Genomic DNA, 42,841 nt, shown 5'->3' with positions numbered 1-42,841 from the left:
ACCAGCCCGGCCTGGAACGTCAAGCCCAGCTACTATCTCGTCGCCACCGACGACCGCATGATCCCGCCCCCGGCCCAACGCCAGATGGCCAAGCGTGCCGGCGCGACCGTCGTCGAGACCAAGGGCTCCCACGCCGTCTATGTCTCCAGGCCGAAGGTCGTCGCAGACTTCATCGAAAAGGCCGCCAACGCGAGGTGACGCGCGCCACCGCGCTCGAGCACCCAAGCGACAACAATCTAAGGCGGGCCCAAGGGCCCGCTTTCTTGTGCTAACATGAGGGTCCGCTCGCACCTTGCCCATCGGCCCGCACGGGCTCGACGACCAGCAGACAGCCTCTGGCGTCAAGGTCCTACGTCTGGCTCCGGATACATGGCTCGATCTCGACACTCTCTGGCGCGGTGACGCGAAACACCCCGTCCCGGCACTGCTAGATTGGCTTCCGGATCGGCCCGTTTCGCCAACGCACTTGATATCGGGACACCACGCATGAAGATTCTCATCCCCGGGGATCAGCAGGTCCCAGGCCATAGCCTCAACAGCAATCGCCCCATTCGCGAGGCGATCGTCGAAGTCAGGCCTCGGCACGCAGGAGGCCGCTGAATGACCATCGCGGACGCCCCGGAGCTGGAAGACCCCGATCTGGTCCCCCGTGCCGTGTTCGGAACGATGGTCGCGCTCGCTTCGATCGACGATCTCGGCGCCCATCGCCATCGCAAGGCGCAATTGCTCTATGTCGTCAGCGGCGCCCTCACGGTCGAAACATCGAACGGCATCTGGACCGTGCCGCCGCATTGCGCCATCTGGATCCCGAGCGGCATCCCTCATACGGCCCGTTCGGTCTCGCGGGTTACGGTGGGCAATCTCTATGTCGAGCCGTCGCTCGCCGGCCCTCTCAGCGGCGGCTGCGGTATCCTGTTCGTGCAACCGCTGTTGCGCGAGCTTCTGTTCCGCTTCATTTCCAGGCCGCCGCTCTACCCGGAAGGCGATACGCGCGAGACCCGCCTCGTCGCGGTCCTGCTGGACGAGCTGCAGGCGGCGCCGCTCGAGCCGTTGCATCTGCCGATGCCGAAGGACCGGCGGCTGCGGCGCCTCGTCGACACCCTGATCGACGATCCGTCGCTCCGCTTCACCATCGAGGAATGGGGGGCCCGCGTCGGCGCCAGCAACCGCACGCTGACCCGGCTGTTCCAGCGCGAGACCGGCATGTCCTTCATCCGGTGGCGGCAGCAGTTGCATATCGGCCTGGCCTTGCAGCGCCTCGCCTCCGGGCAGTCTGTGACGACGATCGCGCTCGATCTCGGCTATGAGAGCACGAGCGCCTTCATCGCGATGTTCCGGCGCATGCTGGGCACGACGCCGGCACGGTATTTTGCCGAGACGGCAACGGGCGAGGTCGAGCAGGGCGACCGGACGCCGCGGCAAAGCGGAGACGGCACCGGTCGGAAAATTGTCGATTTCGACAACGCCGCCCGGCGGCTCGCCAAGCCGCAATCCTGAACGCCGGATAATCGGGACTCTACGACCCTTCGGCACGCGCCCCTTCCATCGCTGAGAGCGCCTATCGAGCGCGCCGTCGCGTCATTTCCAATTCGGGAGTTCGTCATGCAGATCGACAGAAGCCGGTTCCCGCTCGTCTTTCTCCGGGAGGAAGCAACCGCCGAGATTGATGCCGAAGCCGCGTTCTCGGCGCTTCTCGATCACGGCCAGCCCTTCGTCCTGATCGCCGAACATCATGATCACGACGAGGAGAATGAATCTCACGAGGCCAGGAAGGCGCGCGCCCGGTTCTTCAAGCAGAACAAGGGTCGGCTTCGTGCGCTCTGCGCCGCAGCGATCGTGATCGAGGGCGCGGAGACGGTGCCGGTAGCGTTGCGGCTGGCAGCGCAGGGGCTCGGCAAGGCGTTCGGACTACCGTTCCACTTCGTCCGTGATGAAGAGGCGGCGGTCGCGGCGGGCAGGAAGGCATTGGCGAAGCACGCGGCGGGATGGTCGTGACCTGCGCCAGACGACGGAAATGGCCGGCGCTCGACACTTCCTGGCAGGTCGGCACGAGCCGTTCCTCGCAAGCACAGATAGGCTCGAACCGACATTGAGCAGGGTGCGGTGGGCCGCCGCCATGGCCATCCGGGCACCCGCCGAACGGAACGCCGGCATCCGGCCAACATCACGAGGACATCGACCATGAAAACCTGGTTCGTCACCGGCGCGACCCGCGGGCTCGGCTATGCCTGGATCGAAGCCATGCTCGAGCGCGGCGATCGGGTCGCCGCGACTGGACGCGCGATTGATCGGCTCGACGGTCTCGCCGCGCGGTTCGGCAAGGCGCTTCTGCCGATCGAGCTCGACATCACCGATCGCGACGCGGTCTTTGCCGCGTTGTCCCGGGCGAACGAATGCTTCGGGCGTCTCGACGTCATCATCGCCAATGCCGGCTACGGCCTGTTCGGTACGGTCGAGGAGACTAGCGAGCAGGAGGCGCGCGCGCAGGTCGAGACCAATTTCTTCGGCACGTTATGGACGGCGCAGGCGGCGATCCCGCTGCTGCGGGCGCAGCAGGGAGGACACCTGATGATCACGACGAGCATCGCCGGTGTGGTCACCTTCCCGACCGCCGGCATCTACAACGCGACGAAATGGGCGACCGAAGCCCTGGGCGAGACGCTCGCCAAGGAGGTCGCGGAGTTCGGCATCCGGGTGACGCTGATCGAACCCGGCAGCTTCGCGACCGACTGGAACGGATCATCCGCATCGCATGCGACGCACCGGCCCGAATACGCGCCACTGCGAGAGCGCATCGCGGCGTCCTACGGCAAGCACCAACGGGCAGAGCCCAAGGCTTCGGCCGGGGCCGTTCTGGCTGTGGCAGATGCGACAACGGCGCCGTTGCGCCTGTTCCTGGGCCCGATGGGCCTGCCAGCCGCCAAAGAAGCGTTCGCCTCTCGCCTTGCGACCTGGGAGGACTGGCGCGAGATGTCCGACGCCGCCGCCGGCTGAGTGGACGCAAACGCGTAACGAAGACCGCGACCACCTCACACCGACGATCCTCCGCTTGCCTGTTCATCGGGGCTCCCACTGCCCCGGCACATTTCGCGACATCTCCGGCAAAGGGCCGAGACAGTTTTGCGCGAAGCTCAGGCGATCACGAGTGAGGACGGTATTCCTACGCACTGCGTAACGGACGAAGCGGTTTGCCCGCGTGGCCATGGCCGCGACAATCATTCCTGGGGGCTATTCGATCATGACTGGAAAGGTCTGGTTCATTACCGGAGCTTCGAGCGGCTTTGGCCTCGCCTTGACCGAGGCGGCGCTCGCCCGCGGGGACAGGGTCGCGGCCTGCGCCCGGAGCGGCTCTGCATTCGCGGCGCTGTCCGATGTCTACGAGCCGGACCTGCTGCCGATCGATCTTGACGTGTGCAGCGAGAGCGATGTCGGTGAAGCGATGCGTGTCGCGGCCGACGCCTTCGGGCGCATCGACGTGGTCGTCAGCGGCGTCGACGATGCGGCCTGCGGTGCCATCGAAGAAGCTGGTCGAGCTCATGCACGAGAGCAGTTCGAGACGAATGTCTTCGGCACGCTTTGGGCCATCCAGGCCGCCCTCCCCCTCCTGCGCAAGCAAGGGGACGGGCACATCCTGATCACCCTAAGGCCGATGGTCACCACTGCCATGTCCACGGCAGGCCTCTACAACGCGACGAAAGCGGCGGTGAAAGCGCTCGGCGAAAGCCTGGCCGCCGAAGTCGCGGCAGACAGGATCAAGGTCACGCTGGTCGAGCCCGACGGCTACGGAAACGATGGACGCGGAAGCTCATCGACCCACCTGACGCCCGTAGAGGTCCTGAACATCGTCGATGTGCCGCACCGGTCGCTGCGGCGCCGGAACGCCGCAACCGCGAGGTGAACCGAAGATCGCTCCCGCGTCTCAGCGGCGAGCCTCCGTCCGCCTGTTCATCGGCTCCTCACCTCGGCACATTTCGTGACATTCCCGGCAAAGAGCTGGGACAGTTCTGCGCGAAGCTCAAGCGATCACGAGTGAGGACCGCATCCCCGAAGCGGGTTGCCCGCGTGTCATGTCTCCTTGCGGCCTGAGCTGCTCAGGAGCGGCCACGCGCTCACTTCAGTCCACGACAGGGTTGATGGATGACGCTTCGAAGTGAAGAGACACTAGACGGCCGGCCTCATCCCCGCCGCATCGGCCGCCCTCTCGTTTTAGCAGGTGGCGGGGTTCTGGCGGCAGCCATCGTCGGCGTCGCCCTGCTGTCGAGCTCCAAGCCAACTGCGGCACCGGTGCGGGCAGCACCGGTCCCGGTCCAGGTCACGACGGCGCGGCTCGACGACGTACGTCATGAGCTGCGTCTCGTCGGAACGGTCCTTCCGCTGAGGGATGTCGCCATCCGCACGCAGGTCGATGGCATCCTCAGCCAGGTCCTGGTGCGGGAGGGCGATGCTGTTCGCAAGGGCGACCTGATCGCGACGATCGATGATCGCCTGTTTCGGTCAGCGCTCCAGGCGGCCGAAGGACAGCTTGCACGCAACCAGGCGCTGCTGCGGGCCGCGGAACGCGACTTGGAACGCGCGCAGCGGCTCCAGACGCTGAATTCCGTCGCCAGCGCAACGGTGGATCAGCGGCAATCGGAGGTCGAGCAATTGCGCGCCGCCATCACGATCGATCAGGCGAATGTCGAGACGGCGCGGGTCAATCTCTCGTTCACCCGCATCTTCGCACCGTCGGATGGGCGAGTGGGCCTGCGCCAGCTCGACGCCGGCAACAATGTCCGTCAGTCGGATACGGCCGGAATCGTCTCCATCGTACAGACGGACCCGGTCTCCGTCGTCTTCAACGTGCCCCAGCAGCAGCTGGCGCGCCTTCAGCAATACACGGCGGGGATCACGACACCGTCCGTGAAAGTCCTGGATCGCTCGCTCGGTCGCGAGATCCTCGGCGGACGGATCACTGCTTTCGACAACCGGATTGGCGGTACGAACGGCGCTGCACGTGTGCGAGCGCAGTTCGAGAACGGTTCAGGGGCGCTGACCGCCGGCGGCTTCGTCTCGGTCGTCGTCGAAACCGGCCGCTCCGATCAGGCGATCGTCGTTCCCAAGCACGCCGTTCGCCTCTCGATCGACGGCAGTTTCGTGTTCAGGGTCCAGGGAGAAACCGCCGAACGGGTGCCAGTCGAGGTCGGCTACAGCAACGACGAGCTGGCGGTGATCACGAAAGGCGTGGCGGCCGAGGACCGGATCGTGACCGACGGCTTTTCGCGCCTTCGCCCGAAAACCACCGTCCGCGTGCTGGAGTCGCGGCCGCCAGCCTCCGAGCGCGTCGCGAAGGCTTCGCCATGAGCGCCGTCGTCGAAAGCCAGGGCGCGGCCGCGAAGCCGGAGGGGCTGTCGGCCTGGTTCATTCGCCGTCCGGTCGCCAGCATTCTTGCGGCGGTCGCGGTGACGCTGCTCGGCCTCGTTGCTATTCCCAATCTTCCGGTCGCCCCGTTGCCGGAAGCCGATTTTCCGACCCTTCAGGTCACCGCAACCCTGCCGGGCGCCAGCCCCGAGACCATGGCCTCCTCGGTCGCGACGGTGCTGGAAACCGCCTTCACCGGCATCGCCGGCGTCACCGAAATGACTTCGGCAAGTTCGCTCGGCCAGAGCTCGATCACGCTGCAATTCCGGCTCGAACGCGATATCGACACCGCCGCACAGGATGTGCAGGCTGCGATCAACTCCGTAGCCAGCCGGTTGCCCGACAACCTACCGAGCCTGCCGACCTGGCGGAAGGTGAACCCGACAGACGGGCCGGTGATGGCCCTGACGGTGACATCCTCGACGCTCCCGACGACGGAACTCAGCGATATCGTGGAGACGAAGCTCGCGCGCCGCCTCAGCCAGATCGACGGCGTCGCGCAGGTGATGGTCAATGGCCTGCAGCGTCCCTCGATCCGCATCCAGGCCCAGCCTGAACGGCTCGCCGCCTATGGTCTCACTCTGGAGAACATTCGAACCGCCGTGGCAGCCGCGAACGTCAACCGCCCGAAAGGCGCCATCTACGGCGACGCCTCGATCACCACGCTCCGGACCAACGACCAGCTCTTCAGCGACAGCGATTATCGCGACGTCGTCGTCGCGACGCGCGACGGCGCGCTCATCCGCGTCGGCGACGTCGCGCGCGTACAGGTCGGTCCCGAGGATGCCTATGTCTCGGCGCGGCCCGATGGCGTGCCCGGCCTCGGCATTCTGGTCGACCGGCAACCCGGCGCGAACATCATCGCCATCGCCGACGCAATCCGCGAGCGGCTGCCGACCTTCATGGCGGACCTGCCGGCCGACATCAGCGTCACCGTCATGAACGATCGCACCCGGACGATCCGGGCCTCGCTGCACGAGGTCGAGATCACGCTCGTCCTGACGCTCGCCCTGGTCGTGCTGGTGATGGGGCTTTTCCTGCGGCAGGTCGCAGCGACCCTGATCGTCGGCGTGGTGCTGGCGATTTCCGTCATCGCCACCTTCGGCGTGATCTATCTCCTCGGCTTCAGCCTCAACAACCTCACGCTAGTCGCCCTGGTCATCGCCATCGGCTTCGTCGTCGACGACGCGATCGTCGTGGTCGAGAACATCCACCGTCATATGGAAGCGGGTGAAGGCCGCGTTTCGGCCGCTCTCGCCGGCTCGAAGGAAATCGGCTTCACGGTCGTCTCGATCACGCTGTCGCTGATCGCGGCGTTCATCCCGCTGCTGTTCATGGGCGGCATCATCGGCCGGCTGTTCCGCGAGTTCTCGCTGACCGTAACCGTTGCACTGCTGATCTCGGTCGTAATGTCGCTGACGCTCGCGCCGATGCTCTGCGCCAAGTACATGAAGACGCCGTCGCATCATCTGGAAGGCGCGCGCCCCGACCGGCTCACCGCCCTCTATGCTATCGGCTTGCGCTGGACGCTGCGGCATCAGTGCTTCACCATGCTGGTGTTCCTGGCGACGATCGGCGCGACCGTCGCGGCCTATGTCTTCATTCCGAAGGGCTTCTTCCCGGCACAGGACACCGGCTTCATCGCCGGTCGCACCAGCGCGGCGGCGGACATCTCTTTCGAGGAGATGCGGGAGAAGCATCGGCGGATTGCCGAGATTCTGCGGTCAGACCCGGCGGTCCACGCCTTCAACACCGCCGTCGGCCGGACCGGCGGAAATCCGTCGATGGGCTCCGGGCGCCTCTGGGTCGCGCTGAAGGGACGCAGCGAGAGAGATGTCTCGGTCGATCGGTTCATCGCGCGGATCAGGCCGAAGCTCGCAGCGATTCCGGGCGTCGCCGTCCAGCTTCGCGCCATGCAGGACATCAATCTAGGCATCGGCGGCGCAGCCCAGTACAGCTATGTGCTGACCTCGCCGAACCAGTCCGACCTCGCTTCCTGGGCCGACAGGCTCACCAACGCGATCAGCGACACCCCCGGCTTCCAGGACGTGCGGAACGATCTGGAGCTCGGCGCGCGCATGCAGACTATCACCATCGACCGGCAGGCCGCGGCCCGCTACGGCGTCTCGGTCGATGCGATCGACCAGACGCTCTACGATGCCTTCGGACAGCGCCAGATCGGCGAGTACCAGACCCAGGTCAGCCAATACCAGATCGTCCTCGAGGTCGATCCCGGCGAATTCTCGCGCGTCGATGCGATCAACTCGCTCTATGTGAGGTCCGAGACGACCGGCCAGACGGTTCCGCTCGCCGCCGTGGTCGCGATCGAGCCGCAGACGGCCGGGCCTGTCGTGATCAATCGCGCGGGGCTCGCGCCCTCAGCGACGATCTCCTTCAACCTCAACCCCGGCATGGCGCTCGGCGACGCCGTGACCGCGATCACCCGCCTGCAAGGCGAGATCAGGATGCCGGAGACGGTGAGCGGCCGCACGCAAGGCTCCGCCCAGGCCTTCGAGGAATCGCTGCGCACCCAGCCCTATCTCGTGCTGGCCGCCCTGATCTCTGTCTACATCATCCTCGGCATTCTCTATGAGAGCTTCCTGACGCCCATCGTCATCCTGTCGACCCTGCCATCGGCGGGTCTGGGCGCCCTGCTGATGCTGTGGCTCTGGGGCCTGGATTTCTCGATCATGGCCCTGATCGGCATCATCCTCCTGATCGGCATCGTGAAGAAGAACGGCATCCTGATGGTCGATTTCGCCATGGATGCCGAACGCGAGAGAGGGTTGCCTCCTGACGAGGCGATCTACGAGGCTGCGCTCGCACGCTTCCGCCCGATCATGATGACGACGATCGCGGCGTTGCTGGCGGCGATTCCCCTGATGCTGGCCATCGGTGCCGGCGCCGAGCTGCGCGAACCGCTCGGCGTCGCCGTCGTCGGCGGCCTGATCGTCAGCCAGGTCCTGACTCTGTTCTCGACGCCGGTCGTGTACATTGCGGTGAAGGCTTTGGGGGTTGGGCGGCTTCTCCCACGCGGGAAGCGGCTCGCGGCAGCCGGAGGCTAACGCCCGAGGGCTTTTGCGACCTGGATTCAAACATGGAAACGCGTCTGCATATCGCGGTGGTCGACGATCACAAGGACATCCGGACTCTGCTCAGCCGCTATCTGAGCGAGAACGGCTATCGCGTCACCGCCGCGGAAGATGCCCGCGAACTGCGCGAGCTGCTGCAGAAGAGCACGCCGGATCTGGTCGTCCTCGACATCATGATGCCCGGCGAGGACGGCCTCTCGCTGTGCCGTTACCTGCGCGAAACCACCGGCATCCCGATCATCCTCTTGACGGCGGTCTCGGCCGAGACCGACCGCATCGTCGGCCTCGAGATGGGAGCCGACGACTACGTCACGAAGCCCTTCAGCCCGCGCGAGCTTCTGGCCAGGGTCAAGGCCGTCCTGCGACGCGCCAACAGCATGCCGCCGAAGCAGCAGGCTCCGAAGAACCGGCGCCGCCGCTTCGGCCCATGGACCCTCGATGTCAGCAAGCGCGAGCTCGTCGACCGGGCGGGCCTGGCAACGCCCTTGAGCACGGCGGAGTACCGCCTGCTGACGGTCCTTCTCGACCACCCCCAGATCGTCCTCACCCGCGATCAATTGCTCGACCTCACGGTCGGACGGGTCAGCGACGTGTTCGATAGAAGCGTGGACAATCAGATCAGCCGCCTGCGCAAGAAGATCGAGACAGATCCCCGCAACCCGGAACTCATCAAGACGCATTGGGGTGGCGGCTACTGCTTCACCGCGGAGGTCGAGGCGACATGAGCCGATTCTGGTCCAGGAGCCTCGCCGCGCAGATCATCTGGCTGATGCTGCCGATCATGCTCGTCGCGCAAAGCATCGGCTTCCTGGTCACGACCGACCAGCGCGTGACCGAGCTGCGCGAGATCGCGCTCGACGAGTTCGTGGTGCGCTCGGCCACCGCCGCCCAGCTCGTCGAGACCACGCCAGGCGCCTATCGCGATGCGCTCCTGAGCGCGATGGGAACAAATTACTCCCGCTTCTGGCTCAGCGCCGCCCCTCCCGACGATCTCGACGCCTGGAGCCGCGATGCCTGGCAGCGGCTGCACCGCCCGCTTCGGCAAGGCGGACCCGCCACTGCCGAGGCGCGGGATGGGCCATGGGGCGCAAGCTCCGGAGCCGACAATGCCTGGGGGACGACGAAGAGCTCCGCACTGCAATCCACCGGCCGCGCAAACGAGCCGCGCTGGCAGCCGATCGAGCTCGACACCTCGGACAAGCCGACGCCGGCGCAGATCGTCCGGCTCGACGACAATTATGGTGCCGGGCTGGTCGCAAGGCTGTCCGACGGGCTCTGGCTCAACGCCGCCTATGCCAAGCCGTTCAAGAAGTTCATCTGGACCTCCCCGACGACGGTTTCGCTCGCGATCACGGCGATCATGCTCTCGGTGCTCGCGGTGGTCATGGCCCGGCGTATCGCCCGGCCGATGCGGCGGCTCACCTCGGCTGCGGAATCGCTCGGGCGCGGCGAGCAGAACGGCCACGTCCCGGAGGAAGGGCCGGATGACATCCGGCGCACGGCCGTAGCCTTCAACCAGATGCAGGAGCGCCTGACCCGGTTCGTGACGGACAGAACCGCCATGCTGGCCGCGATCGGGCACGACCTGCGCACGCCGATCACGACGCTGCGCCTGCGCACGGAGTTCATTGCCGACAGCGAGACCAAAGAACGCCTTCTCGACACGGTCGACGAGATGCAGGCCATCACCGATGCCACGCTTGAATTCACGCAAGGTGAGGCGGTCGACGAGCCGACCAGGCCGGTCGACATCGCGGCCTTGATCGAGAGCATCTGCGCGGATCTCGCCGACCTCGGCCGCGACGTCCATTTCACCGAGAATGGCGTGATCCCCTACCGCTGCAGGCCCGCTGCCCTCCGGCGTGCGAGCCGCAACCTCATCGAGAACGCGCTGCGCTATGGAGAGCGCGCGCAGGTCTCGGTCACGCATTCGCCCGCCGGGGTCGACATCGTGGTCGAAGACCACGGCCCCGGCATTCCGGAAGGCGAGATCGAACGCATGTTCCTGCCCTTCGTGCGTCTCGAGGAATCGCGCAATGCGCGCACCGGCGGCATCGGCCTCGGGCTTTCCATCGCCCGAACCATCGCCCGCGCCCATGGTGGCGACATCGTGCTGAGCAACCTGCCGCGCGGCTTGCGGGCCGTGCTCCACCTGCCACCCATCCCTGCCGAGCTGACGCGGAACGAGGCATCCACGGCCGCGTGAGATCACGGGCCGGAGCTTGCGACAATTGAATACAATCGCGCCAAGCTTCGGCAAAATTCCGGGGCAGGTACAGGCTATTCCTTTGCGCATGGGGTTCGGACGGCAGACGTGGCGCCAATCTACAGCGGCCGCCCTCCCCGCTCTCGTATGGAGGCGCAGCATGGTGATGCTGGTCGTGAACGGCACGAAACGTGACATCGATGTTGATCAGGACACACCGCTTCTTTGGGTCCTGCGCGACCATCTTAACCTGTACGGCACGCGCTTCGGCTGCGGTGCCGCGCTTTGCGGCTGCTGCACCGTGCATGTGAACGGCGAAGCGAAGCGCTCCTGCGTCACACCTGTCGGCGAGATCGACGGGCAAGCCATCACGACGATCGAGGGCCTTGGCGCGAACGGGGCGCATCCATTGCAGAAGGCGTGGCTGGAGGTCGATGTCGCCCAGTGCGGCTACTGCCAGTCCGGCCAGATCATGCAAGCAGCCGCGCTGCTCGCCGCCGTTCCCAAGCCGACGGATCAGGACATTGACGAGGCCATGTCCGGCAATCTCTGCCGCTGCGGCACCTATCAGCGCGTGCGCCAGGCGATCAAGCTCGCGGCCTTCGGTTCGGCCGACGGAGCACGGCGATGAGCCGGGCTCTTTCGCGGCGCGATTTCCTGTTCGGCGCGAGCGCGATGGCCGGCGGCCTCGTCCTCGGCTCGCACTTGCCGCGCGCCCAGACCGTTGGCCCATCCGAGGCCGGTCACGAGATCGCCGCCTGGGTGGTGATCCAGCCCGATGACACCACGATCATCCGCGTCGCCCGCAGCGACATGGGCCAGGGCATCTTCACCGCGCTGCCGATGCTCGTCGCCGAAGAGCTCGAATGCGACTGGAGCAAGGTCCGGGCCGAATATGCCGACACGAACCGCAACGTCACCACCGGCAAGCCCTTCGGCAACATGGTCACCTCGACCAGCATCTCAATCCGCGACAGCCAGGAATACCTGCGACGTGCCGGAGCCCAGGCGCGCATGATGTTGATCGCCGAGGCGGCGGAACGCTGGGGCGTGCCCGCCGGCGAGTGCGCCGCCCGCGACAGCACGGTCAGCCGTCGCGGCAGCGGCCGCTCGCTGCGCTTCGGCGAGATTGCGGCGATGGCGGCCCGCAGGCCGGTGCCGCGCGACGTGTCGCTCAAGCCGCCGGGAGAGTGGCGCCTGATCGGCAGGACGGTGCCGCGCCACGACGCCACGTCGAAAGTCTTCGGCGAGCCAATCTTTGCCTCCGACGTGAGCCTGCAGGGGATGCTGCATGCCGCGGTCAGCGCCTGCCCGTCCTATGGCGGCAAGCTCGTACGGTTCAGCGCCGACAGCGTCCTCGCGATGCCGGGCGTCACGCATGTCGTCCCGGTCGGCGACAACGCCGTCGCGGTGGTCGCACGCAGCTGGTGGCAGGCCAAGAAGGGCCTCGACGCCCTGACCGTGGAATGGGACGAGGCGCCGAGCGCCACGCTGAGCACCGTCTCGATGCGCGATCTCTTCCGCGCCGGGCTCGATGCGAAAGATGCAGCGATCGGCCACCACATCGGCGATGTCGATGCGGCTCTGGCCGGTGCCGCCAGGCGGATCGAGGCGGAGTTCGAGGTGCCGCATCTTGCCCATGCGACGATGGAGCCGCAGACCTGCACAGCCCATGTCAGGCCGGACCGCGTCGATGTCTGGGCGCCGACCCAAAATGGCGAAGGCACGACGGCCGTTGTCGCGGCGACGCTCGGGATCGAGCCCTCCCGGGTCTTCGTCCACAAGCTGCATCTCGGCGGCGGCTTCGGCCGTCGCGGCCTCGCGCAGGACTGGGCGCGGATGTCGGTCTTGATCGCGAGAGCCGTGGGCCAGCCGGTCAAGATGCTCTGGTCGCGCGAAGAGGACATGGCGCACGACTTTTACCGCCCCATGGTCGTCGCCAGGCAGACAGCCGGCTTCGATGCGTCCGGCCACTTGCTCGGCTGGAAGGTGCGCCTGTCGGGTTCCTCGATCGCCGCCAGCCTGTCGCCGCGCTGGCTGCGCAACGGCGTTGACTTCGCGCTGATGGACGGCTTCGCGCAGGACGATTTCCCCTATCAGGTGCCGGCCTATCAGGTTGCCTGCGCGCGGCGCGACACGGCGATCCCGGTCGGCTTCTGGCGCGGCGTCAACCTCTCCCAGAACGGCTTCTTTCGCGAAGCCTTCGTCGATGAGATGGCTGAGGCCGCCGGCCTCGGCCCGCTGGAGTTCCGGCGCCGGCTCCTTGCCGCCAACCCGCGCGCCCTTCTCGTCCTCAACGAATGCGCCGCGAAGGCGGAGTGGGGCCGCCCGCCTGCCGGGCGCCATCAAGGCCTCGCCATCGTCGAGGGCGACAATGCCTGGTGCGCGCAGATCGTCGAGATCTCGATCGCTGACGGCGCGGTGAGAGTCCATCGCGTCGTCTGCGTCGTCGACCCGAACTTCATCGTCAATCCCGACATCGTCGTCGCCCAGATGGAGGGCGGCATCGTGCAGGGCCTGTCCGCGGCGCTCACCGGCCGGATCACGGTGGAGGCCGGGCGTGTGCAGCAGCGCAACTTCCACGACTACACCTTCCTGCGAATGAACGAGATGCCCGAGATCGAGGTCCATCTGCGGCCGAGCCTCGGCCGGTTCACCAGCGCCTGGGGCGGGATCGGCGAGACTGGCCTGCCACCGGCCGCGCCGGCCCTGGTCAACGCCATCCACGCGGCGACCGGCAAGCGCGTGCGCCGATTGCCGCTCCAACCGGTGGAATGAGCCCGTGGCGCGCGGCCGCGGAGCCTTCCCCTTCATTGCCGCCGCCGTGCTTGCTGGTGGCTTTGCCGCGGAGGCTTTCCTGGCCGGCCCCGCCCAATGGGAGGTATTGCCGGGAGCGAGACGCAGGGCGACGTCGCAGGCCTATTTCATCCAAGCCGCTCCGGTCTTCCAGCATCCGCGTTGTCTGAACTGCCATACCGCGCAGAGCTTCCCGCGCCAGGGCGACGATGGGCATCCGCATATCATGCAGGTAAAGCGCGGCCGCTCCGACGCTGGCACGGCCGCCCTGCCCTGCTCCAGCTGTCATCAGAAGGGAAACTCCCTTTCCGGCGTTCCGGGCGTCGAGCCCTGGCATCTGCCGCCCCTGCGCATGGCTTGGGAGGGGCTGACGATCGGCCAGATCTGCCGCGCGCTGACCGACCCGGCCAAGGGAGGCATGACGCCTCGAAAACTCATCGAGCATATGAGGACCGACCATCTCGTCGCCTGGGCCTGGCAGCCCGGCCCCGACCTGACCGGCAAGCAGCGGTCGACGCCGCCGATCTCGCAGGCGGAATTCGTCGGACTCATCGAGCAATGGGCCGCGAGCGGCGCCGCATGCCCGTCATAGCGAAAGCGCGTTGTCAGGCTCTGGCGCGCAGCTCTCGCCACCAACCCAAGCATACAACATCAGGCAAGTCCCACCGGCAGTTCGATCCCGAACGCGACGGCACAACCAGCACGCCCCGAACATGCCCCCATCATCGTCATTTTCTGAGGGGCTCCGCCCCTGGCGCGCTCCAGGGTGCACGGCGCTTCGCACCGCCGGCCGGGGTGGTCTCCCCGGTCTTCCGCACTCCCTGCAATCCGCAAAGCCGCAACAGCGGGAACACGTTTGTGCAGACCCGCGCCGTTGGCGCGGCCCTTCGGGCGGGTGATCCCCCTCCACCCCGTCCGCCCTGGCCCTTGCCGCCCCCGGTCTCGCCGACGGGCAGGGTTGCAGCGCAGCGCTGCGCTTCAACCCTGACCCATAGGAGAATGACCATGTCTGCCAAGATCGAGCACGTCACCCCAAGCGGCACAGAGGTCTTCATTCCGCTCAACAAGCTTAGGAAGTCGCCCCGGAACGCCCGCAAGACCCCACACAGCGAGGCGGCGATCGAAGCCTATGCCGCGAGCATCGCTACCAAGGGCATCCTGCAAAATCTGGTTGTTGAGCCCGAGCTTGATGCGGAGGGAGGAGCGAGGTTTTCGTCGCTATGCGAGTGTCTGGTTGGCCACTTTCCCCAAATTGCCGCCGGAACAGCAAAAGTTCGTCAGGGAGATGTTTGAGCTGGCATGGGAAGGAACTGGATCGCGACCGCCCGATCATCTTTTCCAACGATCGGCCGGCTTCGAGGGGACATCGTTCGACGAGATCGCCGCAAGTCTAACCGGTCGATTGCCGCGGATGCTTCTCAGGCCGCCTGAATAGGCCTCGATCGGGAATTTGCGCGTCGGCTTGGAGGATTCGCTCTGGCTCGGCCCCGGCAAGCTGGCGAAGTCGAACGCCGATCAGGTACACGCGGCGCGGCAGATCGTCGAGGGCCTGGGCCTCGAAATCGCAACCCCGGGCGAGGCACGCGAGCAGCTCCAGCTCAAGGGGGCGAACAAAGTCGCCTTTTGATTGATCAATCCCCCGGAAATTTGACCCCGCTGTTGGCCAATCGCGGCAGACCCGGAGGTCCGCTTGCGGGCGGCGCGTCAAGGTCAGCTTCTGGCGCACTACGCCTTTTACATCTGTGGCCCGTGTGAGCGTGTCTTGGTATTGGCGACGACCTCGGTGCAATTATTTGGCGAGAAGCTACGGAATGTTGCAGCCTGACTGGGCAGGCCAACATTGTTGCTGGGTCGCAACATTGTCGCGGAAACGCATGAGCTTCTGGGAACGTCGCGGCCCGCAGGAGGATGCGGCTGGCGATCGAGCCTCCGATGAAATCAGGCACTAATAAGATAGATCGTCGTGAACCTGCGGGCAAACATAGAATCCTTCTAAATAACTGGACTTGCAGGGATTTTCGAAGCCCGTATACACCAGCTTGCCCGTGCGCATCGCGGGCGATCCTTCCCTGGTGTCGTTGGCTGGCGTGGACAAGCATAAGCTCGCAAGACTTGTTTCGACTTTCGTGAAGCTTCGGCCGCGGCTCGAACGGGTTGCGTGGGCGCGAACCGGCGGCCATGCGACCGCGCAGGACCTCCTTCAGGACACTTGGCTGAAGCTGGAAACGTCCCGGCTGGACGGCGTGATCGATAATCCCGGCGGCTTCGTCACCCAGGTCGCGAATACGACCGTATCCGGCCATCTCCGCAAGGAGCGCCGCCGCGCCGAGATCGACGCCGAGCTGTCCGGCGTCCTGTGGGGCGGGATGGACGAGATCTCGCCGGAGCGGCTGCTGATCGCACGCGAGGGCCTGAAGGCGGTTCGCGAAACGCTCGACAGCCTGCCGGAGAGGACGCGCGGGATCTTTCTGATGAACCGTATCGAGCAGATCCCGCATCGACGCATCGCTGAGATGCTGGGGGTCAGTGAAGAGACCGTTTATTACCATATCAGGCGGGCAGTCGAGCGTCTGGCGACGGTTCGTGACGAGTTCGGCATCTGATTTTTCACGAAATCTCTTTAGGCAAACGGGCATCTCACGCGTCTATAAGGTAGAAGCGGTCGAAGCTGGCGCTTCGCGCGGTAACCTCGCTCAGCAGACTGAATGGACGAGCACGAGACCCCCCCTGATATCGATCGCAGGATCGCTCTCGATGCGCGCGATTGGATCGTCCGGCTTACCTCCGGCCATGTCAGTGACGCGGACATCCAGCGGTTCAAGCTCTGGCGTGACAGCTCGTCCGCACACAAGCGGGCTTTCGATCGCGAGCGGATGTTCTGGCATCAGCTGCAGCTTCTCGATGACAGCTCAGATGGGATGCCGCCGTTCCGGCCGCCTTCGCCGACTCGGCGGGTGGGGATCGGGCGCCGCGCATTTCTGGTCGGAGGCGGCGCTGTCGCGACTGCCGCGGTCGCGGCGGTCGCCATGCCCCGGCTAGGACTGTGGTGGAGCGCCGATTTCGCCACTACGGTCGGCGAGCAGGCCGCCTTCACGCTGCCTGATGGCTCGGTCGCAAACCTGAACACCGACAGCGCGATCGCGGTGAACTTCACGCAGCGGCTTCGCCTCGTGTCGCTGCTTAAGGGCGAGGCCGAGTTCCAAGCCCGGCCGGCCTTGAACGCGCCGTTCAGGGTCGCGGCGCTTGGCGGCAACAGCGACGCGCTCGGCACAATTTTCTCCGTCCGGACTCTCGCTGATGAGGCGACGGTGACGGTCACTGAGGGGCGCGTCCGCGTCGCGGGGCGGGCGGATCCGATGGGGCTCGACGAGGCCGATGCCGGCAGCGTGGAACTCCGTGCCGGAGAGCATACAAACTATGTCGCCGGGGGAATGCCGCAGGTCGCCTCCGCTGCCGATATGGAAGTGGCAATGGCGTGGCGCAGCGGCCGAGTCATCTTCGAGGGCAGGCCATTCGCCAGTGCGATGACCGAGTTGAACCGTTATCTGCCGGAGAGCATCGTCATCGGACCGGGCGTCGACGCCAACTTACCGGTCAGCGCTATTTTCAAGACCAGTGAAGCGCTTGATGCGGTAAGGGCGCTTGCCCGCACACAGGGGCGTACGGTGCGTCGGATCCCGGGCGTGATGATCGTCATCACCTGACGTTCGAAAATTTATCCGGGAATCCGCTCCGGCCGTCTCTAGGCAAAATCCCACCTCGCGCGTCAAGGCTATGAGGGGAAGAAGCGAGACACGACGCACGCCCTTCGAAAGTGGCCGGTGGGCCGTTTCCTAGGTGGGGCTGTGTTCGATGAGCGACGTTAGAGTTGTGCCAGGTCTCGCAATGGCTGCTAATCGGCGCCTGCTGGCCACCTTGCTGATGAGCACGGCACTTTCGGTCGGTGCGCTTCCGGTTATTCTTCCGCCTCAGCAGGCCGTCGCGCAGTCTGCCTGGACGCACAGCTTCAATATCCCAAGCCAGCCACTGACTGGGGCCTTGCGCTCGCTGGCCAGCCAGACTGGTGTGCAGATCGCCTACGAGACGTCGATCGCGTCCCCGGCAACGGCACCGGCGGTTTCGGGCACGATGACCACCGAGGAAGCTCTTCGCCGGCTCCTAGCGAGCTCTGGTCTGCGCTACAGCTTTACCTCCGCCAACACGGTAACGATCATCGGCGCCGGAGCTTCGCGTGGTTCTGCCGGCATCGCGGCCGACGGCTCACTGGTGCTCGACACCATCAACGTGCAGGGAGAAAATCCTAACTCGACGATGACACCGATGGCTCCTTATGCCGGCGGCCAGGTTGCGACGGGCGGCCAGGTCGGCATGCTCGGCAATCGCAACGTGATGAACACGCCGTTCAGCCAGACCAATTACACGAACAAGACAATCCAGAACCAACAGGCGCGGACGGTGCAGGACGTGCTGGACAATGATCCATCCGTCATCGTGACGGCAAGCGGAACGGCGCATCAATACGAAAACGATTCCTTTCGAGGTTTTCGAAATTTCGCCGTTTCCGGGGGGCGGAGCCTGAATGGTTTGCCCGGCTTGGCACCAGCATTTTCACCGTCCATGGATTTCGTCGAACGCGTCGAGATTTTCAAGGGACCGAGTGCGCTCATCAACGGCATGGCAGTCGCTTCCGGCAATGTCGGAGGCACGGTCAATCTCGTCACCAAACGCGCCGACGACGAGCCTCTGACGCAGGTGACGACACGCTTTCTGTCGAGATCGCAACTCGGCGCGCATGTCGATGTCGGCCGGCGTTACGGCGCGAACAAGGAATGGGGTCTCCGCTTCAACGGGTCGCTCGACAACGGCGACACGCCTATCCGCCCGGAAAACGCGCAGAATGGCGCGGCAGCGCTCAATCTTGATTATCGCGGCGAACGCGTTCGTCTGTCAGCCGACATCGCGCACATGTCTCGTGACGCTGGGGCAGGCCCCAATTACCTGCGACCCGCTGCCAATGGTCTCGCCGTGAAGGCGCCCGATGCCGGTACCAGCCTCTTTCCGGATTGGGCCTACAGCTCCGCCAAAGCCACTCTCGGCACGATACGCGGCGAGATTGATATCACCGAGGATATCATGGCCTATGCTGCAGTCGGTGCCCAGCGAAGCGAGTTGAAGTCGCGCGGCATGGGAGCGGCAACTCTGCTGAACTCGGCCGGACTCTACAGGGTTGAAACCTGGACCGAACATGGAAGAACCGATGTCCTGTCGATGCAGGGCGGCCTCCGGGGAAAGGTCACGACCGGTCCTGTCAAGCACGACCTCAATCTGAACCTGTCCCGGAGCCGATACGAGCGTTTCCAAAACCCGTTCACCGAAGGAGAGCTGTTCCCGGGTTCGATCTATCGTCCTGTCTTCGGGGTGGAGCCTGTTCGATCCGCTTTCGGGCCGCTCAACAGACGCAGTGACGTAACGACCAGCAGCGTCGGCTTCGCAGACACTCTATCCGTGCTTGATGAGCGAATTCAATTTACGACTGCGGTTCGCTACCAGAAAATTGATGCTACGAACTACAATAGAAATACCAATCGATTTGCATCAGCCTACAAGAGCAATGCTTGGACACCGGCCTTTGGATTGGTGATCAAGCCGTGGCAAAACGTGTCGATCTATGCGAGCTATATCGAGGGATTGGAGACGGGCACGTCGGTTCCGTCGAACTACGCCAATGCCGGCGAGGTATTCGCGCCCTACGTCAGCAAGCAATATGAAGCCGGGGTCAAGATTGATTGGGGCACGGTCACAACGACGCTGGCGGTCTTCGAGATTGCTCGACCGAGCACGATCGATATCCCTTCCACGTCGGGCGGGCTACCAACTCTTGCGCTCAACGGCGAGCAGCGGAATCGTGGTCTTGAGTTGAATGCCTACGGCGAACTCATGCCTGGCGTACGCCTGCTCAGTGGCGTCACCTTTCTCGATGCTCGCCAGACCAAGACTGCCAGAGGCGCGCTCGATGGAGAGAGAGCGCATGGGGCGCCTCGCGTACGGGTGGTCGTCGGTGGCGAATGGGATACTCCTTTCATCGACGGGCTGACGCTGACCGGCCGCCTCGCCTACACGAGTGATCAGGTCATCAACAATGCCTTGCCGGGCATCACCATACCGTCATGGACGACCGTCGATCTCGGGGCGCGCTATACTTTCGCCGCGCCGTGGAATGCCAAACCCGTCACCCTTCGCTTCAATGTCGAGAACATCTTCAACAAGAGCTACTGGAAGACCGCTGAAGGCAACTACATGTATGCCGGCGAACCTCGCACGTTCCGCGTCTCGACGACCTTCAATTTCTGACGAAAGAGAGAGGGAGGATGCACCGTTCGCGACGGCAAGATCACGGTATCCGCATGGTGATCCAGGCGAAGTGCTTGAGCTGCCTGACAACGCTGGGGCACTGGCTCATCCTCTCCTCCGGTCTGCTCCTGATCGGCATGTCCGTATCGAGAGCCGAGATAACGGTGACCGATATCGAAGGCCGCGAGGTGACGATCGCGGCCCCGGCACGGCGCATTCTCCTCACAGCGCCGTCCTGGTATCCGGCCCTGGCGATCCTCGACAGGGAGGCCGCGGATCGGATCGTCGGTGTCGCCAGGAATCCGGGCGACTCGTTGCCTGAGGCCGAGCAGGAACTGTCCAGCAAACCGCGCATCGGCACTATCTGGTCCAGGGCGTTTTCGATCGAGAAGGCGCTCGAACTGAAGCCGGACATCGTCATCGGCGGGGGAACGTCCCGTGCTCACTCACAGGCCATGGAGAGCGCTTTCGCCAAGGTGGGCATTCCCATCGTCTATGTCGACTTCGACTCCAATCCGGTCAGGGATACCGATCGCAGCTTCGAGATCCTCGGGAAGGTCCTCGGCGCGGACGACAAGGCGGCTGAGTTCGTCGACTTCTATCGGCGGCATGTCCGCACGATCACCGATCGCCTCACCACATCCGGACTTGCCCGGCCGACCTTGCTCATGTTGTCGCGCGGCCCCGGCGTGCCATGCTGCCAGGCATCGCCGGACAACGGCGTCACAGCCTATTTCGGTGGGCTGGGTGTGGAGAACATCGCCGGAGTTACAAAAGGCCCCCCCGTTCAGCTCAGCCTCGAATATGTCATCGAACGTGACCCTGACATCCTCGTGGCCATGGACCTCTTCGTCGACTCCCGTTCGATGTTCGGCCAGCCACGCAGCCTGGCGCAGGGCGCGGCCGCGCTCAAGGCGCTGACGCTGGAGCCGGGTCTTCGGGACCTTTCGGCGACGCGCAACGGCCGTGTCCACGCGCTCGACCAGTATCTGATGAGATCGCCCCTGAACTTTGTGACCTTCGAGGCGGTTGCGAAATGGGCTCATCCCGAGCTCTTCGCGGATATGGACCCGCAGGCGACTCTCGATGAGATCAACCGGCGTTTCCTGAAAACGCCGCTGAAAGGCCCGTTCTGGACGAGCCTCGACCCCGCCTCCGATCGACGGGGCGGTCAACGACCGTGACGGAGGATAGCGTCGATCAGGGCAGTCCGGCTCCGGATCGCCGCGAAGCCGTGCTTATCGCCTATGATCGACAGACCTTGCGGCGGGTGGCCATTGTCGTTGGGCTTGTCGCTGTCCTGGTCACATCCTTCCTCGTCGACCTCGCCATGGGCCCATCAAGCCTTGGCGTCGCGGATACCCTTCGCACGATCCTCTGGCCGGGTGAGGCCAGCCGCAGCACGCTGGTGATCGTCTGGGACGTTCGCATGCCAGCAGCGGTCATGGCCGTGTTGGTCGGCGTGGCGTTGTCACTCGCCGGCGCGGAAATGCAGACCATCCTCAACAACCCGCTGGCGAGCCCGTTCACCCTCGGAGTTTCGTCCGCCGCTTCACTGGGCGCGGCGCTCGCCATCGTGCTCGGCATCGGCATTCCCGGTGTGCCGGAAAGCTGGATCGTCACCGGCAACGCCTTCATCTTCGCCTTCGCGTCCGTGCTGCTCCTGCAGAGCCTGACCGGAATGCGCGGCGCCGGTGTCGACAGTCTCGTCATGTTCGGCATCGCGCTGGTCTTCACCTTTAACGCGCTGGTGGCACTGATCCAGTTCGTCGCCTCGGCGGACGCCCTGCAACAACTCGTCTTCTGGGGCATGGGCAGCCTGACGCGCGCCAACTGGGAATCCATCGCCATCCTCGGCCTCGTCACCGTTTTGACCGTGCCGTTCTCACTAGGGGCGTCGTGGAAGCTGACGGCGTTGCGCCTTGGCGAGGATCGCGCCCGCTCCTTCGGCGTGAACGTGACGCGGCTGCGCTTCTTCTCGCTGTTCCGCATCAGCCTGCTGGCAGCGACCTCCGTCGCCTTCGTCGGCACCATCGGCTTCATCGGCCTGGTCGGCCCGCATATCGCGCGGCTTCTGATCGGCGAGGATCACCGCTTCTTCCTGCCGGCGAGCGCGCTGACGGGAGCGGTGGTCATGTCGCTGGCCGATGTCGCCAGCAAGAGCATCGCTCCGGGCGTCATCGTCCCGATCGGGATCGTCACCTCGCTTGTTGGCCTGCCGGTGTTCTTCTCGCTGATCTTCCGCCGCCGGGAGCGTCTGTGATGAACGGTTCTCGCGCACTCGCGATCTCGAACCTTTCGGCAGGCTACCGCAATCGTCCGGTGCTGCGAGGCCTAAGTCTTTCGCCGCTCGAACCCGGCAAGGTGACGGCGTTGGCCGGCCCAAACGCTGCCGGCAAGTCGACCCTGCTGCGCAGCCTTGCCGGGCTGGTGCCTTCGACAGGCTCGATCCGGCTGGGCGATCGCGATCTCAACGCGTTCGGCCTTGCCGCACGGGCGCAGCATATCGCCTACATGCCGCAGACGCTGCCGCAGAATGCGGAGCTCACCGTTCTGGAAGGCGTGATCGGCGCGTTAAAGGCATCGCCGCTGGCCGATTTCGATGGCAGGGGGCCTGAGACCCGCCGCCGCGCCGTCGACGTGCTGGAACGACTCGGCATCCTCGACCTGGCGATGGAAGGCATTGGTCGCCTGTCCGGAGGCCAGCGCCAGCTCGCCAGCCTTGCGCAGGCGATCGTTCGCGCACCGCGATTGCTCTTACTCGACGAACCGACAAGCGCGCTGGATCTTCGCCATCAGCTCGACGTCATGACGATCGTGCGCGAGCTGGCTCGCGAAGGCCGTATCGTGGTCGTGGTGCTGCACGACCTGACGCTCGCCGCCACCTGGGCCGATCACCTCGTCCTGCTCGACCGCGGCAGTGTGGTCGCCGAAGGAGCGCCTGAACAGGCGTTGTCCCCATCCATCCTGTCCGCCGTCTACGGCGTAGAGGCCCGCGTCGAGCGCTGCTCGCGCGGCCGCCTGCATATCGTCATCGACGGCCCGGCGCCCCGCGAGGAGGTTCGACATGCAGGCTGAACCTGGTCGAAACGGCCAGATGCTCCAGGCCCAAGCCGAGGTTCTGCTCGACGACCCTGACCGCCTCATCAAGGACGTCTTCGACGATTTCATCGCGCACGGCGCCGATGTCACACCTGTCGAGCGCGGCGCATCGGCCGCATTCTTTTTCGGCTTAGGCTCCATGCAGGCTTGCGCAGGCGGCCTGGTGATGACCGTTCAGGCAATCGATGAGGCATGGCTGGCCTACATAAAGCAGTTCATGGCAGGCCATCTGGTCGAGTATGTGAGAGGCGTGCGGCCCCGCTTCTCCTGGACAGGCGCGGGAGCTGGGACAAACAGGTTTCCGAACCTGCACGAAATGACGGTCGAACGTATCGTCGACGTCACACCACATATGCGCCGCTTCACGCTTTCCGGTCCCGGTCTCGACCGTTATGTCACGGGCGGCCTGCATCTCAAGCTGTTCATCCCGCCGGCCGGCATTACGAAGCCCGAGTGGCCGGTCCCGGGAGAAGACGGCATTGCAGTCGAGCTGCCGCCTGAAGTGATGCCGACCGTGCGCACGTATACGGTGCGCAATCTGGACATCACGGCAGGCACCATCGACATCGATATCGTGCTGCATGGCGACCACGGCATCGGCTCGCATTGGTCGCTGAACGCGCAGCCGGGCGATATCGTCGGTGTGCGGGGGCCAGTCGGGCGCCCCCCTCTGGCAGCCGACTGGTATTTGCTTGTCGGCGACGAAACAGCGCTGCCTGCCATTGCGAGAACTCTCGAAGCTCTCCCCGCGAGCGCAAGGGGAACGGCCATCATCGAGGTCGCGGACGAAAGCGAGCAGCAGCCCATTGCGTTCAACGCCGACATCGAACTGCGATGGCTGCATCGTAACGGAGCCGAGCCGGGCACGACCTCCTTGCTCGTCGATGCCGTGTACGCCGTCGAGATGCCGCCGGTTGGAACCCGGATCCATGCCATGGCCGGTGTCGAATATTCTGCATTCAAGGCAATCCGGCACTATTGGCGAGACGTGCTGAAGCTCGACAAGAAGCATACCTTGTCCGTCGCCTATTGGCGCCGAGGCAATGCGGAGGGCGACGCAGTCCCGGACGGCGATGATGATTGAGCTTACAGCATGGCTTTCCGCCATCGCCACATCGCTGGCTGAGCAGCGACGACTTCACGACTCTCGCCTCGACCGACAGACTGGCTAAGGGGAGGCTATTTCCTACTGGGCACAAGAGGAATGCAATAGCCTTGAGGGTGTGAATGTCTGCTTTTCGGCGAGTACTCAATGTCCGGACTTGGCGCATGGCCGCCTAAAGATCGGGATGTGGTTGGAAGTCGATTCCTCGCCCCCCCTCAGCAGCCTCGGGGAGAGTGCGGGCTATGCGGTGGCCTGCCGATCTTGCCGCTGTCATCGCTCCGTCAGCGAACGCGAGCGCATTTCACGCTCGCAAATATGGTGAGCCGAGTCCAAGCCGTTAAAATTCTCCGGCTCGGCTTTTCTGAATGAAAGAATTCATATTGCATTCTGGTACATAATTTCATACATTTCTTCCTCTAAGGCCGTCAGGCCACAAGGGGAACGACGATGAAGAATTTTCTGGCGGCCGTGGTCATGCTGCTGGCTGGGACCCTGCCCATGCACGCCCAGACCAGGGAACTGGTCGTAGCTGCTTTCGGCGGCGCCTATACGGACGCCTTGAAGAAGACCATCGCTGAGTTCGAGAAGGCGAATGGCACCAAGGTCACGTTCATCCCCGCCTCCGGCGCCGACGGCCTGGCCAAGGCCATGGCCCGCGAGGTCGACGTCATTCACGCGGACATGGCCTGGGCCTATCGCGGCGAGGCGCAGGGCGCTTTCGAGAAGCTCGATCCGGGCATCGTCACCAACCTTACCGCGCTCTACCCCAAGGCCCGCTTCTCGGACTACGGCGTCATCACCAATTTCGGCCAGTACGGCATCGCCTACAACCCGAAGGATGTTATACCGGCGCCGACCTCCTGGCTCGACCTCTGGGACAAGAAATACGACGGCGCCGTGACCACGACTGGCTTCGACGCCGCCAATGTCGAGCTGCTCGTCCTGATGGCGAAACTCAACGGCGGCAGCGAGGACAATATCGACCCGGGCTTCCGGAAGCTGGCGGAGCTCGGCAAGCACATCAGCGTCTTCTATAACCAGCACGCCCAGCTCCTCGACCTGTTCCGCAACCAGGAGGTCGTGATAGCGCGCTGGCTGCGCGGTCGCGTCGACTGGGCCAACAAGCAGGGCATCGCGCTGAAGTTCGCGGTGCCCAAGGAGGGCGCAATCGGCCTCGTCTCGACCGTCCATGTCGTGAAGGGGCGGCCCAACACCGAGCTCGCGCAGAAATTCGTCAATCATCTGCTCGGCGCCCAAAGCCAAAAAACTTACGCGACCGATCTCGGCTACACGCCGGCACGCGCCGGCCTCGATCTAACGGGCATCGACGTGCCCTATGGCGAGGACGCGGTGGGTTCGCTGCTGATCGCCGACTGGAAGAAGATTGTGCCGAAGCTGGACGCCTGGAAAGAGCGTTGGGAAAAGCAGGTGGTCGCCCGCTGAGAACGCCGCGCCCGGCCGTCGCGGCCGGGCAATTTCGAGCTCGGATAGGTGGCCGATGGGACAGATCAACGCAAGAAACATCACAAAGGCATGGGGCGCCTTCACAGCGCTAAAGGGCGTCGACCTCGATGTTCGCGAGGGTGAGTTCCTCTCGATCCTTGGACCGAGCGGCTGCGGCAAGAGCACATTGCTGCGCATCATCGCCGGGCTGGATGAGCCGAGCGGAGGCGAGATCCATATCGCCGGCCGGAACGTCACCCGGGATCCGGTCTGGAAGCGCAGGATCGGTTTCGTCTTTCAGAGCTTCGCGCTCTGGCCGCATCTGACCGTCTTCCGCAACGTCTCGATGGGGCTGGAGCTGCGCAACACGCCGAAGGCTGAACTGCATGGCAGGGTCGTCGAGGCGCTCCGGATGGTGCAGCTCGACCGTCTGGCCGATCGCCTGCCGTCGCAATTGTCGGGTGGGCAGCAGCAGCGCGTCGCGCTCGCCCGCGCCATCGTCCTGAAGCCCGATGTACTCCTGCTCGACGAGCCCTTGAGCGCGCTCGACAAGAACCTCAGGCAGGACATGCAGGTGGAGCTCAAATCGCTCCAGCAGACGCTCGGCCTCACCACCGTCTTCGTCACGCATGACCAGGAGGAGGCGCTGTCGCTCTCGGACCGGGTGGTGGTGATGAACAAGGGAGCGATCGAGCAGCTCGATGCGCCCGATGCCCTCTACAACGGCCCGGTCTCGGAGTATGTGGCCCGCTTCGTCGGCGAGGCCTTCTTCTTCCGTGGCCGCCTCGAGCGGGACGGGGGCGCCTCCAGCTTGCGCCTCGCGGATGGAAGTGCCGTTCCGGTCGAGGGCAAGGACGGGGTCGAGGGTGAGGACGGCCTGGCCTTCGTCCGACCCGAATGGATCACGCTCCGAAAGCTAGAGCCCCAGCAGCCGACCGAGGCGCCGCGCGGCGTCGTCAAGCGCCTGATGTTCTTCGGCCAGTCGAGCGACTATCTCGTCTCGCTCGGCGAGCGCCAGATGCGCGTCAAGCGCCGTCCCGACATGCCGGAGCTCCAGCCGGGCGACGCGGTCGCCATCCACTGCACGGCGCGGATTCTGCGCGATCAGCGAGACGTGCCATGAAGCGGCCGGGCCTCCTGACGCTGCCAGCCGTCACCATCCTCGGCGCGTTCTTCATCCTGCCGCTGATCTGGGTCGTCATCCTCAGCCTCCTCACGGCGGGGCCGACCGGCGAAGTGCTGGGCGAGGTGACGCTGCAGAACTATGCGCGCTTCCTGACCGACAGCTACTATCTGAACGATCTCCTGCTCCGCACCATCCGCCTCGCCGCGATCGCGACCCTGTTCTCGGTCGTGATCGGCTATCTCGGCGCGCTGGTAATCGTCAGGGCTTCGCCGTCGGCGCAGAGCTGGATGATCATGCTGGTGATGCTGCCGCTCTGGGTCAATCTCGTCGTCCGGACCCTGAGCCTGATGGTCGTCCTCGGCCGCAATGGGCTGGTCAATCAGATCCTGGTCGGGCTCGGCATCTCGGCCCGTCCGCTGCCGCTGCTCTACAACGAGACGGCGGTGGTAATAGGCATGGTGCAGGTCGCGGTGCCCTTCGTCGTCATGGCGATCTACGGCGTGCTCCAGTCGATTCCGCGTGAACTCGAACATGCAGCGATGACGGTCGGCGCAACGCCGCTCTCCGCCTTCCGCCGGATAACGTTGCCGCTCAGCCTGCCGGGCATCCTCGCCGGCAGCGTGCTCGCCTTCGGCATCAACGTCGAATCCTTCGTGGTACCGATCCTGCTCGGCGGCGGGCGGGTGCGCTTCATGAGCGTGGCGGCCTATGAGACCGCAACGGTGTCCAACAACCTGCCCTTCGCCGCGACGATCGGTGTCGTCCTGCTCGTCGTCACAATGGCGATGCTTGCCCTCTACCAATGGGCGGTGCGCTCGGCGGGGCGGCAGGCAACCGTTATCCAGGCGGGCTGAGGAGAAGACCATGCAGAGATCTCTCATCGGCACGGGCCTGTGGTACGCTGGCGCGATCTTCTTCTTCACCTTCCTGCTCGCGCCGCTGGCGGTGCTGATCGCGATCTCGTTCAACCCGGTCGCGATGGTGTTCCCGCCGCAGGGCTTCTCGCTCAAATGGTACGGGGTAATCCTCGAAAAGCCGGATTTCCTGCGCGCCGCCTGGGCGAGCGCGCTGCTGGGTGCGCTGACGGCGTTGCTGAGCACCGGCCTCGGCGTGCTTGCGGCGATCGGCGTGCAACGGCATCAGGGACCCGCCAAGGCCCTCATCTCGGCGCTGCTGATGTCGCCGCTGTTCATCCCGGCCGTCATCGTCGCGCTGGCGCTGTTCCAGATCATCTTCATGATGGGGCTGGTCAACAACGTCTGGACGCTGCTCGCCGCTCATGTCGTCGTCACCCTGCCCTATCCGGTGCGCAATGTGATGGCGCAGATGGAAGGGTTCGACATGCGGCTCGAGGAGGCCGCGCTCAGCGTCGGCGCCACGCCCCGCCAGGCGCTCTGGCGCGTGACGCTGCCGCTGCTCAAGGCCAGCATCATGCCCTCGCTGATCATCGTCTTCGTGCTGTCATGGAACAACTACACGGTGTCGGTCTTCCTCGCCTCCAAGGACTGGACGACGCTGCCGCTCCAGCTGCGAGCCTATCTCCAATATGAGTACGAGCCGTTCGTCGCCGCGATGTCGACGATCCTGATCCTCGCCTCGATCGTGCTGCTGGTCATCGTCGACCGGACAGTCGGTCTCGGCAGCGTCCGGAAACGAAGCTAGCTGGCGAAGACCTTGCGCCGCTTCGACGAGCGGTCGATCTGGTCAAGACGCCTGCGCGCCTCGACGCTCATGCTCGAAAACATCGCGTCGAGCAGGATCGGAACGAGCGTGGCCGCCGCCGCATAGGAATCGAAAACAAGCCGGCTATCGACACGTGCCTTGAGAAGCAGGTCGGCGATCTGATCGTGATCGTTGAAGCTCGCATCCGTCACGAGTGCGATCCGCATGCCCGCCTGGCGCGCTATCTCGATCGCCCGGACCGTCTCGCGCGGATAAAGCGGCATCATGAAGACAAGCAAGGTCCGCCCGCCGGCCGCCCAGCATTGCTCGATCTGGTCCTCGACCACGGATCCGCCGCCAGCGAGGAGACGCACGTCCGGATGCACCTTCGCGGCAAAATAGGCGAACTGGGTGGCAAGTCCCGCCGATGCGCGCAAGCCGAGCACCGCCAGCGGCCGCGACGTCGCCAGCGCTTCGCCAAAACGCTTGATCAGGTCCGCATCGGACAGGGATTGCGCGAGTTCGGCGAGGTTGACGGCCTCGGCCAAGACGGCGGCTTGAAACCGGTTCGCCTCGGCCTCGCCTTGCGTCTCGTCGGATGATGGATTTGAGCGCAGGAAGCGGCGCATCTCCAGATAACCGTCGAAGCCCAGCGCCACCGCGAAGCGCGTGACCGAGGGCTGGCTGACATTGGCGAGCTCCGCCAGCTCCATGCTCGACAGGAAGCCGAGCTGGGCGCTGTTCTCGATCATGCACTGGGCGATCCGGCGCTGTGCCGGGGTCAGCCGCTGGCCGGCCGTGCGTCGGTCGAGCTCGGCCCGCAGAGCCTGACGATCCGTCGGCGCGCTGGGGGGCGCAAGCTTCGCCTCGTCCGCGGGCGCTGGCGTGCTGTCCTCGACCATTCCGGCTCCCTTTCAGGGTTGCGCTCCTGTATCAATATATTCAGGAACTGGCCCGCTGCATAAGTCAGCCTCCAAAAAAAATCGAGCCCCGACCGTGGTCGGGACCCGGATGGGAGAGCGGCATGAACCGGCGCGGCGGGCTCAGGCTGCCGGAACGAGCCTCGAGAAGGCCCCGAGCTCGGCCGGCTTGCGGTGCGGGAAGGCGACGCCGAGATTCCACGGGAAGATGAAGTGGACCCAGCGGTGCATGCGGATGACATAGGTCATCATCGCCCCGGTCAGTTCCACGTATTCGTCCTTGGTCTTCAGCGTGTCCAGGGCGTCCGAATACATCTGGCCAACCTCATGCATGTTCGTCAGGCCGAGATCGGTCATGAACTCGAACACGTTGAAGGTTCCGGTGAGAAACTCCCGCGTCATTCGGTTGAGCGTCGCAAGCTCCATGTCCTCGTATTTGGAGATCTTGAGCAGCCGATACATGACGTCGGCGCCGACCAGCATCAGATAGGCTTCCAGATGCACGAGCACGGAGAAGGACTGCTCGCCGCTGCCGGCGCCGCTGTCGATCACGCCCCAGCGCACCTTCTGGATCTCGACGGGCTCGTCGAACCAGACGCGGTCGATCTGTTTCTCGATAATCGTCTTGGCCTCGCGCCAGTCGCCCTCGAACCTTGCGATATGGGACATCAGGCAGCCCTCCGGACATTGATCTCGACGATGCTGCGCCGCGGCTGGGCTACGGTCTGCTCGTACACATGCGCGCCGAGCGCCTGGAGCTTAGGCAGGTCCTCCTCAAAGACCTCGGCGAACTTGTTGACGGTCGCGCTCTCGGTGATCTTGCCGTAGGTCAGGCAGATGGTCTGGCCGGGCGCGTAGAGATAGACGGCGCCCGGATGGCGCGGAACCATGTTGTTCCCGCCCAGATGGACGATCCGGGTCGGCATCCAGACGGCCTCGCCCGAGATCACGACATGGCCGAGCACGCTCTTCAGCGGCAGCTGGGCAAGCACCTGATCGACGACATCGGGGTTGTCCTGCGCCAGCAGTCTGGCACGGAACGATAGACCGATGCTCGGCGCATCGAATTGAATGACATCGGATGGCATGGGCCCTCCTCGGCTGGTTGAAAGGATAATGATCAAGCCAAATATTTATGAAAATAACCATTCAGTATGTCAATCCATGAAATACAACGTTCTCTCACATCCTGCGCTGACCCTCCCAACGCTGGTGACGGCTCCACGGAGGCGCCAGCCTGCGCGGCACATGAGCGCCCCCCTCCCCGCCAACGTCGCGGCTGGAGATGGCGTCTCGCAGCCCAGTTCATACCGAGCCGACATGCGCCCTATAGTGAATGAAAAAATTCCCTTGATGATAAATAAGAAATAAAATATTCATCGCCGATCGATACTCCGACGCTGAGGGGTGGGTTCGGGATGAGGTCGCGACAGTCGCAGATGGGCACCTACAGGATCGGCGTGGATTCCGGGGGGACGTTCACGGACGTCTGCGCGCTCGACGAGGACAGCGGCGTGTTCACCGTCTGGAAGGTCAGCAGTACGCCAGCCGACCCCTCTGCCGGCATCGTCGATGCCGCCGGCAGCATGTTCTCATTGCTTTCCGAGCGCGATGGGAGCGAGCCGCGGCTCAGCTTCTTCGGGCACGGCACGACGGTCGGCACGAATGCGCTGATCGAACGCCGGGGCGCTCCGACCGCCCTGGTGACGACGGCCGGCTTCCGCGACGTGCTCGAAATCGCCCGCCAGCGCCGGCCCGAGCTCTACAATCTGCAGACCATGCGGCCGGAGCCGCTCGTGCCCCGCGACCTGCGGTTCGAGGTCGCCGAGCGCATCCAGTTCGACGGCTCCGTGCTCGTGCCTCTCGACGAAGACGGGGTCCGCGGGCTCGTTCCGGCGCTCCGGGAGTCGGGCGTGCGCGCTGTCGCGATCTCCTTCCTTTTCAGCTTCCTCAACCCAACCCATGAGCAGCGTGTGAAGCAGATCCTGCAGCAGGAGCTGCCGGATGTGTTCATTTCGGTGTCCTCGGACATCGTGCCGGAGTTCCGCGAGTATGAGCGGACCTCGACGGTCGTGATGAACTCCTATCTCGGCCCCTTGATGCGCGCCTATATCGACCGGCTGCAGGACCAGCTGAAGGAAGTGGTGCCGTCGCGCATCATGATCACGCAGAGCAATGGCGGCCTGATCAGCGCCGACCTCGCCGCGGCGCAGCCGGTGCGCACCGTGCTTTCGGGCCCGTCCGCCGGCGTTGTCGGCGCCGTGAAGATCGCCCAGCAGATAAAGCGCGGCAACCTGATCACCTTCGACATGGGCGGCACTTCGGCCGACGTCTCGATCATCAGCAACTTCGCGCCACGCTACAAGTCGATGACCAATGTCGAGGGCTTCCCGATCAAGGTTCCGATGATCGACATCCTCGCCGTGGGCGCTGGTGGCGGCTCGATCGCCCATAACGACCATGGCCTGCTGAAGGTCGGGCCGCGCAGCGCTGGCGCCAATCCGGGCCCCGTCTGCTACAATCTCGGTAATTCCGAGCCGACCGTCACAGACGCCAATGTCGCGTTGGGCATCCTCAACCAGAATCATCTGCTGAACGGACGCCTGCCAATCGATGCGCAGGCCTCGCGTGCCGCGATCGAGCGGCTCGGCGCCGGCTTCGGCCTGGGCTGGGAGCGGGCGGCAGCGGGAATCCTGCAGGTCGTCAGCGCCAACATGGTCAATGCCATCCGCGCCATGACCGTCGAACGCGGCCTCGACCCGCGCGATTTCTCGCTGTTCTCGTTCGGCGGCGCCGGGCCGTTGCACTCGGGATATCTGGCGCGCGAGCTGGAGATCGCCGAGATCGTCGTGCCAGCTTTCCCGGGCGTGATGTGTGCCGTCGGCCTTTTGACCAGCGGGATGCGCATGGATTTCGTGCGCACCCACTACGAGCCGCTGACACAGGGCAGCCTGGACGGGCTGGAACGCCAGTTCGGCGACCTTTCCAGGCTTGCCCATGGCTGGTTCGACGAAGAGGCCGTGCCCGCCGAACGGCGAAACATCGCCGCGGCCGTGGATCTCCGTTACGCCGGCCAGGCCTATGAGCTGACGATTCCCGTTGCTCAGGCGATTGGCGCGGTCGGCTACGACGCCGTCGTCGCGGCTTTCGTCAACGCGCATCGCGAACGCTATGGCTACGTCGTCGACGGGGAAGCGATCCAGATCACCGCAGTGCGGACCGAGGCTTTCGAGACCCTGTCCTTCCAGCATCAGGTCGCCGACCGGCCTGCGGCGAAGGGACCGATCACGCCCGTGGAGCACCGGGAGATTCTCGATATCCACGACATGAAGACGGTCCGGACGCCCGTTTACCAGAAGGCGACGCTGCCGCAGGAAGCCGAGATCGCAGGTCCGTGCGTGATCGAGCAGATGGATACCACCATCCTGGTCCTGGGCGGGCAGCGCGCCGTCATCGACCGCCACGACAACGTCATCATCTCGGCTGGATGAGCGTCATGCAGATCGATCCCATCACCACGGAAGTCGTCTCGAAATACCTCCAGTCGGTGGTCGACGAGATGGGCAGCATCATCGTCCGCACCGCCTTCTCGACCAACATCAAGGAGCGCGAGGATTGCAGTACCGCCATCCTCAACGAGAAGGGCGAGATCGTCTCGCTGGCCGAGCGCATCCCGATGCATCTCGGCTCGCTTCTCGGCATCGGCGGCTATGTGCTCGATCACATCGATCTGGACGATGTGCGCGACGGTGACGTGTTCATCGGCAATGATGCCTATCGCGGCGGCGGCACGCATCTGAACGACATCGTGCTGATGCAGCCGATCTTCGTCGCCGGCCGCTATTGCGGCTGGGTCACCAACCTGGCCCATCACTCCGACTTCGTCGACAGAAGCCACAAGCACATCTTCCAGGAAGGGCTGCGCATCCCGCCGATCCGCCTCTATCGCGGGGGCGAATTGCAGACCGACATCCTGGAGCTGATCCTGCTCAACTGCCAGGTTCCGCGCGAACGCCGGAACGATCTGGCGGCGCAGATGGCGGCCAACCGGCTCGCCGTGCAGCGCTATCGTTCGCTGTGCGAGCGCTACTCGCTCGATGTCGTCAAATCGGTCGAGCGCGAGATCATGGACTACGCCGAGCGCAAGACGCGGGCGTCGCTGTCGTGCATCCCGAACGGAGTCTACCGCTTCAACTCGAAGTTCGACACCAACCTGATCGGCCATGTTCTTGACCTCAACGTGGCGGTCGAGATCAAGGACGGCTCGATCCACTTCGACCTGTCGGGAAATCCGCCGCAGCTCCCGGCGCCGATCAACATGGTGCTGACCGCCACGCTGGCCACGCTCTATTACGCCGTGAAGACCCTCGTCGCTTCCGATGTGCCGCCCAATGCCGGCTTCCATCGCGCGATCAGCGTCCATGCCGAGCCCGGCTCGGTGCTGAATGCCCAGGAGCCGGCCGCCGTCTACAGCCGGACGGACATCTCGCTGCGTCTGGTCGACATGATCCTGGCGGCGCTGCAGCCGGCGATCCCCGAGCGCGTCATCGCTGCATCCACTGGCGGCGGTCTCGTGACAATCAGCGGCACGAGCCCGCGTAGCGGACGCTTCTATGTCTACAACGAGATGATCGGCGGCGGCATGGGCGCGCGCTATGCGCTCGACGGCATGGACGGAACCCAGGTCCACATCACCAACACCGGCAACCTGCCGGTGGAGGCGCTGGAACTCGAGTTTCCGCTCCGCGTCGAGCGTTACGAGCTTGTGCGCGATTCCGGCGGGCCGGGCCGGAGCCGTGGCGGCATGTCGATCCGGCGGACCGTCCGCGCGCTCGGGCATGACGCCGTGGTGAATGCCGGCGGCACGAACAGCCTCCTGCCGCCCTTCGGCATCGCGGGTGGCGAAGCCGGGCAGGTCTGCCGGGTCGAGCTCAGCGGCGACGAGCCGGCGCTCAAGAACCGCAGCGGCCGGCTGAAAGCCGACGAGACCGTGACGATGGTCACCTCGTCGGGCGGCGGCTACGGCCCCGCCTCCGAACGCCTCCCGGCCAAGATCGAGAAGGACCTGCGGGAGGAGCGGGTCTCGGCCGAGGCCACGACTCGGCATTATGCCCATGCGACCCCCGCAAGCTGACGGGCCGGCCGATGACGAACCCGCAGGACATCATCGGCCTTTCGATCCAGTGGATGCCGTTCCTGCTGGCGGGCCTCGGCATGACGCTGCTGCTGGCGACCGGAGCGCTGGTGATCGGCCTCGTCATTGGTGGCGTCGGCGCCACGCTGAAGCTGCGGCAGAACCTGTTCTCCCGCACGCTGATGGAGATCTACACGACGATCGTGCGCAGCGTGCCCGAGCTGATCGTCGTCTACTATTTCTACTTTGGCCTCAATGAGGGGTTGAAGCTGCTGCAGTGGCTGCCCGGGGCGCCTTCGACGTTCGAGTTTCCCGTCCTGGTCGTCGCCTTTGCGGCGCTGGGCTTCATCGCCGGCGCCCTCGCCATCGAACTTTTCCGCACGGCCTATAATGCGGTGCCGCAAAGCGAGATCGTCGCTGCGCGCGCTTTTGCGATGCCAGGCTTCGTGCTGTTCCGGCGTGTGCTTTTCCCTCACATCCTGCGCTACTCGCTGCCGGGGCTCGGCAATATCTGGATCGGGCTGCTGAAGGAATCGTCGCTGATCTCGGTGATGGGGGTCACCGAGCTGATGCGGGCCACGACGATCGCGTCGAACTCCACCGGCGCGCCCTTCGTCTTCTACCTGCTGTGCACGGTGCTCTATCTCATCGTGACGCTCGCCTCCGGGGCGATCTTCGCCTGGCTTGAACGTCGGTACGAGGCGTGAGGCAGCGGCGATGAGCTATTTCGAGATCGCGTCAGAGGTCGCCGCAGGCATCCCGGTCTCGCTGGCGGTGGCGTTCGGCGGCATCGGCATCGGAGCCATCCTGGCGATCGGCGTCGTGGCGGCGCGCATCAGCTCCAACAAGCTGCTGAGCCTGTCGGCGTGGACCTATCTCCAGCTGGTGCGCAGCATCCCGATGATCGCGCTGCTGTTCATCCTCTATTACGGGCTGAGCCAGTTTCAGGGCGTGCGCAACAGCCCGTTGTGGCCAGTGCTGCGCGAGCCGATCTGGTGCGCGATCATCGCGCTGTCCCTGAAGGCCAGCGCCTATGTCGCGGAGGTCTATCGCATCGGCATCTCCGCGGTGCCCGCCGGCGAAATCCAGGCGGCTCGCAGCTTTGGCTTTCGTGGATATCGCCTCTATCGCTCGATCATCATCCCCTATGCGACCCCGGTGGTGCTGCCGGCGCTGAGCAACGAGATCGTCATCCTGGTCAAGGCGTCGTCTCTCGCCTCGCTCATCACGCTCATGGACATTACGGGAATCGCGGCGGCGATCGGCTCGGACACATTCCAGCCGCTCACGGCCTTCTCGGTCGCCGCGGCTTACTACCTTGTCTTCAACGCCGTGATGATCGCCCTCTTTCGCATAGCCGAAAGCAAACTCACGCGATGAGGAGGACCGCATGAGCATAGTCCTGTCCGCACGACGGATCGTCAAATCGTTCGGAGCCAAGACAGTCCTCAAGGACATGGGCGTCACCGCCCACCGCGGCGACGTGATCGCGCTGATTGGCGCCTCGGGCTCGGGAAAGTCGACCTTTCTGCGCTGCCTCAACTTCCTGGAGACGCCCGATTCCGGCGAGGTCGATTTCGGCGGCGACCAGATCGACATCGCCGCCTTCCGGCAGTTACCCGCACGGGAGAGGAACCGGCGAGTCAACGCGATCCGCCGCAACATCGGCATGGTCTTCCAGAGCTTCAATCTCTGGTCGTCCAAGACCCTGCTCGAGAACGTCATCGAGGCGCCGGTCCATGTGCATGGACGCGCGCGCCGGGAATGCATCGAGCAGGCGGAGGGACTGCTCGCCTCCGTCGGCCTCGCCAGCTTCCGGGACTACTACCCCAAGCAGCTGTCCGGCGGGCAGCAGCAGCGCGGCGCGATCGCCCGCGCGCTGGCGATCAACCCGGCGGTCCTTCTCTTCGACGAGCCGACTTCGGCGCTCGATCCGGAGCTTGTGAGCGAGGTCCTGCAAGTCATGCAGAAGCTCGCGGACTCCGGAAGCACCATGCTCGTGGTCACTCACGAGATGGCTTTCGCCCGCAACGTCTCGAATAAGGTGATCTTCTGCGAGAACGGAAGCATCTCTGCATCAGGAACGCCGACTGAAATCTTCTCGAAGGAGGGGCCGGCCGCCTTGCGAAAATTCATGACGACCGTTTCACACTAAAAATAGGGGAATACCATGAATAGACTGTTCGGCTTGTTTGCTGTCGCGGCCCTGTTCACGGCTGAGCCGGCATCGGCTCAAGAGGGCTCCCTGAGGATCGTCACCGAAGGCGGTTTCCCGCCCTGGAACCTGACCGATGCGTCGGGCGCGTTGAAGGGCTTCGAGATCGACTTCAGCAACGCCTTGTGCGCGGAGCTCAAGGTCAAATGCACGATCGCCAGCCAGACCTTCGATGCGATGATCCCTGCCCTCAATGACGGCAAGTACGATCTGATCGTCGATGCGCTGGGGATCACCGAAGCGCGCCAGAAGGTCATCGACTTCACCGTTCCCTATGCAGGCCTCTGCTATACCTTCGCCTCGGTCACGCCCTCGGTGAAGACGAAGCTGCCGTTCGAGGATCGCATCGAGGTCTTGAGCGACGACAATCTCGCCAAGGCGATGAAGTCGTATCGGGACGCGTTCACGGGGGCCACGATCGGCACCCTAGCCTCCGGCACGTCGACGCGGTTCATCAGCAAGAACCTCTCCGACGTATCCTCGCGTCCCTACAAGACGCCGGCGGCGCGCGATCTCGACCTCAAGGCAGGCCGCGTGGATGTCGTCTTCGCCTCGAAGGACTCGCTGCTCGCCCTCAAGAAGTCCCAGGGCATCGACACGCTGGAACTGATCGGCCCGTGTCTCAGAGGCGATCTGCTCGGCACCGGCGGTGTCGGGATCGGCGTCAAGAAGGGCAATGCCGAACTCAAGGCACGTCTTGATCCCGCCATCAGAAAGCTCGTCGACAACGGGACAGTGAAGACGCTCTCAGAGCAGCATTTCGGTCTCGACATGAGTCCTGTCGGCCTGAACTGAGCAAGGGACTGCGAGAGAATATGTCTCCGGTCACCCTCTCGGCTCAGTTGGAGTTGTAGCGTGGCTGCGTGCACGAAATTTGAGGTGCGAGGTAGCAATTTTCGGGTTGAAGAGCCCAACCCAAAAGCGACAGCTGCAAGGCACCGTCTGCTAGCTCAATCAAAGCTAGTGACGAGCGTGGATGCAGCGCCACCGCGCAACCGTCTTGATCGAAATTGGTGAGGTCATTGCTTCAGCAGTCGCTTCGACTGTTCCTGACTAGTGCGTGCGAGAAGAGTCTCTAGCTCTGCGATTACCGTCAGAGGCAATCGCAGAGCAATATTCGCTTCAGCTCAAATTGCAATCACTCCCACTCGATCGTGCCGGGCGGCTTACTCGTCACGTCGTAGACCACCCGGTTGATGCCCTTGACCTCGTTGATGATGCGGGTCGCGGTGCGGCCGAGGAAGGCCATGTCGTAGGGGTAGAAATCCGCCGTCATGCCATCGACCGAGGTGACGGCGCGTAGTGCACAGACATGGTCATAGGTCCGGTAGTCGCCCATCACACCGACGGTGCGCACCGGCAGCAGCACAGCGAAGGCCTGCCAGATCACGTCGTAGAGGCCGGCCTTGCGGATCTCCTCGAGATAGATCGCATCGGCCTTGCGCAGGATGTCGAGCTTCTCCTTGGTGATCTCGCCGGGGCAGCGGATGGCGAGGCCCGGCCCCGGGAAGGGATGGCGGCCGACGAAGGCCTCGGGCAGGCCGAGCTCGCGACCGAGCACGCGGACCTCGTCCTTGAACAGCTCGCGCAGCGGCTCGACGAGCTTCATCTTCATGCGCTCGGGCAGGCCGCCGACATTGTGGTGGCTCTTGATCGTCACCGATGGCCCGCCCGAGAAGGAGACGCTCTCGATCACGTCGGGATAGAGCGTGCCCTGGGCGAGGAAGTCGGCGCCGCCCAGCTTGGCCGCCTCGGCGTCGAAGACGTCGATGAAGAGCCGGCCGATGGTCTTGCGCTTGGCCTCTGGATCGGCGCCGCATTTGGCGAGCTCGGAGAGGAAAAGCTCTTCGGCTTCAACGTGGACCAGCGGGATGTTGTAGTGGTCGCGGAACAGGCGCACCACCTCCTCCGCCTCGTTCATCCGCATCAGGCCATGATCGACGAAGACGCAGGTGAGCTGGTCGCCGATCGCCTCATGGATCAGCACGGCCGCGACCGCCGAATCGACGCCGCCGGAGAGCCCGCAGATCACCCGGCCCTTGCCGACCTGGTCGCGGATCTTCTTCTGCATCTCGGCGCGATAGGCCGACATGCTCCAGTCGGGCTTGCAGCCGCAAATGTCGACGACGAAGTTGCGCAGCAGCTTGCCGCCATCGGGCGTGTGCACCACCTCGGGGTGGAACATGGTCGAGTAGAAGCGCTTGGTCTCGTCGCTCGCCACCGCATAGGGCGCGTTCTCCGAGGTCGCCTTGACGGAAAAGCCGTCCGGCAGCTGCGTGACGCGATCACCATGGCTCATCCAGACCGGGTAGCGCCCGCCCTGCTCCCAGACCCCTTCGAACAAGGCCGACGGCGTGACGATCTCGACATCGGCGCGGCCGAACTCGGCGGCATGGCCGCCCTCGACCTTGCCGCCGAGCTGATGCGCCATGGTCTGCTGGCCATAGCAAATGCCGAGCACCGGCAGGCCGGAGGAGAACACCTCCTGCGGCGCCCGCGGCGAGCCTTCATCGGGCACCGAGGCCGGGCCGCCGGAGAAGATCACGCCCTTGGGCTTCAGGCGCTGGAAAGCGTCGGAAGCCGACTGGAACGGTGCGATTTCGCAGTAGACGCCGATCTCGCGCACGCGACGCGCGATCAGCTGCGTCACCTGACTGCCGAAGTCGATGATCAGGATGGAGTCGTGGGGGACGGGGTTCTGGGGCTGAGCGCTCATCGCGCCCGGTTACGCCATCGCGCGCGAGCGCGCAACGGCGCTGAAGGCGGATCAGGCCGGCGCCGAAAGGCAGCTCAGATAAAACCCGTCCGTCCCGGTCCGGCGCGGCGAGAGCTGCAGGCCAAAACGCGTGGCGAAGCGGCCGAGCAGGCCGAAATCGACCTCGCCGGTATCGAGCAGGGACCGCGTCGCCACCGGCCCGAAGCCGGCATGTCGTGCCAGGAAGGCTTCGACCGCGCCGTCGTTCTCCTCCATCAGCATCGAGCAGGTGATGTAAGCGATCCGCCCGCCCGGCTTCACCAGGCTGGCGGCACGGTCGAGCACCTGCGCCTGTTCCTTGACGCGCTCCGCCAGCGCGCCGGGGCGCACCCGCCATTTCGCATCGGGATTGCGCCGCCAGGTGCCCGAGCCGGTGCAAGGTGCATCGACCAGCACTAGGTCGATCCTGCCGGCGAGATCGGCGAGCGCATCATGGCCGCGGCTCTTGGGCACGCGCACTTCGACATTGCCGGCGCCCGAGCGGGCGAGCCGATCGTGCAGCGGCGCCAGCCGGCGGCTGTCGAGATCGGTGGCGAAGATGCGTCCCTTGCCATCGAGGACTGCAGCCAGCGCCAGCGTCTTGCCGCCGGCGCCGGCGCAAAGGTCGACGACGGTCATCCCTGGCTGCGCCCCGGCGAGCAGGGTCACGAGCTGAGAACCCTCGTCCTGGATCTCGAACTCGCCGTTGAAGAAGCCCGGCTCGCTCTGCAGCGATGGGCCACGCCCGTCGGGGCCGGGCAGAAAGCGCAGGGCATCGGGCGACCACGCGCCCGGCTCGGGCTGAAGATGGGCCAGCGCCGCACGCAGCTTGTCGCGGTCGGTCTTCAGGCGGTTCGTGCGGATATCGGCCGGCGCCCTGCCCGCCAGAGCCTGTCCTTCGGCAATCGCGTCATCGCCGAAGCCGGTCATGAAGGAGGGCCAGAGCCAGTCGGGGACATCGGCGCGCGCCCACCCCGGTGCGGCGTTGAGGTCGTAGGCGGCGAGCCCGGCGACTTCGAACTCGTTCAGCGGCGCCGGCGCGTGATTTAGCCCGTTGAAGAGCTCCGAGATCTCCTCGACGCCGAGGCCGCGCTGGCTCACCAACATACCGAGCACCAGCGCCCTTGGCGTCTCCTCGCCAAGCGCGTGTGCCGAGGAGGCACGGCGGCGGAGTGCGTCATAGACCAGAGAGGCGATGGCGGCGCGGTCCTTGGAGCCGGCAAAGCGGCGCGACAAGCCCCAATCTTTCAGCGCATCGGCCGCCGGGCGCCGACGCTCGATCAGGTCCGTGAGGACCTCGATGGCGGCGCTTAGGCGGGCGGCTGGGGTCATGTCCGGCAGTTCCTGTCTCGATCTTGCGGGCTGGCGCGAACTGGAACGATTCCGAAGCGCGACAGGACCCTTGACGCCCTCGTCCCACAGGGCGCAAGACGATACAACTCCTTCCGCAACGCCAACCGCCTGGGATTCCTGCAATGACCGCCCTCTCCCGCCTCGCCCTTGCCGGCCTGTTCTGCCTGTCGCTCGCCGCCTGCGCCACCCAGCCGGTCGACACCACGCCGCCGCCGTCCAAGCGCCTCGACGCCAAGACCACGCTGGAAGGCCGTCGCTGAGCCTCCTGCTCCGGTCGCTCGAGGCCAATGGCAAGCGAGCGGCCGGAGCCTTGAAGCGCACCTTCGCGGTGCCGGCAGGGACAATCTCCTGGCACTGCGAAGAGGCAAACGGGCCTTCACCGGCCTGTCATATCGACCGAGCAGTTTCGCGACCTTCCACAGGACACGAGGATCGGACGAGATGAAGCCCCTGTTCCAGCCGGCGACGATGCTGGCGACCTTTGCCCTCGTGCTGGCCGCGCCGGCCCTGGCGCAGAGCCCCGCCCCTACCCTCGACGGTAAGCCCGCCCTGATCGTCGGCCATCGCGGCGCCAGCGGCTATCTCCCTGAGCACACGCTCGAAGCCTACAAGCTCGCAATCGAGCACGGCGTCGACTTCATCGAGCCCGACCTGGTCTCGACCAAGGACGGCCATCTCGTCGTCCGCCACGAGCCGATGCTGTCGGGCACCACCGACGTCTCGACCCGGCCGGAATTCGCCGCGCGCAAGACGACCCGCAAGGTCGACGGCGTCGACACCAGCGACTGGTTCGCCTCCGACTTCACCCTCGCCGAAATCAAGACGCTGAGGGCCAAGCAGGCCTTCGCCGACCGCGACCAGTCGCATAACGGCAAATACGAGATCCCGACGCTGCAGCAGGTGATCGAACTCGCCAAGGCCGAAAGCGCCCGCACCGGCCGCACCATCGGCATCTATCCCGAGATCAAGCATTCGACCTATCACTCGGCCCTGGGTCTTGCGATCGAGGACAAGCTGCTCGATCAGCTGAAAGCCGCCGGCTGGACCGAGAAAACCTCGCCGGTGTTCATCCAGAGCTTCGAGACGGCGAACCTGAAGTATCTGCGTGGCAAGACACAGCTGCGCCTGATCCAGCTCGTCGATGCCGACGATGTCGACAAGGATGGCGGCATCGTGCTCGCCGCCCCGTTCGACAAGCCCTACGACTTCGTCGTTACCGGCGACAAGCGCACCTTCAAGGACCTCGTCACCGCCGAGGGCCTTAAAGAGGTCAAGACCTATGCCGACGGCGTCGGCCCCTGGAAGCCCTATCTGATGCCGGCCAAGCAGGTGCTCGGCGACGATGGCAAACCGCGCGACCTCAACGGCGACGGCACGATCGACGAGCGCGACCGCGTGCTGCTGCCGCCGACCGACGTCGTCAAGAACGCCCATGCCGTCGGCCTCTTCGTCCATACCTGGACCTTCCGCAGCGAACCCAAGCGCCTCGCTTCCGATTTCAAGAATGACCCGGCCGCCGAGTACAAGGCCTATCTGGCGCTCGGTATCGATGGTCTGTTCTCGGATTTCCCCGATCAGGCTGTGAAGGCGCGGAACGCCAAGTAACCGCCTGACGAAACAAGGCCGCCGCACCGACTGGGTGCGGCGGCCTCACAGACACGACTAGACTGAACTGAACTCAACTCACGTTTAGTCGCAGACGCGGACCGTACGACGGATTTCGCCGCGCGGGGTTTCGCGAATGCGCGTCTCGGTGCGGCAGTCGCGCTCGGCGCGATAGGCCCGGCGGCGTTCCCAGCGGTCACGCTCGCGCCAGCGATCCTCGCGATCCATCGCGCGTTGGTGCGGCGTGCGTGTGTCGATCCTGACGCCGCCCGGCCCGAGATCCACGGACTGTGCGAAGGCGCCGGTGCCGGCGAGCAGCAGGCCCGCGGCAAGGGTCGAAGCAAGCAGTTTCATCGGCTTTTCCTCCATTGTTGGAAAAAGCAACGATGCGGGCCGGCAAAGGTTCCCCACCAGTAGCGCGTCCAAAACCATGTCACCAACGCAAACGGCGCCCGCAAGGGCGCCGTCGCAGAAGGAGGCGATGCCCCCGGCTCAGTGCAGGATCTGGGAGAGGAAGAGCTTGGTGCGCTCGTGCTGGGGGTTCTTGAAGAACTCGTTGGGCTCGTTCATCTCGACGATCTGGCCGGCGTCCATGAAGAT

37 protein-coding genes and 4 pseudogenes are annotated in these 42,841 nt (G+C 64.9%); 33 read left to right on the top strand and 8 right to left on the bottom strand.

The features are described 5' to 3' along the window. The 25 genes and pseudogenes from AC07O0_RS30135 to AC07O0_RS30015 form a co-directional block, all read left to right on the top strand. The coding region (locus AC07O0_RS30135) for an alpha/beta fold hydrolase (protein ID WP_494628510.1) at positions 1 to 198 on the top strand (198 nt) is incomplete at its 5' end. Between the two features lie 402 nt (positions 199 to 600). Then, complete coding sequence (locus AC07O0_RS30130; RefSeq protein WP_494628508.1) at positions 601 to 1,497, top strand: AraC family transcriptional regulator; 897 nt, start codon at positions 601 to 603, stop codon at positions 1,495 to 1,497. Positions 1,498 to 1,602: 105 nt separating this feature from the next. Beyond that, on the top strand, positions 1,603 to 1,995 hold the full coding sequence (locus AC07O0_RS30125) for a hypothetical protein (RefSeq protein ID WP_494628506.1): 393 nt from the start codon (positions 1,603 to 1,605) through the stop codon (positions 1,993 to 1,995). Between the two features lie 186 nt (positions 1,996 to 2,181). Further along, positions 2,182 to 2,994, top strand: coding sequence for an SDR family NAD(P)-dependent oxidoreductase (locus AC07O0_RS30120; RefSeq protein ID WP_494628504.1), 813 nt, complete (start codon positions 2,182 to 2,184; stop codon positions 2,992 to 2,994). Positions 2,995 to 3,202: 208 nt separating this feature from the next. Beyond that, positions 3,203 to 3,898, top strand: a complete 696-nt coding sequence (locus AC07O0_RS30115) for an SDR family NAD(P)-dependent oxidoreductase (RefSeq protein WP_494628502.1) — start codon at positions 3,203 to 3,205, stop codon at positions 3,896 to 3,898. 239 nt (positions 3,899 to 4,137) lie between these two features. Continuing rightward, on the top strand, positions 4,138 to 5,340 hold the full coding sequence (locus AC07O0_RS30110) for an efflux RND transporter periplasmic adaptor subunit (RefSeq protein ID WP_494628500.1): 1,203 nt from the start codon (positions 4,138 to 4,140) through the stop codon (positions 5,338 to 5,340). Next, positions 5,337 to 8,462 (top strand): efflux RND transporter permease subunit, encoded by a 3,126-nt coding sequence (locus tag AC07O0_RS30105; RefSeq protein WP_494628498.1) that lies wholly within the window; start codon positions 5,337 to 5,339, stop codon positions 8,460 to 8,462. Before AC07O0_RS30110 ends, AC07O0_RS30105 begins: the two co-directional genes overlap by 4 nt. 32 nt (positions 8,463 to 8,494) lie before the next feature. After that, on the top strand, positions 8,495 to 9,214 hold the full coding sequence (locus AC07O0_RS30100) for a response regulator (protein ID WP_494628496.1): 720 nt from the start codon (positions 8,495 to 8,497) through the stop codon (positions 9,212 to 9,214). Continuing rightward, the gene (locus tag AC07O0_RS30095) at positions 9,211 to 10,695 is read left to right on the top strand and encodes an ATP-binding protein (RefSeq protein ID WP_494628494.1); all 1,485 of its coding nucleotides are present in this window, start codon (positions 9,211 to 9,213) and stop codon (positions 10,693 to 10,695) included. The genes AC07O0_RS30100 and AC07O0_RS30095 overlap by 4 nt, the downstream gene beginning before the upstream one ends. A gap of 160 nt (positions 10,696 to 10,855) precedes the next feature. Next, positions 10,856 to 11,326, top strand: a complete 471-nt coding sequence (locus AC07O0_RS30090) for a (2Fe-2S)-binding protein (RefSeq protein WP_494628492.1) — start codon at positions 10,856 to 10,858, stop codon at positions 11,324 to 11,326. Next, positions 11,323 to 13,473 (top strand): xanthine dehydrogenase family protein molybdopterin-binding subunit, encoded by a 2,151-nt coding sequence (locus AC07O0_RS30085; protein ID WP_494628490.1) that lies wholly within the window; start codon positions 11,323 to 11,325, stop codon positions 13,471 to 13,473. The genes AC07O0_RS30090 and AC07O0_RS30085 overlap by 4 nt, the downstream gene beginning before the upstream one ends. A 4-nt stretch (positions 13,474 to 13,477) precedes the next feature. After that, positions 13,478 to 14,083 carry an Isoquinoline 1-oxidoreductase subunit gene (locus AC07O0_RS30080; protein WP_494628488.1) on the top strand — a complete coding sequence of 202 codons (606 nt, stop codon included), beginning with the start codon at positions 13,478 to 13,480 and terminating at the stop codon, positions 14,081 to 14,083. Positions 14,084 to 14,496: 413 nt separating this feature from the next. Then, positions 14,497 to 14,691: pseudogene (locus AC07O0_RS30075) on the top strand (ParB N-terminal domain-containing protein); the annotation flags it as partial. Between the two features lie 244 nt (positions 14,692 to 14,935). Continuing rightward, positions 14,936 to 15,118 (top strand): annotated as a pseudogene (locus tag AC07O0_RS30070) (3-keto-5-aminohexanoate cleavage protein); the annotation flags it as partial. Between the two features lie 418 nt (positions 15,119 to 15,536). Then, positions 15,537 to 16,094, top strand: a complete 558-nt coding sequence (locus tag AC07O0_RS30065; protein ID WP_494628512.1) for an RNA polymerase sigma factor — start codon at positions 15,537 to 15,539, stop codon at positions 16,092 to 16,094. A 102-nt stretch (positions 16,095 to 16,196) separates the two neighbouring features. Further along, positions 16,197 to 17,195, top strand: coding sequence for a FecR family protein (locus AC07O0_RS30060; RefSeq protein ID WP_494628486.1), 999 nt, complete (start codon positions 16,197 to 16,199; stop codon positions 17,193 to 17,195). A gap of 148 nt (positions 17,196 to 17,343) precedes the next feature. After that, on the top strand, positions 17,344 to 19,842 hold the full coding sequence (locus AC07O0_RS30055) for a TonB-dependent siderophore receptor (RefSeq protein WP_494628484.1): 2,499 nt from the start codon (positions 17,344 to 17,346) through the stop codon (positions 19,840 to 19,842). 53 nt (positions 19,843 to 19,895) lie between these two features. Further along, a complete protein-coding gene (locus AC07O0_RS30050; RefSeq protein WP_494628482.1) occupies positions 19,896 to 21,026 on the top strand; it encodes an ABC transporter substrate-binding protein in 1,131 nt (376 codons plus the stop codon). Continuing rightward, the gene (locus tag AC07O0_RS30045; protein WP_494628480.1) at positions 21,023 to 22,105 is read left to right on the top strand and encodes a FecCD family ABC transporter permease; all 1,083 of its coding nucleotides are present in this window, start codon (positions 21,023 to 21,025) and stop codon (positions 22,103 to 22,105) included. The genes AC07O0_RS30050 and AC07O0_RS30045 overlap by 4 nt, the downstream gene beginning before the upstream one ends. Beyond that, a complete protein-coding gene (locus AC07O0_RS30040; protein ID WP_494628478.1) occupies positions 22,105 to 22,920 on the top strand; it encodes an ABC transporter ATP-binding protein in 816 nt (271 codons plus the stop codon). Before AC07O0_RS30045 ends, AC07O0_RS30040 begins: the two co-directional genes overlap by 1 nt. Beyond that, complete coding sequence (locus AC07O0_RS30035; RefSeq protein WP_494628476.1) at positions 22,910 to 24,028, top strand: DUF2218 domain-containing protein; 1,119 nt, start codon at positions 22,910 to 22,912, stop codon at positions 24,026 to 24,028. The genes AC07O0_RS30040 and AC07O0_RS30035 overlap by 11 nt, the downstream gene beginning before the upstream one ends. Positions 24,029 to 24,496: 468 nt before the next feature. Continuing rightward, on the top strand, positions 24,497 to 25,492 hold the full coding sequence (locus AC07O0_RS30030; RefSeq protein WP_494628474.1) for an ABC transporter substrate-binding protein: 996 nt from the start codon (positions 24,497 to 24,499) through the stop codon (positions 25,490 to 25,492). 55 nt (positions 25,493 to 25,547) lie between these two features. Beyond that, positions 25,548 to 26,615 carry an ABC transporter ATP-binding protein gene (locus AC07O0_RS30025; RefSeq protein ID WP_494628472.1) on the top strand — a complete coding sequence of 356 codons (1,068 nt, stop codon included), beginning with the start codon at positions 25,548 to 25,550 and terminating at the stop codon, positions 26,613 to 26,615. After that, complete coding sequence (locus tag AC07O0_RS30020; protein ID WP_494628470.1) at positions 26,612 to 27,472, top strand: ABC transporter permease; 861 nt, start codon at positions 26,612 to 26,614, stop codon at positions 27,470 to 27,472. Before AC07O0_RS30025 ends, AC07O0_RS30020 begins: the two co-directional genes overlap by 4 nt. A 10-nt stretch (positions 27,473 to 27,482) precedes the next feature. Next, on the top strand, positions 27,483 to 28,280 hold the full coding sequence (locus AC07O0_RS30015; RefSeq protein WP_494628468.1) for an ABC transporter permease: 798 nt from the start codon (positions 27,483 to 27,485) through the stop codon (positions 28,278 to 28,280). Here AC07O0_RS30015 and AC07O0_RS30010 read toward each other — a convergent pair. The 4 genes and pseudogenes from AC07O0_RS30010 to AC07O0_RS29995 all read right to left on the bottom strand — a co-directional run bounded on the left by AC07O0_RS30010 (position 28,277) and on the right by AC07O0_RS29995 (position 30,288). Then, the gene (locus AC07O0_RS30010) at positions 28,277 to 28,939 is read right to left on the bottom strand and encodes a MurR/RpiR family transcriptional regulator (protein ID WP_494628514.1); all 663 of its coding nucleotides are present in this window, start codon (positions 28,937 to 28,939) and stop codon (positions 28,277 to 28,279) included. The two genes, AC07O0_RS30015 and AC07O0_RS30010, sit on opposite strands and share 4 nt — an antisense overlap. Positions 28,940 to 28,945: 6 nt before the next feature. Further along, a pseudogene (locus AC07O0_RS30005) lies at positions 28,946 to 29,032 on the bottom strand (hypothetical protein); the annotation flags it as partial. Positions 29,033 to 29,323: 291 nt separating this feature from the next. Then, a complete protein-coding gene (locus tag AC07O0_RS30000) occupies positions 29,324 to 29,869 on the bottom strand; it encodes a cucumopine synthase-related protein (RefSeq protein ID WP_494628466.1) in 546 nt (181 codons plus the stop codon). Next, positions 29,869 to 30,288: a hypothetical protein gene (locus AC07O0_RS29995; RefSeq protein ID WP_494628464.1), complete on the bottom strand. Its 420-nt coding sequence runs from the start codon at positions 30,286 to 30,288 to the stop codon at positions 29,869 to 29,871. The genes AC07O0_RS30000 and AC07O0_RS29995 overlap by 1 nt, the downstream gene beginning before the upstream one ends. A gap of 351 nt (positions 30,289 to 30,639) precedes the next feature. Here AC07O0_RS29995 and AC07O0_RS29990 point away from each other — a divergent pair, with 351 nt between their 5' ends. Genes AC07O0_RS29990 through AC07O0_RS29965 form a run of 6 tightly spaced genes read left to right on the top strand, consistent with a single transcriptional unit; the run spans position 30,640 to position 37,344 of the window. Then, the gene (locus AC07O0_RS29990) at positions 30,640 to 32,691 is read left to right on the top strand and encodes a hydantoinase/oxoprolinase family protein (RefSeq protein ID WP_494628462.1); all 2,052 of its coding nucleotides are present in this window, start codon (positions 30,640 to 30,642) and stop codon (positions 32,689 to 32,691) included. 5 nt (positions 32,692 to 32,696) lie between these two features. Beyond that, a complete protein-coding gene (locus AC07O0_RS29985) occupies positions 32,697 to 34,334 on the top strand; it encodes a hydantoinase B/oxoprolinase family protein (protein ID WP_494628460.1) in 1,638 nt (545 codons plus the stop codon). 11 nt (positions 34,335 to 34,345) lie between these two features. After that, the gene (locus AC07O0_RS29980; protein ID WP_494628458.1) at positions 34,346 to 35,041 is read left to right on the top strand and encodes an ABC transporter permease subunit; all 696 of its coding nucleotides are present in this window, start codon (positions 34,346 to 34,348) and stop codon (positions 35,039 to 35,041) included. Positions 35,042 to 35,051: 10 nt separating this feature from the next. Then, the gene (locus AC07O0_RS29975; protein WP_494628456.1) at positions 35,052 to 35,714 is read left to right on the top strand and encodes an ABC transporter permease subunit; all 663 of its coding nucleotides are present in this window, start codon (positions 35,052 to 35,054) and stop codon (positions 35,712 to 35,714) included. A 10-nt stretch (positions 35,715 to 35,724) separates the two neighbouring features. After that, complete coding sequence (locus AC07O0_RS29970) at positions 35,725 to 36,489, top strand: ATP-binding cassette domain-containing protein (RefSeq protein WP_494628454.1); 765 nt, start codon at positions 35,725 to 35,727, stop codon at positions 36,487 to 36,489. Between the two features lie 15 nt (positions 36,490 to 36,504). After that, positions 36,505 to 37,344: a transporter substrate-binding domain-containing protein gene (locus AC07O0_RS29965; RefSeq protein WP_494628452.1), complete on the top strand. Its 840-nt coding sequence runs from the start codon at positions 36,505 to 36,507 to the stop codon at positions 37,342 to 37,344. A 343-nt stretch (positions 37,345 to 37,687) separates the two neighbouring features. Here the strand turns inward: AC07O0_RS29965 and guaA are convergent, their stop codons facing one another. Then, a complete protein-coding gene (gene guaA, locus AC07O0_RS29960; RefSeq protein WP_494628451.1) occupies positions 37,688 to 39,265 on the bottom strand; it encodes a glutamine-hydrolyzing GMP synthase in 1,578 nt (525 codons plus the stop codon). A 51-nt stretch (positions 39,266 to 39,316) separates the two neighbouring features. Beyond that, entirely contained in the window at positions 39,317 to 40,615 is a 1,299-nt protein-coding gene (locus AC07O0_RS29955) for an RsmB/NOP family class I SAM-dependent RNA methyltransferase (RefSeq protein WP_494628449.1), read from the bottom strand. Positions 40,616 to 40,758: 143 nt separating this feature from the next. Here AC07O0_RS29955 and AC07O0_RS29950 point away from each other — a divergent pair, with 143 nt between their 5' ends. Both AC07O0_RS29950 and AC07O0_RS29945 read left to right on the top strand, forming a co-directional pair. Beyond that, positions 40,759 to 40,896, top strand: coding sequence for a hypothetical protein (locus AC07O0_RS29950; RefSeq protein WP_494628447.1), 138 nt, complete (start codon positions 40,759 to 40,761; stop codon positions 40,894 to 40,896). Between the two features lie 181 nt (positions 40,897 to 41,077). Then, a complete protein-coding gene (locus AC07O0_RS29945) occupies positions 41,078 to 42,241 on the top strand; it encodes a glycerophosphodiester phosphodiesterase (protein ID WP_494628446.1) in 1,164 nt (387 codons plus the stop codon). A gap of 84 nt (positions 42,242 to 42,325) precedes the next feature. Here AC07O0_RS29945 and AC07O0_RS29940 read toward each other — a convergent pair whose 3' ends face one another. Together AC07O0_RS29940 and AC07O0_RS29935 are read right to left on the bottom strand one after the other, a co-directional pair. After that, positions 42,326 to 42,595: a hypothetical protein gene (locus AC07O0_RS29940; protein WP_494628444.1), complete on the bottom strand. Its 270-nt coding sequence runs from the start codon at positions 42,593 to 42,595 to the stop codon at positions 42,326 to 42,328. 138 nt (positions 42,596 to 42,733) lie between these two features. Beyond that, positions 42,734 to 42,841: pseudogene (locus AC07O0_RS29935) on the bottom strand (amino acid ABC transporter ATP-binding protein); the annotation flags it as partial.

This window comes from Allobosea sp. GW821-FHT10B12, from assembly GCF_059415545.1.
The sequence above is the reverse complement of the archived record's forward strand: the minus strand, read 5'-3'. Positions and strand labels throughout refer to the sequence as shown.

What these genes read in the sequence shown, in the direction of transcription:
- AC07O0_RS30060 (WP_494628486.1), top strand. Translation starts at nt 16,197, where the DNA reads ATGGACGAGCACGAGACCCCCCCTGATATCGATCGCAGGATCGCTCTC.
- AC07O0_RS29990 (WP_494628462.1), top strand. Translation starts at nt 30,640, where the DNA reads ATGGGCACCTACAGGATCGGCGTGGATTCCGGGGGGACGTTCACGGAC.
- AC07O0_RS29975 (WP_494628456.1), top strand. Translation starts at nt 35,052, where the DNA reads ATGAGCTATTTCGAGATCGCGTCAGAGGTCGCCGCAGGCATCCCGGTC.
- AC07O0_RS30085 (WP_494628490.1), top strand. Translation starts at nt 11,323, where the DNA reads ATGAGCCGGGCTCTTTCGCGGCGCGATTTCCTGTTCGGCGCGAGCGCG.
- AC07O0_RS30100 (WP_494628496.1), top strand. Translation starts at nt 8,495, where the DNA reads ATGGAAACGCGTCTGCATATCGCGGTGGTCGACGATCACAAGGACATC.
- AC07O0_RS30095 (WP_494628494.1), top strand. Translation starts at nt 9,211, where the DNA reads ATGAGCCGATTCTGGTCCAGGAGCCTCGCCGCGCAGATCATCTGGCTG.
- AC07O0_RS30120 (WP_494628504.1), top strand. Translation starts at nt 2,182, where the DNA reads ATGAAAACCTGGTTCGTCACCGGCGCGACCCGCGGGCTCGGCTATGCC.
- AC07O0_RS30050 (WP_494628482.1), top strand. Translation starts at nt 19,896, where the DNA reads ATGGTGATCCAGGCGAAGTGCTTGAGCTGCCTGACAACGCTGGGGCAC.
- AC07O0_RS29970 (WP_494628454.1), top strand. Translation starts at nt 35,725, where the DNA reads ATGAGCATAGTCCTGTCCGCACGACGGATCGTCAAATCGTTCGGAGCC.
- AC07O0_RS30040 (WP_494628478.1), top strand. Translation starts at nt 22,105, where the DNA reads ATGAACGGTTCTCGCGCACTCGCGATCTCGAACCTTTCGGCAGGCTAC.
- AC07O0_RS30110 (WP_494628500.1), top strand. Translation starts at nt 4,138, where the DNA reads ATGACGCTTCGAAGTGAAGAGACACTAGACGGCCGGCCTCATCCCCGC.
- AC07O0_RS30115 (WP_494628502.1), top strand. Translation starts at nt 3,203, where the DNA reads ATGGCCGCGACAATCATTCCTGGGGGCTATTCGATCATGACTGGAAAG.
- AC07O0_RS30000 (WP_494628466.1), bottom strand. Translation starts at nt 29,869, where the DNA reads ATGTCCCATATCGCAAGGTTCGAGGGCGACTGGCGCGAGGCCAAGACG.
- AC07O0_RS29945 (WP_494628446.1), top strand. Translation starts at nt 41,078, where the DNA reads ATGAAGCCCCTGTTCCAGCCGGCGACGATGCTGGCGACCTTTGCCCTC.
- AC07O0_RS30105 (WP_494628498.1), top strand. Translation starts at nt 5,337, where the DNA reads ATGAGCGCCGTCGTCGAAAGCCAGGGCGCGGCCGCGAAGCCGGAGGGG.
- AC07O0_RS30020 (WP_494628470.1), top strand. Translation starts at nt 26,612, where the DNA reads ATGAAGCGGCCGGGCCTCCTGACGCTGCCAGCCGTCACCATCCTCGGC.
- guaA (WP_494628451.1), bottom strand. Translation starts at nt 39,265, where the DNA reads ATGAGCGCTCAGCCCCAGAACCCCGTCCCCCACGACTCCATCCTGATC.
- AC07O0_RS29940 (WP_494628444.1), bottom strand. Translation starts at nt 42,595, where the DNA reads ATGAAACTGCTTGCTTCGACCCTTGCCGCGGGCCTGCTGCTCGCCGGC.
- AC07O0_RS29985 (WP_494628460.1), top strand. Translation starts at nt 32,697, where the DNA reads ATGCAGATCGATCCCATCACCACGGAAGTCGTCTCGAAATACCTCCAG.
- AC07O0_RS29950 (WP_494628447.1), top strand. Translation starts at nt 40,759, where the DNA reads ATGACCGCCCTCTCCCGCCTCGCCCTTGCCGGCCTGTTCTGCCTGTCG.
- AC07O0_RS29955 (WP_494628449.1), bottom strand. Translation starts at nt 40,615, where the DNA reads ATGACCCCAGCCGCCCGCCTAAGCGCCGCCATCGAGGTCCTCACGGAC.
- AC07O0_RS30130 (WP_494628508.1), top strand. Translation starts at nt 601, where the DNA reads ATGACCATCGCGGACGCCCCGGAGCTGGAAGACCCCGATCTGGTCCCC.
- AC07O0_RS30035 (WP_494628476.1), top strand. Translation starts at nt 22,910, where the DNA reads ATGCAGGCTGAACCTGGTCGAAACGGCCAGATGCTCCAGGCCCAAGCC.
- AC07O0_RS30090 (WP_494628492.1), top strand. Translation starts at nt 10,856, where the DNA reads ATGGTGATGCTGGTCGTGAACGGCACGAAACGTGACATCGATGTTGAT.
- AC07O0_RS30025 (WP_494628472.1), top strand. Translation starts at nt 25,548, where the DNA reads ATGGGACAGATCAACGCAAGAAACATCACAAAGGCATGGGGCGCCTTC.
- AC07O0_RS30055 (WP_494628484.1), top strand. Translation starts at nt 17,344, where the DNA reads ATGAGCGACGTTAGAGTTGTGCCAGGTCTCGCAATGGCTGCTAATCGG.
- AC07O0_RS29980 (WP_494628458.1), top strand. Translation starts at nt 34,346, where the DNA reads ATGACGAACCCGCAGGACATCATCGGCCTTTCGATCCAGTGGATGCCG.
- AC07O0_RS29965 (WP_494628452.1), top strand. Translation starts at nt 36,505, where the DNA reads ATGAATAGACTGTTCGGCTTGTTTGCTGTCGCGGCCCTGTTCACGGCT.
- AC07O0_RS30015 (WP_494628468.1), top strand. Translation starts at nt 27,483, where the DNA reads ATGCAGAGATCTCTCATCGGCACGGGCCTGTGGTACGCTGGCGCGATC.
- AC07O0_RS29995 (WP_494628464.1), bottom strand. Translation starts at nt 30,288, where the DNA reads ATGCCATCCGATGTCATTCAATTCGATGCGCCGAGCATCGGTCTATCG.
- AC07O0_RS30125 (WP_494628506.1), top strand. Translation starts at nt 1,603, where the DNA reads ATGCAGATCGACAGAAGCCGGTTCCCGCTCGTCTTTCTCCGGGAGGAA.
- AC07O0_RS30030 (WP_494628474.1), top strand. Translation starts at nt 24,497, where the DNA reads ATGAAGAATTTTCTGGCGGCCGTGGTCATGCTGCTGGCTGGGACCCTG.